The organism is Chroococcidiopsis sp. (genome assembly GCF_051657925.1).
In the GTDB taxonomy this organism is placed as follows: domain Bacteria; phylum Cyanobacteriota; class Cyanobacteriia; order Cyanobacteriales; family Chroococcidiopsidaceae; genus Chroococcidiopsis.
In genome coordinates, this window is sequence record NZ_JBOFLP010000279.1 from 1 (window position 1) to 45,449 (window position 45,449).

Genomic DNA, 45,449 nt, shown 5'->3' on the forward strand with positions numbered 1-45,449 from the left:
TGCAAACTGTTGCCGAGCATACAAAGGATAACTTTGTCAAAAAAACGCGCCAAGTTGAAGCAGTACAAGAGCGATTTCTGCGAGATTTACTACGAGCTTATCAGGCGACAGAGCTAGGGCAAAAGTATGGATTTAAAGACATTAGAACTGCCGAGCAATTTCGCCAGCATATCCCCGCATCATCCTACAGTAGCTATTTACCCTACTGCGATCGCATCGCCCAAGGGGAACAGAATATTCTTACCCCCGATCCCGTTGTTTTTTTTAACCTGTCGAGTGGTTCTACAGGAGCGCACAAGCTCATCCCAGTCACCAAACGCTTTCAAAACTCCTTACGCCGTCCCAATCTAACAAGTATCGGCTTTCTCAGCTCGGCATTAAGACAACGGGGTTCTAAATTTGGCAAAGTCATCGCCACTAACTCAACTCAACTGATGGGACGTACCAGTGGTGGAATTCCCTACGGTCCCGCTAGCGTTGGAGTCCTGCGGATGGGGAAATTTCTGTGCGAGCAAATATTTGCTCATCCCTTTGAGACACTGCAAGCAGCCGATAGCCTGACGCGCCATTATCTTTGTCTGCTATTTGCGCTACAACAGCCAGATACGAGGGGAATAGCCGCCAACTTTCCCATGCTGATCCTCCGCACCTGCGGCTACTTAGAACAATATGCAGAAGACTTTATTCGCGACATTGACAAAGGAATGCTTGCACCTTGGTTGCAACTAGAACCAGAATTGCGGTTCAAACTAGAACGGCAAATAGTCGCTAACCCCAACCGTGCCAAGCAACTACAAGAAATCTTGCAAGCAGAAGGTAGACTCACCCCCGAAGCAGTATGGTCGAATCTTGCCTTCACAGTTGCAGCCAGAGGCGGGACTTCAGATTTTTACTTCGAGCGCTTTCCTACTTACTTTAGCAAGACACCAGGTTTTGGCGCGGTTTGTTGTTCGTCAGAAGGCGCGTTTGGCATTTACCCAGAGCTAAATTCTGATGCCAGTATTTTAGCGATCGACAGTGCATTTTTTGAGTTTATTCCTCAAGATCAGTGGGATGTAGAACAACCAAAAACACTACTACCTAGCGAAGTCAAACCTGGAAACTACTACCGAATTTTGATGAGTAACTACAGCGGCTTCTATCGCTACGACATTGGCGATGTCATGGAAGTCGTCGGATTTTACGAACAAGCACCACTGATTGTATTTCGCCATCGGCGCGGTGGCTTGCTGTCTTCAACCTCAGAAAAAACTACTGAATTTCACGTCACTCAAGTCATGCAGGTATTACAACAAGAATTTGACTTACCTCTAGAAGATTTTTGTATTACCTTATCGGATGATGTCATTCCCGCATATTATTTGGTGAATATCGAGCTTGCGCCTGGAAAAATATTAGAAAATCCGCAGCAATTTCTCGATCGCTTTGACCGTCAGCTGAGTGCAATTCACACTTCCTACGCCGTCAAGCGGATTAACAACGATCAAATTCCCCCGCCAAGACTGCGAATTCTTGCCTCTGGCAGCTTTGCGATCGTGCGGCAAAGGCAATTAGAGAAAGGAGTACCAGATTCTCAACTAAAATTTCCCCACATCAGCGAAGATCGCAATTTCCTAGCTGGCTTGCAAGTGGAACGGGAAGTGGAGTTATCAATTAATAACAGGGAGCAGGGAGCAGGGAGCAGGGAGCAGTGAGTAGTAGTGAGTGGCAAGTAGCTAGCCACTCACAAATGATAAATGACTGCACACCACAAAATTGTCATATTCTAAACACAATTAATCTGCTTGAATCAGTATTTGATGAGTTGAGAAAGCTGAATGGTCAATCTCGTTCTGTCCGCTTTAAATGCTGTTACAGATTTGACAAAGGCAAACTTTATCAAAAAAACTCGCCGGACGGCAGAAGTACAAGAACGGTTTTTGTTGCGCTTGTTACAAGCTCATCGCGATACAGAATTTGGTAGGAAATATCAGCTCGGTGAGATTAAAACAGTCGATTGCTTTCGCAAACGAGTGCCAATTTTACCGTATTCCAGCTACGAACCTTATCTAGAAAGAATTGCTGGGGGCAAAGAAAATGTTTTAACAGCCGACCCGGTGGTGTACTTGACGCTGACAAGTGGTTCGACGGGCAAAAAGAAAATGATTCCGACGACGAGGCGATCGCAAAATATCACTCGTCAAGCTACCCTAACCAGTATGGGCTTTCTAACCGCCGCCTTACGTTCTAGAGGGCAACAGTTTGGCAAAATTCTCCTGACAAATTCTACTCAACAATGGGGACGTACCAGTGCTGGTATTCCCTACGGTCCTGCTAGTGCTGGTGTTCTCAGCATGGATAAATGGCTGTACGAGCAATTTTTTGCCCAGCCATACGAGACTCTCCAAGTCGCAGATAGCTCTGCCCGTCACTACCTCGCCTTATTATTTGCCTTACAAGATCCTTTAATGCGGGGGATGTTAGCTAACTTTCCGATGCTCATCCTCCGTACCTGCAACTATTTAGCAAAATTTGGTGAAGACCTTATCCAAGATATCGAAACAGGAACCATTGCCAATTGGTTAGAAGTAGAACCGGAACTACGACTGACATTAGAGCAGCGCTTATCAGCCAATCCAGTTCGAGCCAATGAATTACGGGAAATTCTCCAGTCGGAAGGTAAGCTCACCCCTCATCTCGCCTGGTCAAATTTGTCTTTTGTCGCCTGCGCCCGTGGAGGTACGTCCGACTTTTATTTCGAGCGATTCCCTACCTATTTCGGCAATACACCAATTTTCGGTGCAGTATTTTCTTCTGCCGAAGGGATGTTTAGCATCTACCATAAACTCGACGACGACAGCAGCATTTTAGCCCTGGAAAGCGGTTTTTTTGAATTTATCTCGCAAGACCAGTGGCAAGAAGAACAACCGAAAACACTACTCGCTACCGAAGTCAGATCGGGAGAACGGTATCGCATTCTGACTACGAGCTATAACGGATTTTATCGCTACGATATTGGCGATGTCATCGAGGTAGTCGGATTTTACGAGCAAGCACCGCTAATTGTATTTCGTCACCGTCAAGGTGGTTTGATTTCTTCTACGACAGAAAAGACGACGGAAGCCCATGCGACTCAGGTGATGCAAGCCGTACAGCAGGAATTCGGCTTATTACTAGAAGATTTTTGTATGACTTTATCTGAAAATGATTTTCCCGCTCGCTACCTGCTCAACATTGAGTTAGCTCATGGCTATAAGCTTGAAGATCCGCAAGCTTTTTTAAATGAGTGCGATCGCAAATTACAAGCAGCAAACACCCACTATGAAATTAGCCGCAAAGATCCGATTCCGCCACCCCGACTGCGAATTTTAGCTCCTGGTAGCTTTGCCATCCTCCGCCAACGACAGATAGAAAAGGGCATTCCCGATTCTCAACTCAAGTTTCCCCACATCAGCGAAGACCGCAATTTCTTATCTGGCTTGCAGGTACAGCAAGAGGTGAGGTTACCAGAAGATAGGGACAGCGAACAGTGAAGAATGGGGTGTAGGGTGTGGGGTGTGGGGTGTGGGGTGTGGGGTGTGGGGTGTCGGGTGTCGGGTGTAGTGGATTGTTAGCTGGTCACTGGTCACTGGTCACTGGTCACTACTCCCTGCTCCCTGCTCCCAAATAAGAGCAACAGCATCCCGACGACAATCGAAGCACTTGCAGCCGTAAAAAAAGCAGCTTCTATACCGTGCTTTTTGACGACAAAGCCTAACACAATTGGACAGAAAGATTGACCGATGAAGCCTGCTCCAGCCCCCGCTGATAGCACGCTCGATCGCAACTGGGAAGGCGCAAGACCCGCCAGAGCATCGTAAAGGTTGGGTAGGATCAGACCAAACCCAGCACCAAAACCGACCGCAGCTAACATAATTAAACCGATCTCTCGTAAAAATGGGATCGTGCTGAGCGTCAGCGCCATCAAGATGAAGCCGATAGCCGTGGCTTTATACAAACCCAACGATTGAGAAAGCCTTCTGGCTCCAAAAGCAGAGATCATTGCTGCACCCAGAGCGCGAGCAGCTAAGACGAGGCTATTAGTCAGCGTATTGGCATTAATTGTATCTTTGAAATACTGCGGGGTATAGAAGACAACCGAGTACATCACGATTGATGTCAAGCTCAGAGTTAGCAATAACCAGATTGTTTGGTAGCGTCCTAAAACTTGCCACAGTTTATGTTTAGGTCGCTCTTGCTCTGTTTTGACTGAAGTACGTTCGGGTGGCTGTGGCAAAATCTTGGCTGTCAATACTGCTAATGGTAGCCCGATCGCGTATAGACAGAAAATGTATCGCCAGTGGAAGAAATAGCCTACTCCACCCCCCAACAATGGAAAGACGATCCCCGCTAGCGTCAGCGTTCCCGTGGCATAACCTAATGCTTTGGCTCGTTCCTCACCCTCATACATACTCGTGAGCAGACCTAAGCTAGCGGACGTAATGCCTGCTGTAGCGATTCCCAAACATCCTCGTAGCGCGATCAAGGGAAGAAAATCGTCTACTGTGACTCCAGCAGCACCAAAGACGGCATAACAAAGCAGGGAAACTATAAGTACCTTTACTCTTCCGACGCGATCGCAGAGAATTCCGAGGGGAAGACTAAAAAGACCCAGCGCCCAAACATGAGCGGCTGCTAAATAACCGCCAATCTCTGGAGCGAGCTGAAGTTGGTGCTTGATCTCCCCCAAGGCAGGGTTGAAAACTGCCCCAGTCATCGTAGTTAGGGAGCCAGCCGCCATCAACACCATTAACTGAGGGTTACGGGCGATCGCGGCAAAAGCTACTGTTGGCGATAGTGATAATTTGCGCATGTTGAGGAAGTCGTTACTGATAACTGGTCACTACTCACTACTCCCTGCTCCCTGCTCCCTGCTCCCTGCTCTCTGCTCCCTAGTAGTATGAGTGGACAGTTGGCGTGCTGTCAGGAATTATGCTGACAATTTTGCCGAATTAAGGGACACTAGAAAGCTAAATATTGTCAGAATCAGGCAAGAGAGGAACGATTCATGGAACTGGCTACGACCTTAACAAGTCAGACAGTTCAGAATGCTATCCGCGAGATCGGGATTAATCCAGATTACTGGTATCCGGTTGGGTGGGCAAATAAACTGCAACCTGGTCATATTATGCCCGTAACGATCTGGAAACAAGCAATTGCTGTTTTCCGCGACACGGACGGACAACTTCATGCTTTAGATGATGCGTGCGCGCATAAGGGTGTAGCTCTACATAAAGGGCAAATTCAGGGGAAACATTTATTATGTCCCTATCACGGTTGGGAATTTAACGGTGCAGGTCAATGCGTCAAAATCCCATATCTCCCTGAGACACACAAACTACCATGCGCTCAAGTTCGCAGTTATCCTGTTTGCGAAAAATACAATCTGATCTGGATTTTTCCTGGCGATGCGAGTTTGGCAACTAGCATTCCCTTACCAGAAATACCGGAATTCGACGATCCAGATTGTCTGATGGTTCCAATTCCGGCTCATTTCCAGGCGCATTTTACCATCTGCAACGAAAACACGATGGATGTGTTTCACGGGTTTTTACACAAAAACCTCCAAGGTTGGTTTGACCCCGTGCTGACTAGCTTGAAGACGACAGAATCATCGGTTCATGCCGATTATCGAGTGTCTTACAAGGGAGTCATGACTAAAATTTTGGGTTTAAGCGATCGCGGTGATGAGGTGACAACCCGTACTGTCTCGCTCCATTACCAATATCCCCACTACCACAGTGCTCTAGAGGGGGTTTCCTCTTTATACCTGATGCGATCGCCTATGGGAGCAACGGAAACCAAATCGTTTACCTTGATGTTTCTGCGGCTGAATTTACCTAAGTGGTTGGTGCAGCCGTTCAAACCCCTGATTTCTGCTTGTATCTGGCGCTTTCTATTTTCCAAGTTTCTCGATCAAGATATCGAAATGATGGAGAGCGAGCAACTCACTTATTCAAACAACCCCCAACGTCGCTATGTGGAAATTAATCCGGCAATTATTGCCCTGCAAAAGGTCATGATGCGGCAATACGAGCAATATCGCCGCAAAACCCTGTCTTCCCAACTTTCAGGGAACCAGCAGGGGGAATCGCTGTCTTAATCGGAAGCGATCTCTTCTAGTCGGGTAGAGTCAAGCTAATCTATTATCAATCGCATGAAGCAATTATCTCGTCAATACAGTCAAAGATCGCCAGCAAGATCGCTATGAATGGTATAGTGCTGGCAAAATGTCTTATTCATAGACTCACATTAAGCTGCCCGAGCCGGCAGGAAATAAGAACCTGGATAGTCTAAAAATTACCTAACCAGGGAAAATATTAATAATGTTTAGCCAGACGCACAAAGCTATCTGGGAATTTCAGGTGAGGGGAGTAAATTCGTGCAAGTAGTCAAAGAGTACGTTCAGCGCTTATATGACAGCGGGCTAGCCCCCGATGAGTTCATTTGTCATCGCCGCCAAGGTAATTTAGTCGAAGTCGAAGAAGGAGCAACGGGTAAGCGACAAACTGTCTTGACATTCTGCACCAATGATGTGTTGGGACTGGTGCAGAACGAAGCCGTGCAGCAAGCGGCAATTGATGCGATTTTGCAATACGGTACTTCTAATAGTGGAACCTCAGTTTTAAACGGTCGCATTGACTTACACCGTCAACTAGAAGCAGAAATTTCTGCTTTTAAGCATCTGCCCCACACCCAGCTATTTTTGAATGCTTGGATGGCAATGCAAGCCTTGATGGATGCTTTCTGCCATCTTGCCATTCCCGTACCAGGATTTCAAAATACGAGAGAGACTCTGATCCTGACTGACGTACTCAACCACGGCTGTATTGTCTCGGCTGTTGTCAATGCCGGGACTCGCTCTGGGAAAGTCTTCAGCCACAGCCCCCGCGTCCGCGTCAAAGCCTATCGTCACTGCGATACCGAAGATTTGGAGCGGAAACTATATCGATATGCCCGTCCCGACGACAGAATTATGGTGGTTTCCGATGCTGTCTTCTCAATGGATGGTGACATCGCCCCTCTACCAGATATGCTTGACGTGTTACAAAACTATGAAGGTAGCGTGCTGGTGATGGATGAGGCACACGCTAGCGGTGCGATTGGAGCCACGGGAAGGGGGATTTACGAGTATTTTGGGATAACCCCTCAAAATGCGATCGCGCGGGGGATCGTGCCGTTGATTATGACCACATTTTCTAAGTTTGCAGCTTCGGCTGGGGCAGCAATTAGCAGTCCCGTGGCTGAATTGATCCCGTTGATGAATTTCTCTCCCACTTCCATCGGAACGGTTTCTTTACCTGCACCTACTGCTGCTGCTGCTTTGGAAAGCATTCGCCAAGTGCGACAAAATCCCGAGCTGGTACAACAACTGCAAGCAAAAACCAAATATCTGCGATCGCGTTTGGCTAAGCATGATTTTGAAGCTTTGGGCGAAACCAACGTCGTCCCCGTCGTGTTACCCACTGAGTGCAATCCGAAATACTTTGCCCGTCAATTAATGCAAGAACACGGCATCTGGGCATCGGCAATTTGGTATATTGCTAAGCCACGTTTGCGGATCACCGTTAATGCCTTGCACACCGAAGAGGATATGGATCGCTTAGTAGAAGGAATGGTAGCAATTCGGGATACGATCTACAAACCCATGATCAGCGCCTAGCGAAACGAGCTAAATTCCAAATTCAATTATTAAAAACTTAGATAATTTTTTAAGACCAGGATGCATTGCTGTATTTTGGTCTTAATCGTTTTTTTAAACATAATTTTCGCTTGCGTCCATAACATTTGTAGGGGCGTACGGCTGTGCGCTCCTACGGAGCGTGTATTTCATCCAATTAGAAACAAGAGCGATCGCCCAATTTTTTTGACACTGCTGTGTAAATCATGCAAACGATTACAAAGTTTCAAATTAAACCTGTCACGACTCCAGTAGAACAAGAACTTTTTCTCGATGTTCCTGCTAGGGTTTATGCGAACGATCCCTACTGGGTTCCCCCCATCCGCAGCAGTGAAGCTAAGCAATTCTTGCCTAGCAATACTTTCTTTGAGTATGGCAAGGCACAGCAATTTATCGCTCTATCTCAGTCAGGAGAACCAATCGGTAGAATTGTTGCTGCTGTGAATCAACGGTTGATAGAGAAAGAAGGTCAGAAAGTCGGAGTCTTCGGCTTTTTTGAATGTATCTCCGATTTTGATGTGGCTCAAGCCCTCCTCCAGGCTGCTTGTGATTGGCTGCGAGAACAAGGCATGACTGTAGTTAGGGGACCAATCGATTTTTCAACTCACAACGGCTGTTTATTTTTAGTTGATGGCTTTGACTCCCCACCAATGATTTTGATGCCTTACAATCCACCTTATTACCCGGAGTTTATCGAACGGGATGGTTGGTACAAAGGTAAAGATGCTTACACGTATAACTTTCCCCTAGACAAACCTTTACCAGCGGAATTTGAAAAGGCTTATCGCATCGCTTGTAAAGCTGGCATAACTTTTCGTCCCATTAGAACTAAGGGTGAGGAATTTGAGGCAGATGCGCTGAAAGTTTACGATCTCCTCGTGCGTATGTTTACTGACAACTACAGTTATTCACCGCAAACCCCAGCAGAGTTTTTAGATAAAGCGCGATCGTTTCAATCTCTGATCGACCCTGATGTTTTTCCCATTGCGGAATACAACGGTGAAATGGTGGGGATGTGGATGGGATTACCTGATTACAATATTGCTCTCAAGCATCTAGGTGGCAAACTCGATTGGCTCGGCACGTTAAAATTCTTGTGGTATCGCCGCCAAATTGACCAAGGGAGAGTAATTTACATTTGCTCCCTCCCTGAATATCGCCGCAAGATGGTTTCTTTGGCTCTCATTTATTTGGGAATGCAAGGCGGCATCAAAAAAGGCAAGCCTTACAAACGGGCAGAACTAGGACACATTTACGAAGATAACTCTGCTTCTCGCAAGCTGGTAGAGGCTGCTGGTGGTAAAATTCACAAAACCTACCGGATCTATGAGAAAGCTTTGTAAATGTTTTAGATCTCTTTTTGAAACAGGGGAAGACAAGGGGGACAAGGAAGATTCAATACTATCTTCTTCCCCTACTCCCTACTCCCTATTCCCTACTCCCTACTCATGAAAGCACTAGTTACTGGCGCTAACGGTTTTACAGGTTCTCATTTAGTCCGTGCTTTAACCCAACGAGGAGATACTGTTGTTGGTTTGGTACGCAAGTCTAGCGATCTTTCTCGTCTGGCTGACTGCCACATAGAGTTAGTTTACGGCGATATTAGCGATCGCCATGCTCTGCGCACCGCTATGGCTGGTGTAGACGTGGTGTTTCACACGGCGGCTTATGTGGAATTAGGCATAGTCGATGCAGCTAAGATGGAACGGGTCAACGTAGAAGGAACCCACGCTGTCTTAGATGTTGCTCAAGAATTGAAAGTGGGGAAAGTCGTTTACTGTAGCACTGTAGGAATTTACGGCGATACTCAGGGAAAAGTTATTGATGAAACTTTTAATCGCACTCAAACTGACTTTTCCTCTGCTTATGACGTGACTAAATACAAAGCACAAAAGTTATCCGACCAATTTGCTGCCCAAGGTTTACCTGTAGTTAGCGTGATGCCTTCGGGAATTTTTGGCTCTGACGATCCCCATTTCGGACCCGTACTGAAACAATTTCTCAAAGGCGGATTAAAAGTATGGGCTGGAGGCGATCGCATTACGGGTATCGTTCATGTCGATGACTTGGTAGAAGCGATGCTTTTAGCTGCCCAAAAAGGCAAAGCTGGCGAACATTTTATTATCTCTGCCGGAGATTTGCCCACGAAGGAAATGTTTCAAATTATCTCCCAAGAGTCAGGAATTCCCGTTCCCAAGGAAGCACCCAAATCTCTTGTCAAGCTTGTCGGTAATATTCTCGATCCAATTGGCAGAGTGTTGAAATGGCAACCTCCCCTCAGCCGCGAACGAGTTCATTACGTCTACGATCGCTGCGTGCGGGTTGACGCTACCAAGGCGAGAAAAGAGTTAGGATGGCAACCGCGATCGGTGGAAGAAGTATTGCGTCAAATTGTTCGAGAATTAACATAGGGTTCGTTATCTAACGCACCCTACTACCATTTCTACTTCTGCTTTAGCATTCCATCCTCTAAATAGCTGACGCGATCGGCAACGTCAATAATTCTGGTGTCGTGCGTCACCATCAAAACGGTGCAACCTTGCTCTTTTGCCAAATTGCGGAGTAACTGAATCACGTTATGACCGCTTTGAGAATCTAAAGCTGCCGTGGGTTCGTCTGCCATAATCAACTTAGGATTACCAGCCAAAGCACGGGCGATCGCGACTCGCTGTTTTTGTCCGCCGGATAGATCGCTAGGTTTTTGATTCACCTGCGTCCCCAGCCCTACTTGTTCTAGCAAAGTTCGTGCTTGTTTTTGGGCGATCGCGCCATTAATCCCCTTATAATTCAACACTAACTCGACATTTTCTGCTGCCGTTAGCGCCGGAAATAAGTTAAAACCTTGGAAGATAAAACCAATATTATGTAATCTAAATTTCGCCAGCTTTTCCCGAGACATTCTGGTAATCTCTTTGCCAAGCAAGTAAACGCATCCTTCTGTTGGCGTAAGCAATCCTGCCAAAATTGAGAGTAAGGTTGTCTTACCCGAACCGGATGGTCCCATAAGTAATTGAATATCACCAGATCGAATTTCGAGATCGATTCCCTTCAACACGGGATACTGCTGTTGTCCTGACTGAAATGCCATTTCTATACCTTTGGCGACAATGGCTGACGATTCCGGGATATTTGTGCCACAGTTCGATCCCGCCGATTTTTTGCGGTGCTTGACTGAAGGCTTAATTGCAGTGGCAAAATTGATTAAAGAAGCTGTCATTATTGCAAATATTTAATCGATATGATTTTAACTTCACGAAAATTTGGAGTAGCCAGGAAAAATATTAATCTTTGTAATGCATGGATGTATTCTACTTACCTTATTTATTTCTCCCCATATAGCTTTCGGAATAAATGAAGCATCTATGAAGTTGTATATATTTATTGTAAATAGTTTTTTTCTCTCCCCAGGAAGAAGGAAATTATGCCTTGAAGACGATTGCCGGATCGACCCGCGTTACCTTTTGAATGGCAAAGATTGCCGAACCGACACAAATTGCGACTGTAATGCCAAACACGGCAATCGCCGTAGCAGGAGTAATCAAAATCGTTATACCTTGCGTCGCAAAAGTCCATGCACCTACACCAAAGCAAAGAACTATACCTGGGATGTAGCCTAAAACCGCCATCCAAAGTGATTGTTCGATAATTACGCCATAGATAGTCCAATCTGATGCCCCCATTGCTTTAAGCGTGCCAAACTCCCGCAAATGGTCGGATACGGAAGAATAGAGAATTTGACCCACAATGATGCCCCCTACGATAATGCCTACAGTTGCACCCAATCCCAAAATAAAACCAACCCCCGTTCGGCGCTGCCAAAACTGCTGCGTTTTCTTAATTAACTCAGCTTGAGTATATGCAGTGGTATTGGGTATAGCTGTTTCTAATCTCTGCTTGAGCTGTTGCAGGTCTTGCCCAGATTGAGCGCGAATTAAAATAAAAGAAATCGTGTCTGAAGCTGCTAGCTGACGCGGTTTAGCTTGAGAACTCTGTTTCTGATTTGTCGGTATACTCGTACACTGAATGTCTTCCGAACCAGTCTGCAACTTACAGGATAATCTAGCGTTCTGACCGCCAGTTGCGTAAGCATTGGCATTCTCTAAAGACGTGAAAACAAAAGGATTAGAAGTAATTGAGCGATTGCCTTGAGTTAAGCCTACTAAACGCACTGGTAGAGAACCGAGTTCTGCCAGATCGCCAACTTTGCTAACGTTTAGCGATCGCAACGTGCTAGTGTCGGCGATCGCGGTATAAGGTTGTTGCAAAGCTTGCTTACTACCCTGAATCAGATTGTTGGGGTTAAATAGTTGTCCCTGTGGATCGAAACCAATCACCCGCACCAAATTGATATCGCTGCTAGAATGTCGCCAAACAGCACTCTTAAAAATCAGTGCTTCAGCGCGTGCTACTCCTGCTACCTCCTGAGCTTGGTTTAGTGTTGTTGCTGGTAGCGGCAAGCTGAGTTCTGGCTGGACTAATGTATCAGAAGTTACCCAAATATCAGCATTGGCATTATATATTAACTGTGCTGCCGATCGCGTAAATCCATTGAATATCCCTGTTTGAATAGTTACCAGGCTCACGGCGAACATAATTCCTGCTTGCGCTACCAAAAAGCGAGGAATATCTTCCAGCAGGTTTTTACGAGCGAGTGAAACCATAAGACAAGAGCGTGTATAGGAATATCTTACCGAGCAACAACTTTTGTTTTTCTGACAGTAGACAGTTTGTTATTTGTCATTTGTCATGCGTCATTTGTCATTTGTTATTGGTTGACGGTTGACAGTTGACAGTGACTAGTGGCTGGTGACTAGTGAAGAAAGGGTGTAGGGTGTAGGGTGTAGGGTGTAGTGGATTATTAACTGGTCACTGCTCCCTACTCCCTACTCCCTGCTCCCTACACTTGAAACCATGCAGTTAAGGCTACTGCTAGAGCATCAGCAGCGTCGTCTGGCTGAGGGATGTAGTCTAGATTTAATTCGCGGGCTACTGCGAGTTGGACATCGCGTTTATCGGCATTGCCCCACCCCGTGAGCGCTTGCTTAATTTGGGCGGGAGTAAACTCGATGTAGGGGATGTTGTGCTGGGCTAGGACAAGCATTAAAACTCCCCGTGCTTGAGCTACGGAAATAGTACTAGCCATGCGGTAAAAGAACAGCTTTTCAATTGCCACTAAGTCCGGTTGCCATTCTTGAAGTATGGTATGTAAATCTTCATAAATCGTACAAAGTCGGCTGCCGATCTCGTTTTTAGCAGCAGTTTGAATTATGCCAAAGTCTAGCAACTTGACCGAAGTGGCGATCGCTTGGGTCGGAATTGGGGCAGACTTTAATGAAGTTGCTGTTGCGATCGGATCTCCTACTGGCGTACAAATAGCACCGAAGCCTAAAATTGCTAGCCCGGGATCTAATCCCAGAATCCGTTTTTCTAGGCGTTTTTCCAGCCGTTGTTCAATTTGTTGTTTCGATCCCACTGAACCCTTTTACCTCGTTCCCATGTCTAGATTGCTATCATTGTTCCGCAAGTTCTCTTTTGCAAGTTCTCTTTTGCAAGTTCTCTAAAGTGAGTTAGCTTCTAGTTGGTCGATCGTCTGATATACATTGTCATATCTGCCTGCATCATATTCACTTGCGTTATGTCCACCTGCCACGTATCCAGTTATGCCTTTTAATACTCCTAAACGAATTCTCAAGTATTTTCGGCAGGACTCCCGCGCTGTCACTCCCTATCGCGTCAACCAATGGTTTAAGTGGTTATCTCCTGGTTTATCAATCAAGCGCTGGTTATTAATTAGTGCTAGTGGAGTGTGTTTAGTTGGTTTAGGTTTGGCAATCTGGATTAAACTAACACCAATTTTTTATGCAATTCAATTAGTTGAAGGGTTCCTAAATAAGGTTACAACTATTTTACCTAGCTATATTAGCGGTCCTTTAGTTTTGTTATTGGGCTTTTTGTTAATTCTCTGGGGACAATCTCGAACCGTAGGTTCAATTACTGAGGTATTCCGTACGGATGGCGATGAAGAACTAATCGATTTGCTGTTGAACTATCGCCGCTTAAATCGAGGACCAAAAATTGTGGTTGTGGGTGGTGGTACGGGGCTATCAACGCTATTAAGGGGATTGAAAACATACAGTGCTAACATTACTGCTGTTGTCACCGTAGCGGACGATGGCGGTTCCTCTGGAAGGTTGCGTCGCGAAATCGGCGTTTTACCCCCGGGGGATATTCGTAGTTGCTTAGCAGCGCTAGCATCAGAAGAAAAATTATTGACAGAACTATTTCAGTATCGTTTCAAAGCTGGAGATGGATTAGTCGGACACAGTTTTGGCAATTTATTTTTGACCGCTATGAGCGATATTACTGGAGATTTGGAACAGGCGATCGCGGCAAGTTCCAACGTTCTTGCTGTCAGAGGTCAAGTGTTGCCAGCAACTCTCAGCGATATGCGTTTGTGGGCAGAATTGGCGGACGGTCGCCGGATAGAAGGGGAGTCTAATATCACTCATGCTAAGGGTAGTATTATCAGACTCGGTTGCACTCCTACCAATCCCCCAGCACTACCCAAAGCCTTGCAAGCGATCGAGGAAGCAGACTTTATTGTTATTGGTCCTGGAAGTCTTTACACTAGTATCATTCCCAATTTGTTAGTACCAGAAATCGCCGCCGCGATCGCCAAACGGTGTCAAAAGGGCAATCCTCCGATTCCCTGTATCTACGTCTGCAATATCATGACTCAACCTGGTGAAACTCAAGGTTATTCTGTTGCAGATCACATTCGCGCGATCGATCGCGCTTGCGGGCGACATTTATTTAGTGCTGTACTCGTACAAAAGCAATCTCCTTCAGAAACTAGCTTGATTCGTTACGCTCAAGAAAATTCTCATCCTGTCTTTCTCGATCGCGAAGATGTGGCACAGTTAAAGCGACGAATTATCCTTGCTAACGTGATGGATGAAGACGAACAAGGTTTAGTACGTCACGATCCGCAGCGCTTGGCAGGAGTCCTATTTCGCTGGTACAGTCGGGCGAGTAAGATGAGAGGATGAATTCAAAAGTCAAAAGTTAAAAGTCAAAAGTCAAAAGTCAGGAGTCAAGAGAAACTAGTAACTGATAACTGATAACTGATAACTGATAACTGATAACTGATAACTGATAACTGATAACCACTCACTCAAATAATGAGAGAGCCAATTGTACTTCCGTTAACAAATGCAGCAGCAACGCGATCCCTTGGTATTAAATTAGGGCGCTGTTTGCCTGCTGGTAGTACGATTTTGTTAGAAGGCGATCTAGGTAGTGGGAAAACGACTTTGGTACAGGGGATTGGTGCGGGTTTGGGGATTAACGAGCCAATCCAGAGTCCTACTTTTACGTTGATTAGCGAGTATTTAGAAGGTCGGATACCTTTATATCATTTCGATTTGTATCGTTTAGAACCAACAGAAATTACAGAATTACAACCAGAAATTTATTGGGAAGGAATAGAGTTTGCCCCTGGAATTGTTGCAATTGAATGGGCAGAAAAATTAGATTACAAGCCTTTAGATTATCTCCAGATTCGACTGATGCATCGAAGCGATCGCGATCGCTTAGCGGAAATTTCTTGTTTTGGAGACTTTCAATTAGATGATGCCTTTATTACCTGAATTAATTGCTGTAGCTATTTTACAATTTCTAGTGATTATTGCGCCTGGAGCAGATTTTGTGGTGATTTGTCGGAACAGTTTAGTTTATTCGCGGCGAACGGGAATTTATTCTGCTCTCGGTTTAACTTTGGGAATTTTGGTTCATGCTAGTTATTCTTTAATTGGGATTGGTTTTATTATCTCGCGCTCGATTGTTTTATTTGCTTTAATTAAGTATTTAGGTGCTGCTTATCTAATTTACCTTGGTTATAAGTCATTAATAGCAAAACCAAAACGGCAACTAGAACAGCAGTCTAGACGCTCGCAGACTAGTCAAGAGCTTAGTAAGCTAGCAGCCGTCAGAATGGGTTTTATTAACAATATTCTCAATCCCAAAGTGACTTTATTCTTTTTAAGTTTATTTACTCAAGTCATTAACCCGCTTACACCTATACCGATTCAAATTTGGTACGGTTTGCAGATGGGAATGATGACTTTTGCTTGGTATACATCAGTGGCAATCGTGATGTCTCATCCCATATTTAAAGAGAAGTTATTGTCAGTGACTCATTATTTAGAGAAAGCAATGGGAGCAGTTTTAATTGCTCTAGGAATCAGGGTTGCATTATCGGGAGTAGAGAAATAAATTATCGCCGCGACGACTGTTCGACCGGATTGCGATCGCAAATTTCATAACGTCCTTTACCAGTAGTTTTTGCCCGGTACATGGTAACGTCGGCGTTGTGCAACAAATCTTCCGATCGTTCGTAACCTTTAATATTAAAGGCGATCCCAATACTAGCACTCGTATCGATCTCGTGACCGCTCAGGTGAAAAGGTAAGTTTAATTCTCGTTGAATGCGATCGGCAACATGTACGGCATCATTCGTATTTTTAATATTTTCTAGTAAGATAGTAAATTCGTCTCCTCCTAACCTGGCTACTAAGTCGTCTGGGCGCAGACAGGCTTGTAGGCGATGTGAAATTGCAATTAACAAGCGATCGCCAATTGCATGTCCGAGAGTATCGTTAACTGATTTAAATCGATCCAAATCGACAAATAAAACAGCTAATAAAGAATGTTCTTGTTGACTGCGATCGAGCGCGCTATCTAAACGTTGCATGAATAAAGTACGGTTAGCCAATCCAGTTAAAGGATCGTGCGAAGCCTGATGCATCAGTTTTTTCTCGGTGATTTGACACGCAAGAATTTCGGCGCGGAGTTGCTGATTGACTTCTGCTAATTCTCCTGTCCGTTCGCGAATTTTATTTTCTACTTCGTCGTAGGCTGACTGTAAGGCAACTTGCGATCGCTGTCGTTCCCAAGCTGATAGCGCCAAAGCAACTAAATTCGCGATCGAAGCTGTAAAATTTTGTTCTTCAATTAACCATTGGCGTGATGTTTTCTTGTGTCCGTGGCAGACAATACCTACAATCCTACCATTGAGGTAAATTGGTGCGTTCACCATTGCGCCAATTCCAAGTTTTACCAAAAATCGCTCTGCCATTTTTTTGGTTTTGGGTTCGGTGCGTACATCTGCTGTTGCTAATGCCCGCTCTTGACGCAAGGCTTTAAAGTAACCAGGATAATCTGACGCTTGCCACTCCATTCCTGTTGTATACGCAGCAGTACTGCATTGATATAAAGCCGCACACTGCAATTTTCTGCCTCCAGGACTGTACACCCACACACTGGCATACTCCACTTCTAGAGTATCGGCTGCTGCTGCCGTAATTTCACGTAAACGAGCGTTGAGGTCGCTATTTTCTGCCGTTTGTCGCTTAGCTAGCTCGGTTAAAATCTTACTGTATTTGTAATAGCGTTCTTCCCTCGCTCGTTGCTGATATTGAGAATCTGCTAAGGCTTGCAGCATATGATTAATTGCATCTGCTAAGCTTGATAACTCATCTTTATTTGCTGCTATATTTTGGGATACTGCGTCTCCCGTGCTGAGACTGCGAACATCGCTGCTGAGGCTAGAAAGCCTTGAAAACACTAATCGATCGAGTAGCATTAGCACGATCGCGCTTACAACTAAACTAACCACTAGTAGGCATAAAAATAAGTAGCGAATGCTAGCTTGTCCTTGATGGTAGATGTTTCTGGGCGTTTTGACGCTCGCCATCAGAGCAGGTTGCCCGTAAATATCCCTAATCAGAGTATATCCAGCAATAGTTTGTTCGTTGAGAGGACGCACCAAAACTTGCTGCTGCAATAAAGCAGTCCTTGCTGCTTGGAGATCGGCAGGTAGGCGCTCGTCATTAACTGCGTATAGAGCAAAATCGAGATGAGTGCGTTCGGATATGCGGGCGATCGCATCGCGGTTGAGATAGCGACCGAGAATTAAGGCTCCTTGACTCGATTTGCTCCGATCTGTTTTGCGAATCGGTCTGACAGCAATTAATATTGGGGTACGTTGGAGCAAAATTAATCCGGCGATCGCATTATCTCCCCGCCGCAACAGTTCTTTGCTAGCCAAATGTTGCTGAAGATCGCTACCAACGGGCAAGCATTTTTGACAAGTTGGATCGGAAAGTTTTCCGTAAACAATTTTCCCCGATGAATTGACAAAAGCTGCTAAGTTTAGCTGGACGTTAGCGAGACTAAGATTATCTATATTATTGTCAATATAGCTTTGATTCGAGTTGTCAAAGAACACGTAAGTTTCGTCCCATTCAGCCCAATCTGTAGCAATCAGATTGACTCGAAAAATTTCTTCATCCAAAGCTTTTTGAACTCGCTCAACCCGAGCGCGAGTCTCCTGTTGCTCTAACTGGATAAAGCTACCAAGTAAAACGGTAGACGAGGTAGTGTAAAGAACTGTAACCAGGCTAACTAGAGTAGTTCCGACAATTGGCAGTATTTTTTGGCGTAGTCTCATGGGTTTGACTTTGCTAACCCTTAAAAGCTTGACTAAAGAAGTTCCCAAATCCCATAATTGCAGCACGGCTAAGTGTAATTTCAACCCAGTTATCGCCTTCAATAATTTCAATTTTAAAAAAGTAAATTTTAAAAGCGATCGTCTGCTACCAATGAGGACTGTTAACCAATCGAGATGAATGACATTCTTAGGAAATCATAAAGCTCTATAGAGCTACCACCGTAAATTTACTGATGTCGTAAACTCCTAACATTCCCTATTTTTAAGTCCTCCGTAGGTTTGCGGTATTATATTATTTGATGTGAACTTTAGAATTTATTAATATTTTGCTATTTAAAGAAATATATCCGTAAATTTGCTGAAGCCGTTGTCAGTTGTCAGGGAGCAGGGAGCAGGGAGTAGGGAGCAGTGACCAGTGACCAGTGACCAGTGACCAGTTAACAATCCACTACACCCCACACTTCCCACACTTCCCACACTTCCCACACCCCACACCCCACACCCCACACCCTTTCTTCACTGATAACTGATAACTGTCACCAATTACTCGCCAAAACTCAAAGCTTGCCCTCTAACTTGAGTATTTAACGTGCCGCGATCGTAGACGATTTGACCGCCGACAATGGTGTAGGCAGCCCAACCAGTTAAATTCCAACCTTCAAAGGGACTCCAGCCACATTTTGTCTGTAATTCTTCTCGTCTGACGGGATGGTAGTTATTCAAATCGACGAGGACGAGATCGGCATCATAACCAGGGGCGATCGCCCCTTTATTAGGTATTTTGTAAGCTTTGGCTACAGATGTAGACATCCAATGAGATACCTGGGCGACGGTACAGCGCCCTTGCATTGCCTGTGTCAGCATTAGAGGCAAAGATGTTTCTACCCCTGGCATACCAGAAGGTGTATTGGGATATTGCTGGGCTTTCTCTTCTAAGGTGTGTGGCGCGTGGTCGGTAGCGATAAAATCGATGACACCATCGAGTAAAGCTTGCCAGAGCACTTCATTGTCGTGAGGCGATCGCAGTGGTGGATTCATCTGCGCCAAAGTTCCAATTGTTTCGTAAGCACTGGTATTGAGTAACAAGTGCTGCGGCGTAACTTCCGCCGTTACCCAACTCGGTTTGTCTTGCCGCAATAACTCAGCTTCTTCAGCTGTAGACATATGGAGAATATGCAAGCGACGTTGGTACTTTTTCGATAGTTTGATTGCTAATTGCGTAGCTAGAAGCGCGGCTTGATTGTCTTGAATTTGCGAGTGAATTGCCGGATCGTGAATGCCGGCAAATTCTTGTCGTCGTTGATTAATGCGGGCTTGATCTTCGGCATGAACGGCAATTAAGCGATTTCCCCGAGCAAAAATTGCTTCTAAATACGCTTCTCCATCTACCAATAATGCCCCGTGCATCGAACCCATAAAAATCTTGATCCCTGGTGTGGGGTGGGCAGTCAGCAAGTCGGGGAGATTTTCAGCAGTTGCTCCGATAAAAAAGCCATAATTGACCAAACACTTTTGGGCAGCTCGTTGTAGCTTGTCATCTAGCGTTTGTTGGGTCGTCGTCAGCGGACGAGTGTTAGGCATTTCCAGAAACGAAGTCACTCCACCCTTAGCACAAGCACAGCTAGCGGTGAATAAATCTTCTTTATGTTCTAGTCCTGGTTCGCGAAAGTGGACTTGCGGATCGATCGCCCCTGGTAGCAAAGTTAAACCCGTTGCGTCAATTTCCGTCACGGCTGCGTCACTGGGAGTGGGAATATTTTGGGCAATTTCAACGATCTGGCGATCGCGAGTCAGAAGATCTCCCAAGAGAAATTCTCCAGAGGGCAACAGGATACGAGCGTGGCGAATGAGTAAGCTAGAAGTAGATGACATATAGCAGTGGTAAGTCAGAAGTCGGGAGATAAGGGAGACAAGGGAGACAAGGGGGCAAAGGGAGACAAGGGAGCTTCAGGTGCAGAGGAGAGATCGGGAGCAATTCTAGCCACTAGCTACTCACTACACCCCACACCCTACACCCCACACCCTACACCCTACACCCCACAACCTTTCTTCACTAATAACTGGTCGCTGATAACTGATAACTGATAATAGAGAGAATACAATTTCTATAGATCCGATTAACAAGCAACATTTTTCACTTCACGTTTTTTTAACCTACTACCCCCTAAACAAAAGATTTAGCATCTATGTCGCGAGTCCAAAATCAAGCGCCAGAGCAGAATTCTCCTCAAGACAACGAAGGATCGTGGATTGGAGAACTAGGCAGAACGATTATCTTGAGTGTAATTTTGGCTTTGGGTATTCGTACCTTTGTGGCTGAAGCCCGCTGGATTCCTTCAGAATCAATGGTTCCGACACTCCAAAAGTATGACAAGCTGATTGTGGACAAAGTCAGCTATCATTTTGTCGAGCCGGAACGGGGCGATATTGTCGTATTTTCACCTACAGAGACAATTAAAAAAGATAATCCTAACCTGAAAGACGCTTTTATTAAACGCATTGTTGGACTGCCAGGGGATAAAGTAGAAGTTAAAGGAGAGCGGGTCTATATCAACGATCGCCCCTTACAGGAAAAGTATATTGAAGCTCCGCCACAGTACCAGTACGGACCTGTCACCGTACCACCTAATTCTTACCTAGTTTTAGGTGATAACCGCAACAACAGTTATGACAGTCATTTTTGGGGATTTGTCCCTAGAGATAATATTATTGGTCGGGCAATTGTCCGGTTTTGGCCTCTCAACCGAATTGGAGAGTTGAATTAATCTGTAGAGACTTTACACGTAACGTCTCTACAGCCAGATTTTGACAACGCGACCGTTGACTTGTTGACCCAGCCAAGGAGTATTGTGAGAGCGAGATTTTAAAGTCTGCTGTGTCACAGTCCAAGTGTGTTGGGGGTCGAAGAGAATCAATTCAGATGGCGAGTTGGGAGCGATCGCATTTACATTCTGTTGCAAGCACCCAGCTGGACGGTGACTTAACGCTTGCCACAATTCTAGGGCGGAGAATTCTCCAGTTGCTACGAAATTTTGCCAGAGCAAGGGTAAAGCGAGTTCTAAGCCAATTGCCCCAGCAGGTGCTTCCGCAAAGGCAACAGTTTTTTCTTCATAGGTATAGGGCGCGTGGTCGATCGCGATCGCGTCTATAACTCCCGTCCGCACGCCTTGGCGTAGGGCTACAACATCTTCAGGATTGCCTAAGGGTGGTTCTAACCGTAAAGCAGGATTGTAACTGCTCAAGGCTTTGGTATCGAGCAATAGATGCATCCAAGTCGTACTAGCGGTAATTGGTAAACCACGTTCTTTTGCCGTTGCGATTAACTCAACGCTACGGGCAGTAGAAACCCGCATCAGATGGACGGGAGTACCAATCGCGGCAATTAACTCTAGCAGAGCAGCCAGAGCAGTTGTTTCGGCGATCGCCGGATTGCCAGGTAAGCCGGAGCGCATAGAGTAAACACCCTCTCGCACCACTCCATTGCCAACCAGACCACGGTGACAAGCGCAGAGCGCTACTGGCTTATCTAAAGGTTTGAGATATTCCAACATCCGCCGCAACAGCCCCCAATTTTCAATTGGCTGACCGTCAGCAAAACCCACAATTCCCGCCGCCCCCAATTCTGCTAACTCCGTCATTTGCTGTCCCTGGACTCCGGTTGTGAGCGCACCCCAGAAAGAGAGCTGAGGGAATGAAGTCGTAAGTCGTAAGTCGTAAGTCGTAAGTGTTAAAGATTCGCTGACGCTCCTTTGCCCCTCTGCTCCTCTGCTCCCTGCTCCCTGCTCCCTGCTCCCTGCTCCCTGCTCCCTGAGTCTCAACGCCACAGCCGAGTTATCCACAGGCGGAACGGTATCGGGTAACAAATTGACGCGCGTGAAGCCGCCAGCAGCAGCCGCAGCTGCAAGAGTTGCCAGCGTCTCCCGTTCTTCAAATCCTGGTTCTCCCGAATGGCTGTAGAGATCTACCAGCCCCGTGCCTAGAACCAAGCCTTGACAGTCTTTAACTTGAGTATCAGCCGGATAATCGGTCAATTGTGGTGCTATTGCCGCGATCGCACTATCTACAATTAACACGTCACATGCTTGGCGATCGCTCCCCGTCACCGGATCGATAACCCGTACTTGTCGTAGTAATTCACTTGCTGTCATTTGTCATTGGTCATTTGTCATTGGTCATCTGTCATTGGACATTTATCATTGGTCAATTGTCATTTGTAATAAATCCTGGTTAGTTGTTCTTGGTTTTGACTTTTGACTTTTGACTTTTGACTTATTCATGACCACGATATTTACAACGCCCCAGCTGCGGTCTTGTCGAGTACGCCCCCGCCTAAGTGGGTGGTAATATTCATTGCTTGCAACACGGGTAAACCATTTAAGCCTTGAGGATAATCAATGACTGTCACGGCTCCGTTACCTTGGCGGAAGTTCCAAAACTGAGCGGTGGATAAACCTAAAACGTGGCACAGCAAAACTTTGTTTGTGGCATCGTGTGCCACCACTATACCTGTCTGAGGGCGATCGGCGACCGAAGCTAGCATTGTCTGCCAATCAACAACGCTGCGTTCCCAGACTTGCTGTAGATTTTCTCCTTCTGGCATTTGTACTTCACCTGGTACTGTCCGCCACCGTTCTAATTCCCCTGGAAATGTTTGCTCGATTTCTGCTTCTAATTTTCCTTCCCAAAGTCCGTGACCGATTTCTCTGAGTCCGTCGTATAACTTCAGTTGAGTTGCGGGGTGATGCTGCAAAATAATTTCGGCTGTTTCCTTGGGACGCAGCATCGGACTGCTGAAGGCAAAATCGAGTTTTACGGTTTTGAGAAATTCTGCTGCTTTACAGGCTTGTTCTCTGCCATTGTCATTGAGGGGAACGTCAATTTGCCCTTGAAATTTGGTCTGGCGGTTCCACTCAGTTTCGCCATGCCGAATTAGTAAGATTCTTTGTCCTTGGTGGTTTGGTCGGAAAGATGGTAAAACATCTCTTCCCAAATGGGCAAGCTGATTCATCGATTCAAGCTGTACGGAACCGCCTTGACCTTGACTTTCAGCAGGTGGGAAGGGGGGTTTAAAATTTAAGACGCTAATCCCGCAATTTGATTGTTGGATGGAATGATAGCGGCTGGGAGAAATGCCAATTGCGGTACTGAGGAGGGCGCGGTTAATACCGTTGTGTCCGACAATCAGGATAGTTTCCCCAGCATAGCGGGAGAGAATATCTTGCCAAAATTGTCGTGCCTGTTGGTAGAGGGCGAGGACGGGAAAATGCTCTTTTGTGCCTTGAGGCGTTTGTAGCTCCATTTTAAATTCGTGAGGAAACTCGTGCCACAAGCGGTAATCTGCGGGAAATTTCTCCTTGACTTCATGGACTGTGAGCTTTTCCCATAGGGGTAAGTCAATTTCTAATAACTGTTCTGTAACTGTTAGAGGTGTTGTCGTGGCGAAACAGTTGCGAACGATTTCTGCTGTTTGTCTGGCACGTTGCAGCGGGCTGGAGTAGATAGCGGCAAAGTTGAGATTGCTAAGGGCTGCGCCGACTTTGAGGGCATCTTCACGCCCTTGTTCTGTTAAGACTGAAACATCGCTACGTCCTTGGATGCGACGTTCGGCGTTATAGCTGCTTTGTCCGTGGCGCACGATTACAACACGAGTGGTCATTTAGATAAGAGCTAAGGTTTAGAATTCAAATTTATTGCCAGGGTCATTTTAACTTGCAGCGATCGCCATCGCTAGGGAAAAATTTTTCCCCCTGGCTGTTTCTTGCCATAATGCTCAAGAAGGGCGATCGCATTCTAGAGTGTGGCATGACAATTAAGCGGGTAGTTTTAAGTGCGTTGACGGTTTTAACAGTTTTACTGGCTGGAGCATCTTTATGGCAAAGTTGGCAGCAGCCCCAATTTCAAAGCCGCTTGGAACTCTACGAAACTAATCTTCTCTTGCGTGCTGCCGAGTGGCAATCCCAAGATAGTAGGGGTAAAGATTTGACTAATGCTCGTAAAGCTTTGTTGGGAGATAAGCCCATAGAAACGGCAATCGAGCAATATCAGGAAGCTAAGACTTCAACCCAGAAAAACATTAAAAAAGCTCTAGCACAACTCAAACAAGCGCGATCGCTACCTGAATCCGCACCAGCTACTCCTCAGCCTGAATCTGCCACTCCACCAGTGACAGAAACGTCTCGTTCTAATCAAAAGAATATCTTACAGCGATCGCTCGATCGACTAGAAAAACTCAACGCCGAAATCACCTTACGCTTGGGACTTCTACAAGCACAGCAAGGGAAGACGGCGGAGGCGGTGAAGACTTGGGAAGGGTTGAACAGAGCAGAGGAGCAGGGGAGCAGAGGAGCAGAGGAAGCAATTACCGACTCCCGACTCCCGACTCCCGACTCCCGCATAGAAGAAACAGCTAACGCTCTAATCGGACTGTGGAGCAATCCGGCGCGGTTGTTGCCTGACGCACAGCAGTTGATTCAAACTAATTTAGATGGATGGTTTCGCGATCGCGCTTTGTTGCGTCTCTACGAACTTCAGCAAAGACAAGATGCATTTGCACAACTACAAGCGGCGCAACAAGAATTAGCTGAACGAGCAATTGTCAAGCTAGCGATTATTGGTAGTTTACCCTGGCTTGCGGGTATGACTGGGTTAGGGTTGCTGATTTTTTTGATAGCTCAGAGATTGAGAAAAGGCAAAGAATCTGTTCTATCTCGAAATGAAGATACAGTTTGGGTTACACCTTGGACTGGGGAAATAGTTTGGCAGGTGTTTATTGTCGGCTTTTTCCTGATGGGACAAGTGTTAATTCCCCTGGCGCTTTCGTTTCTTGGTGTCAAGCCTGTAGGCGGACAAATTAGAATTCAGGCTTTCTACGTTTTAGTGAATTACTTATTACTAGCTACGGGAGGATTGGGAGTTTTATATTTATCGATTAAATCGTTTTTTCCCCTCCCTGAAGGTTGGTTTCGTTTTAACTGGCGAAGTAACTGGATATTATGGGGCTTTGGTGGGTATTGCGTTGCTTTGCCTTTGGTATTGCTCGTGTCAATTATCAATCAACAATTGTGGCAAGGGCAAGGGGGTAGCAATCCACTATTATCGTTAGCGTTGGAAGCACGAGATAGTGTAGCTTTGAGTGTATTCTTTTTTACTGCCGCGATCGCTGCTCCTTTATTTGAAGAGTTTTTGTTTCGCGGTTTTCTCTTACCTTCTCTTACCAGATATATGTCTGTTTGGTGGGCAATTATTTTGAGTGCTTTCTTGTTTGCTTTAGCTCATCTCAGTCTTTCAGAAATTTTACCGCTAATGACGTTGGGGATAATTTTAGGGATAGTTTACACGCGATCGCGCAATCTTTTGGCTCCGATGTTGCTGCATAGTCTTTGGAATAGCGGGACGTTGCTGAGTCTGTATATTTTGGGGAGTGGTGCTACTTGACATTTATCATATGAAGATTTTAGATCGCGCGAAGACGCAAAGACGCAAAGCGGCTTCTCGTAGAGTAGGTGCATAGAAGAAGTCTTGTGCAGAGATCTTGAGAAGATTTAGAGATTACTGTCTGGTAAAAACTCATAAAAACTCAAAATCCAATATTTGCCTGCAAGCTGTAAGAACAGTTGACAGGAAAATTCTGTAAAAATATTATTCAGCTTAACTCGCAAGTCTTGGAAAAAGCTTTAGATCTGCTTCAAAACAAGCGGCTGTAGCTGACAAATCTTCTTTACTGGTGGCAATAACGCTAGAGTGGTTACTGAGCCTTTTTTGCAAGTCACTCTAGTTGTCCTATGCAACTCGTTCCCAAAACTGAACCACAGCAAGCAGATACTAGCGCGATCGCTACGCCAACTGAGAGAATCACTCTGGATGTCCAGGGGATGAAGTGCGCGGGTTGCGTCAAAACTGTAGAGAAACAATTATCTCAACATCCTGGTGTAATTTCTGCTTGCGTGAATTTGGTGACGGAAGTTGCAGTTGTAGAGTGCGAATCTGGTGCAGTCGAACCAGTCGCCTTAGCTGAAAGATTAACAGCGGCGGGATTTGCAACGCAAGCAAGGACGGCGGAAACAGCACAAACAAACGTTGGCGAAGATATTGCAGCGAAACATCGCCAAAAAATGCGATCGGCACAGAGACAACTGACAGTAGCATCTATACTGCTCGTTCTCTCCAGTATCGGGCATTTGAGCGAGTTAGGGGGACCAGTCTTACCGATTTTAAGTAATATCTGGTTTCACTGCGGCTTAGCTACAGTCACCCTACTCCTGCCAGCACGAGAAATTTTAGTAGATGGCTGGCGAGGATTACGTCACAACGCGCCGAATATGAATACTTTAGTGGGCTTAGGCGCACTAACGGCATATACGGCAAGCCTGGTAGCTTTACTCTTCCCTCAACTGGGTTGGGAGTGCTTCTTTGACGAACCAGTGATGTTACTGGGGTTCATCTTACTAGGCAGGACGTTAGAACAACAAGCCAGAGGACGCGCCGCCACCGCATTTAGAAATTTACTTGCACTACAACCCCAAGTCGCACGGTTAATTCCAAACCCAGAAAAAGTCACGTCCCAGGGACAAAATACGAGTATTGAAATTCCTGCCGATCGCGTCCGTGTTGGAGAATGGTTGCAAGTCTTACCATCGGAAAAAATTCCCGTGGATGGGGAAGTGGCGATCGGACAAACAACAGTAGATGAGTCGATGCTGACAGGGGAATCGATTCCCGTGATGAAACAAATCGGGGACACCGTAGCAGCGGGGACGTTAAATCAATCGGGTGCGATCGCCATTCGCGCGACTCGTACGGGTAAAGACACCACCCTATCTCAAATTGTGGCATTAGTAGAAGTAGCCCAAACCCGTAAGGCTCCAGTGCAGAAATTAGCCGATACGGTAGCTGGTTATTTTACCTACAGCGTGCTAACAGTTGCAGCTTTAACATTTACCTTTTGGTACTTTTTCGGGACTCATATTTGGTCTGATGTCTTAACTGTGACAGATTGGCATCACGCGCATCACTCGCTACACACTCAACATTTAGCTCATTACTACGCTACGCACCACGCACCACGCACCACGCACCACGCACCACTTCTACTCAGTTTAAAACTGGCGATCGCGGTGATGGTTGTTGCCTGTCCCTGTGCCTTGGGACTCGCCACTCCTACAGCAATTTTAGTCGGTACGGGTATGGCAGCCGAACGGGGACTGTTAATTAAAGGTGGGGATGTCCTCGAACGGGTACACCAATTAGATACAGTGGTATTTGATAAAACTGGAACCCTGACAACTGGTCATCCTGTGGTGACTGATTGTATTGAAGTCGGAATGAGGGAGCAGGGAGCACTTAGCAGGGAGCAGGGGAGTAGAGGAGCAGGGGAGCAGAGGAGCAGGGGAGCAGAGGGAGAATTTAATTCCGAATTCCGTAGCTTGCTTAAGCGCAGGGGTATTCCGAATTCCGAATTCTCCTCACTTCTACAATTAGCAGCAGCGGCGGAAAGCGGATCGATTCATCCTCTGGCGACAGCAATTCAACAGGAAGCCAAGCAGCAGGCTTTATCAATTCCAGCAGCTAGCGAATTTCATACCGCACCAGGATTGGGAGTATCTGCTGTAGTCGAAGGACAACAGGTATTACTGGGTAATGAAGACTGGTTGACTCAGCAGGGAATAGTTATTGACGAAGCCACACAAACTCAAGCTCAAACACTTGCAACCGCAGGTAAAACAACGATCTACATCGCTGTAGCGGGGCAGCTAGCGGGTTTAATTGCAGTGATGGATACTCCTAGACTAGAGGCAAAGAAAACAGTCGAGAGCCTGCAAAAAATGGGGCTGAGAGTCATTATTTTAACTGGAGATAGACAAGAAGTTGCTCAGGCGATCGCCCAACAACTGGGCATCGCGCAAGTCTTTGCCAATATCCGCCCTGACGGAAAAGCAGGCGTGATTCAAGAGCTTCAGCAAAGCAAGCAAGAAAGCAGAGGAGAAATCCAAAATTTCCCTACTCCTCACTCCTCACTCCTCACTCCTCACTCCTCAGTTGTTGCCATGATTGGAGATGGAATCAACGATGCGCCAGCCTTAGCTCAAGCTGATGTGGGGATTGCCTTACAAGCTGGGACAGATGTAGCGATGGAGACGGCTGGGATCGTGCTGATGGGAACAAAATTAACCGATGTTGTGGAAGCAATTCATCTCAGTAGAGCGACATTTAACAAAATTCGACAAAATCTATTTTGGGCATTTGCTTACAATGTTTGCGGAATTCCAATCGCAGCAGGTGTATTACTACCAATATCGGGGTTCGTCCTCAGTCCTGCGGCGGCGGGAGCGCTCATGGCATTTAGTTCTGTTAGTGTCGTCACTAACTCCTTGTTATTACGTCGTTTAAAAAATAGACTCGATCTCAACTAATCGAGGTTAAACTAGGTCAAGAATGATTACTCAAGAGTGTGGTTGAGTAATGGATAACTCAAAAGGTTACATATTCTAGAGAGTCAAAACCTACAATAAATCACAACCCGCTTTCAATGCCTTCACAACCCAATCAGAACCATCTACTAATTATAGAAGACGATCAGGGGCGCAAAGAGTTTGTTTTAGACGGTCCTGTTTATTCTATTGGTAGAGACTCCCGCTGCGATATTCGGCTGTTTTCACAGTTTGTATCTCGCCGCCATGCTACTTTAGTTCGATTGCCACAGGAGGATGGCAGTTCCTTCTATCGAATTGTAGACGGTGATGCTAAGGGCAAGCCGAGTGCTAATGGATTATTAATTAACGGTCGCAAGCTTCAAGTCCACGATCTTCAAGATGAGGACGAAGTTGTGTTTGGTCCGAGGGTACGGGCAATTTACTATCTCCTCAAACGCGATACTATTCCCTCAGCGCCACTGGATGAATATGACGTGACGCTGATTGGACCCAATATGATGCCAGATTTTGACGATTAGACCAGTTCGCAAAACTGCAAACTGGATGCAAACTCATGCAAGAAGGCAGAAGGTAGAAGGCTTCGATCTGAATCGACTAAACCGCAGTTTCTACTAACTGCCATTGGCAATTATCTACGATCGCCTGCTTAACTAAATTAAACATTTGGTAGCAGTGATTATCTATTTGAAGTGGTAGTTCTTCATTTTTTACGATCAAATTTACCCGTGTTGTTGAGTTGGTAGCGATAGTTTTATCGATGAGTGCTTCCACCTTGACTAGCTTTGAAAACGAGACTTGACCGAGACGTTCTCGCGCCATCATGTAATCGCTTTTATCGTGTTGAATATCTAAATGGCACGAGTGCAAAACTTGACTCAATAATTGGCGCAAAAACTCTACATCATCTGCAACTGTAAACGAACAAGTATAGCGAGCCACAGCAATCACCCCTCACCTGGGTAATGGTCGATACTATAATAGCCAAACCTTTTTTCGTTGTCTCTGAAAAACTAAGCACTCACCCCCAGTCAAGTCGCTTCGCTCCAATTCAAAATTCAAAGTTAATTTTGACTGCGTGAATTTTGAATTTTGAATTGGTCAAATGGTGACAAGATGTTGGAACTGAAGGTATTGAGAAATTATTTCAGCAGATATTGTGAATTGCCGATCGACAGCAAGCATCCTCAACAGCAAACTTTTAAGAGAACGCTATTGCTCGGACTATAATCCAAAATCTCAAAGCTAAAATTTTTAGATTCTACCTCCGTTTAAGAAAGCTGCTAAAGCCTCTTCCCAACTGGGAATGAGTTTGGCAGTTTGCACGGAGTTAGCAGTAGCATGGGTGGATGGTTGTACTTGATTCGTGCCAGAAGTTGTGATGCGAATGATTCGCTTTTGCACGTATTCAGCAATTTTGTCGTTAAAAATGCCAATCTGCCGATCGAGAAAATCAATGTGGTTTAGGTGATTGGCAATTAGGAAGCGATGGTGCGATCGCACGGGTTGAAAATAGGAATCCTGCGGCTGCTGCTGGCGTAGATCGATCGCAATATTGCTGACATCAGAAGTATTAGTTTCTCCTTCGGCGATCGCCACTAGTAAAGCACGGGCAGAGATATGCATGATATCGCTAACCATAGATACGAGTTTAACGTTGGCTGATTCCAAAACTTTGTAAAGGCGATCGACCACATGCAGGCGTTCTTTGACTAAGAAATGACGCAGGCGCATCAAGTCTCGTAAGTCTCTTTGCGGTACGGGGTGAATGAAACTGTTGCGGATCAAACCATGACGTAGCAATTCGGCTAGCCATTCAAAATCCGGCGTATCGGTATTACGTCCTGGCACATCTTTGATCCGCTGGGCATTGACAACTAAAACGCTAAAATTAGCTTCCAGAATGTGATAAACCGTTTTCCAGTCTTCACCAGTAATATCTAATGCGATATGAGTCACGCCATTGCTTCCTAGCCAATCAGATAAAGCTAGTAAGTCCGGCACTTTATTGTTGAAGCTGTGCGTCTGACTTACCCTCTCTCCTTTTGAGTTTGAGGTAATACAGCACGCCAGTACAGCTTTTTTCTGAACATCCAAACCCGCACAGTAAGGGTGTATTACTTCCATATAAATCGGACAGCTAGACTAATTTAGTTAGGCTAGCGGAGCAACAGCCTAGTGTGCAACTAGTTAAACTACATACTTGTCTAAAAGGGGGAGTTGGGAATCGGGAGTCGGGGGAAGAGAGCTGAGGGAGAGTCGCCTAGCTGTAGGGCGTAGACACCCGAAGGGTGGCTTCTCGGAGAATAGCCCTTCTCGAAGAATGGGAGCTGAGGGAGAAAAATCACGCACCACGCACCACGCATTGACGACTGAAACTACTCAACGATTAAGACTGTTCATAATTACAGGAGAATAACGATCGCCTGCAGCAACATTTTTTGGTGCGACTGCATCAATTTGTGCTAGCTTTGCTGGAGTGAGCTGAAGATTGACTGCGGCAATGTTTTCTTCTAAATAAACTCGGCGTTTCGTACCAGGGATGGGAACGATGTCGTTCCCTTGGGCAAGTACCCAAGCTAGTGCTAATTGCCCTGGTGTCACTCCTTGGGCTGTAGCAATTTCTTTGACGCGATCGACTAATTGTAAATTTTTGCGGAAATTTTCGCCTTGAAATCTAGGCAGACGACGGCGGAAATCGTCGGCAGCAAAATCATCTGGACTGGTAATTTGTCCTGAGAGAAATCCTCTACCCAAGGGACTATACGAGACAAATCCAATCCCTAATTCCCGCAGAGTCGGTAGAATTTCGTCTTCTACATCGCGACTCCAGAGCGAGTATTCGCTCTGTAAGGCGCTGATAGGATGCACGGCATGGGCGCGACGAATGGTAGTCGCAGCTGCTTCGGAAAGCCCTAGATAGCGGACTTTGCCCTGTTGTACGAGTTCTGCCATTGCCCCTACTGTGTCTTCAATTGGGACTTTGGGATCGACGCGGTGCTGGTAGTACAAATCGATGTAGTCCACGCCTAGTCTCTGTAAAGAGCGATCGCACGATTGCTTAACTCGTTCTGGACTGCTATCAACTAGTAAAGTTTGGAAAGCTGCATCGTATTGAATGCCAAACTTGGTTGCTATAATAACTTGCTCGCGACGAGAGGCAATTGCTTTTCCTACAAGCTCCTCGTTGGCTCCGTTACCGTACATCTCGGCAGTATCGAGGAAGGTTACACCTAAATCTAGCGCCCGTTGAATGGTGGCAATTGATTCCGTCTCATCAGCTGCACCGTAGGCGATGGACATTCCCATACAGCCAAGTCCGAGTTCTGAAACTACAAGTTCCCGTCCTAATTTGCGTGTCTTCACGATTTCTCTCCTACTTAGTTTTTCAGTCCTTGTGCATCTCGTGCTTGAAATACTTCCTTAGCAGCAGCAATGCCGTTAAAGGCGGCGGGAAAGCCTGCGTATGCTGACATTTGCGTTATCAGTTCAACGATTTCTGTCCGCGTGCAGCCAACGTTCAACGCGCCGTTGATATGAAATTTGAGTTGAGGTTGGGCGTTTCCAAGGGCTGTCAGTGCTGCTACCGTGGCGATTTGCCTAGACTTAAGATCTAAACCAGGACGCGATAAGAGATCGCCGAAGGGGTATTTTATGGCGTAGCGCATCAAATCGGGAGCGATGTCCTGCACGCTTTTACGAGCATTTTCAGCGCCTTCGCGGTTGACTTTGTTAATAACATTTAAGCCTCGTGCGTAGCGATCGCTGTTTGGTTTAGTCTGGGTAGTCTGAGCGAGTGCTGTGGTGTTAATGCGAGCCATAATTGGAACCTCCATCAAAGTTATCCACAAAACGAAGAGCATGGGAACGCACGCCAAAATGAAAATTCTGACAACTTGCCGAGTTAGCATTTTTCTACTTAACCTCAATTACAATCGACGCACGCCAGGAATCGTATAGCCTCCATCAACCAAAATAGTTTCTCCGTTGATGAAAGCAGCTGCCTCCAACCAAAGCCAAACTACAGTTTCAGCAACTTTTGCTCCTCCTTTGGCAAAAGCCAATGCAGCGGCACGCCCAATTCCTGAGTTACCCCCCGTAATCAGGGCAACTTTGCCATTGAGACTATTCACAATATTGCTCCCGAAATATATAGTCGATATCCCTACTAGGTGAGCGTTAAAGCTTCATCTTCAGGGGGTTGCTGTTGAGGTACACCGCTTTCGATACAAGCGCGATCGCTTTGACTGCTTATTTCTAGCTCCTTGTAGTGTTGGATTTTCCAGCGAATGATTTCTAGGTTGCGACTCAGTTCTTGAATGCGTTGCTTTACTTCTCGTTCGTGTGCCTCCAGAATGGCAAGGCGATCGCTTACTGCGGCTGGGTTTTGTCGCAGTAGTATAGCAAACTGCTGCATTTGACGAATGGGCATCCCTGTAGCTCGCAAACGAGTCAAAAACTCGATCTTGGTGATGTCTACTGCACAATAGCGTCGATGCCCATTGGCGGCGCGGTTAACAGGTTCTAGCAACCCGTTGCGTTCGTAGTAACGCAATGTATGCACGCTTAAACCCGTCCGTTCTGCAACTTGTTGAATCGTCAGTTCTACGTCCATGCCACTACCTTAGAACTTAGAGTACGCTCTAAGTCAAGAAAAAAGTCAGGAAGAAGTCAAAAGTCAAAATTTTCCTTTCGCCTCTCACCAACTACCAACTACCAATTACCGACTACCAATTACCAACTACCAATTACCAAATATCATTTCAAATACTGTTGAAAAAAATTCATAGTCATTTCCCATGCTTCTTTGGCTGGGGCAGCGGCGTAGCTATCGCGGCGATCGCTTAAAAAGCCATGTCCGGCGTTGGGAAAGACGGTGAGAATGTAACGTTTTTTGGCTTGGGAAAGGGCTTCGGTAATGCGGGCGTGTTCGTCAGCGGCTATCATCTCATCATCCGCACCGTAAACTAACATGATGGGCGATCGCATGGCATCAACTCGATCGAGTAAAGGTTTGCGTCCTGCCATATCTTGTTTTGTGGCAATACCACCACCATAAAAACTGACTGCTGCTTGGAAGCGATCGGCATGTACGGCGTTCGCAAGAAACGTGTATCTGCCTCCCATACAAAAACCCGTCACGCCAATTTTATCGGCAGCTACCTCTTGGCGTTTGGCTAAGAAGTTTAATCCTTGTCCGACTTCAGCCATGACATTATCGTCGTTTAAAGATTTCAGTTTGGCTACTGCTGCTTGTACATCCTTATATTCATAAACATCGCCATGATAGAAGTCTGGGGCAAGGGCAACATAGCCAGCTTGAGCGAAGCGATCGCAGACATTTTTAATATTCGGGTTTAAGCCAAATGCTTCCATAAAAACCATGATGGCGGGAAAAGTGCCCCTGCCTTGGGGACGAACGTAATATCCCTGTAAATCTTTACCTAAAGTAACCGTTTCGCCTTTGGCTGTAGGTTTGGTTTGAGCGTTTCCCGTTCCTGTTTGTACCAGTAGAGGTGTAGTAGCGACACCAGCAGATAAAATCAATAAATCGCGTCTGTTCATGAGGTTCGGCAAATAAAAAATGATTATTGGGATTTAGCTATTCAGCTTAATCCGAGCGTGCATCACCGTAAACGGTTATTTTCTTACAGAAATATTGCTTGTACTTGGCATTACTCTCCACTCTCGACTCTCGCGCTTCTAGCAAAAATATGTATGATTTATGAAGACAACCATTCATAAATCTTCATATCCCCTCGTGATTACTCCGCAGCTAGCATCGACGGCATCTATCGAGAAACATATTTGGCACTGGCAAGGCTACAAGATTCAATATACCGTCATGGGCGAGGGTAATCCCTTAATCCTCGTACATGGCTTCGGTGCTTCGATTGGACATTGGCGCAAGAATATTCCAGCCTTAGCAGCAGGTGGTTATCGAGTCTTTGCCATAGACTTACTTGGTTTTGGTGGTTCTGATAAGCCGCCACTAAACTACACGATGGAAGTATGGCAAGAACTCCTAAAAGATTTTTGGACGGAACACATTCAAAAGCCTACGGTATTTGTCGGTAACTCTATTGGGGCGCTGCTAAGCTTGATGGCAGTTGCCAACCATCCAGAAATAGCTGCTGGGGGAATTTTAATTAGCTGTGCGGGGGGATTGTCTCACCGTCCCCACGAACTCAATCCACCTTTACGAGTGGTGATGTCGGCGTTTAATCGCTTGGTACGTTCTCAAATTACTGGAAAAATTATTTTCAACCGCGTCCGCCAAAAGCCCCAGATTCGCCGGACTTTACTTCAGGTTTACCGCAACCGAGAAGCTGTAACAGATGAACTAGTAGATATTTTACATGCGCCTTCCTGTGACCCCGGAGCGCAACAAGTATTTGCTTCCATTTTGGCTGCGCCTCCTGGTCCCACCATTGCAGAACTTTTACCGAACGTCCAGCATCCTCTCTTGGTGATTTGGGGTGCGGACGATCCTTGGACACCAATTACTGGTGCTAAGATTTTTCAACAAGCAAAGGAGAAGGGACATAATGTTGAGATTGTTCCCATTCCTAATGCTGGTCATTGTCCTCACGATGAAGTTCCAGAACTGGTCAATGCACAAATCTTAGAATGGCTTAACAGTCATCAGTTATCAGTTATTCGTTGACAGCGACCGGTTGCTAGTGGCTTGTGACTAGACCAAAACAAGAATTTGGTTCTCCAAGCCAATTACCAACTACCTCTGACAAAAAAGGAGGGCTGAACTATTCCATTTGGTCAATTAGGGTTTGAACGATCTTATGCTAGTTGATGTTTTTATTACCATGCCAGCGTTCAAAAGCCTCCATATGTCTTGTGATAACCGGACTGGTTGATATGGTTCTCCGGTGACGGTGGTTAGATAAGTTGTGTCTGTCATATTCGGAAATTTGACAGGGTATAAAATTGCGAAAAGATAGTAGAGATATTTCACAAAATATCTCTACTATCTTTAGATCAAACCGACGATTTTTCTAGCATCAACTTAGAACGCTTCAGGGGTTCGGGTACGGCGACGGGATAATCGCCTGTGAAACAAGCCGAACAGAAACTATTAGGGTCTTCTCCTGTAGCTAACAGCATTCCTTCCCAACTGAGGTAGGCGAGGGAATCGACTTCAATTTGTTTGGCAATTTCTTCCACTGATTTAGTCGCGGCAATCAACTGGTCTTGATTATCCGTGTCAATGCCGTAGAAACAGGGATGAGTTACGGGAGGGGAAGAAATTCGCATATGCACTTCTGTTGCACCCGCCTCGCGTAGTGTCTTAACGAGTTTGCGGCTGGTCGTACCGCGTACGATAGAATCATCAACGATGATGACTCGTTTTCCAGCTAAGACATCTCTGAGGGGATTCAGTTTCATTTTGATGCCTGACTCGCGCATCATTTGAGTTGGTTGGATGAAGGTGCGCCCAACATAGCGATTTTTAATCAACCCCTCGGCATAGGGAATCCCAGAGGCTTGAGAAAAGCCAATCGCGGCGGGGATACCGGAATCAGGTACGCCCATGACCATATCTGCTTCTACAAGAGACTCTTTTGCTAGTTGTCTGCCCAATCGCAAGCGATAGGTGTACAAGCTTTCGTTGTGCATGACGCTATCTGGACGAGCAAAGTAAATCATCTCAAAGATGCATAGTTTGCGCTGGGGTTGTTGCGCCCAGTGATAGGAGGCTATGCCTGCCTCAGTAATCCATACCAGTTCGCCTGGTTCTACGTCTCGCAGGTATTCTGCACCAATAATATCTAAACCGCAGGTTTCAGAAGCTAAAACGTAGCGATGGGGATTACTGCCCAACGTGCCGATGACAAGGGGACGAATGCCGTTCGAGTCGCGCACTCCCATCAACCCTGCTGGAGTCCCGACCACTAAACTAAAAGCGCCGTGGCAGCGTTTGCAAGCGGTAATTGCCCCATCTAACCAATCTTCGCCATCGTTAACTGCTTCGGCGATCGCAAAGGCGATCGCTTCTGAGTCTGTCGTCGTGTTAAAGTTACACTGCCGCTGGAGTAATTCTTCTCGCAGAGTTTTAGTATTGACTAAATTGCCGTTATGTGCTAAGGCGAGACTACCCAAACGAGTTTCAACCACCGCAGGCTGGGCGTTCACTACCCGACTAGAGCCAGTGGTAGAGTAACGGGTGTGACCGACTGCCATCCTACCAGGCATTTGTTGCAAAATCGACTCGTTGAAGACTTGGGAAACCAGCCCCATTTCTTTGTGTAGGTGTATTGTCGTGCCGTCAAACGTAGCAATTCCGGCTGACTCTTGCCCTCGGTGTTGTAGGGCGTACAAACCGAAGTAAGTTAATTTAGCAACGTCCTCTGCGGGTGCGTAAATGCCGAAAACGCCGCAAGCTTCTTCTTGCTTGTCAGAGGGTTCTGAAGGATGAATCGATCGCATGTCCATACTGTTGTGACTTACATCCTGCATACTTCCTGAAGTGGGCTGGTAGAAATCCATGCTACAGCGTTGCTCCTGAGCGGCGAGTTGACTTTGTGGAATTGACTTGGCGAACTAGATAATCCAAACTCATGAGTTTGAAAACATTAACTAATACTTAAAAAAATGTTAATCAAGATACATACAACAGTATCGTCATAAATTTTGTTAAGAGCAAGATTTTGGTCAATTATTTTTTTGTCACTTAGCTACGGCAGGGTAGCTGAGTCAGATAGCCGCCGTTCTATAGCGTTGAAAAAGCGATCGCGCATCATCTCAATCGTAGCGGTTATAATCGTGTGTCGGTCGGTTGTGAAAACCTCTAAATCTTGGGTAGGACTACCGACATGACCGAGTTTTTGCCAGTTATCTCCGAGTTGCTCTGTCAAGTAAGATTCCCATGCTGGTTGATGTTGTGGTGAGACGGAAACCAAAATTCGCGCCCCACCTTCACCAAATAAAATTTCATCCCAGCGTTGCGGTAAATCTTCGGTTAACCCCAAGTTAATTTCAGCACCCAATCCAGTACTGATGCAGGCTTCGGCAAGGGCGACTATCAATCCACCTTCAGCAATGTCGTGCGCTGACTTTACCCAACTTTGTTGAATGCCTGCTCGACAGGTAGCTTGAACGCGCCGTTCGAGGTCAAAGTTTACTTGGGGTGGTTTTCCGGCGACTATGCCGTGAATTGTAGCGAGATATTCGGATGCACCCAGTGTGATTTTAGATTTTAGTGGAAGTCCCAGAAGATAAATAATATCGCCTTCGGTTTGCCAGCCTTGGGTACAGGTTTTAGATAAGTCGGAAATTAAGCCCACCATCCCGACAACGGGAGTAGGGTAGATTGGTTGTGGCTTGCCTTCAGAGTCGAAGGTTTCGTTGTACAAAGAGACATTTCCGCCAGTCACGGGGGTTTGAAATTCTTGGCAGGCTTCTGCTAAACCGCGACAAGCTTCTGCGAGTTGCCAATAACCAATTGGTTTTTCAGGGCTACCAAAATTGAGGTTATCTGTCACCGCAACTGGTTCCGCCCCTACACAGCTCAAATTACGGGCGGCTTCTGCAACAACTGCCTTTGCACCTTCATAAGGATCGAGGTAGACGTAGCGCGGGTTGCAATCTACTGTGGCGGCGACTCCTTTTGGAGGGGTGTGGGGTGTGGGGTGTGGGGTGTGGGAAGTGTGGGAAGTGTGGGAAGTGTGGGAGGACACTCGAAGAATTTTTTTCTCCCCGCTCTCCCCCAGCTCCCCCAGCCTCCCCAGCTCTCTTTCCCCTGCTCCCTGCTCCCTTGCTTCTTCTAATGGGCGTAACCTAATCACTGCGGCATCTGCACCGCCAGGAAAGATGACTGTATTGTTCTGGACTTGATGGTCGTACTGATGATAGACCCAACGTTTAGAGGCGATCGTTGGGGTATCGAGTAAAGTTAGCAATATCTGGTTCCAAGTTTGGTGCTGAGCGTGAATTTCAATTCCAGAAATGGTACAGGTTGGTAGAGATTCAGCCTTCCACTCCCAAGCTTTACGGGCGTATTCTGGTGGTTCGCTCAATATTTCTCGGTGGTAGAGGGGTGTGTTTTCTGCCAATGCGTTAGCAGGAATTTCAGCAGCTACCTTGCCCTTAAATAAAATTCTGACAATTGGCTCCTCAATTACCGTACCAGCCACGACAGCATGAAGTCCCCAACGATGAAAAATGTTGATTAATTCCTGTTCTCTACCCTTGTGGGCGACAAATAACATCCGTTCCTGAGATTCCGAGAGCAGATATTCATAGGGAACCATGCCCGTCTCGCGCACGGGAATTTTATCGAGGTCGAATTCAATTCCTACCCCGCCTTTAGCTGCCATTTCCGATGTCGAACAGGTAATCCCTGCTGCACCCATATCTTGGGCTGCAACGACAATCCCAGTTTTAAATGCTTCTAAACAAGCTTCAATTAAAGATTTTTCTAAAAACGGATCGCCTACTTGCACGGCGGGACGATCTTGTTCTGACTCTTCGCTCAATTCTGCACTGGCGAAACTCGCTCCTTTCATCCCATCGCGTCCGGTGGTGGAACCGACATATAAAACTGGGTTACCAGTACCAGATGCTCCCGATTTGACGATTTCCGGCGTTTCCATCAATCCTAATGCCATCACATTGACTAAGGGATTACCAGAGTATGCCGGATCGAAATAGACTTCTCCCCCGACTGTGGGGACTCCCACACAGTTACCGTAATGAGAAATTCCTGCAACCACACCGTTGAATAGCTGTCTGGTACGAGCATCATCTAAGGAACCGAAACGCAGAGAGTTGAGCAAGGCAATGGGACGCGCCCCCATCGTAAAAATATCTCGCAGAATGCCTCCGACTCCAGTTGCAGCCCCTTGAAATGGTTCCACGGCTGAGGGGTGATTGTGCGATTCAATTTTAAAAGCCAGTTGCAGCCCATCACCCAAATCGACCACACCTGCATTTTCACCTGGTCCTACCAGGATGCGTTTACCAGTGGTAGGAAACTGTTTTAATAGCGGTCGAGAATTTTTGTAACAGCAATGTTCCGACCACATCACACCAAACATGCCTAACTCTGCTTTATTAGGGTGTCGTCCCAGTCTTCTGACAATTTCTTCGTATTCTTCCGGCTTAATGCCTTCAGCAGCGATTTCTTCAATGGAAAAAGGTGCAGCAGGAATGGCAGACATAAGGACGTTGCGCAAAGAGAACAGAAAATTATTCTATCTCTATATTTGTTGTTGGTAGTTGGTAGTTGGTAGTTGGTAGTTGGTAGTTGACGGTTGATGGTTAACTGATAACTGATAACCGTTAACTGATAACTGCTCCCTGCTCCCTCAGCTCCCTGCTCCCTAATAACTGTTAACTGATTAACTGCCCGATCGCTTCTACTAATTCATCGGTAACGACTGGTTTGGCAAGATGAATTTGGAAACCTGCGGCGATCGCGCGATCGCGGTCTTGTTCTCTAGCATATGCTGTGAGGGCGATCGCGGGAATTTGTCCGCCTTGTTCTGGAGGTAATGCCCTGACTTTCTGTATAAATGTATAGCCGTCTGTGGCTGGCATCCCAATATCGCTCACTAGGATATCTGGTAGCGATTTTTCCAGCGCTTCTAGTGCTGCTACTGCCGAATCAACTACGATTAGCTGCGCCCCATATTCCTCTAAAGTTAGCGCTAAAAATTCTCGCGTATCGCGATCGTCTTCTACGACTAATACTCGGATGTTATTGAGTCGGGAATCAGTAGAGGTGCACTGCTGTGCGTCCGTACAGGGGAGTTGGGTGTCATGAATTCCGAATTCCGTAGCTTGCTTAAGCGCAGGGGTATTCCGAATTCCGAATTCTGCTGTCTCTAGCAGGGGCAACATAACTCTAAATGTCGCTCCCTGTTCCACTCCTAGACTTTCGGCGCAGACTGTTCCCCCATGCAGTTCTACCAAGTGACGCACGATTGCTAAACCCAAACCTAAACCGCCATAACTGCGAGTAATCGACGCATCTGCTTGCCGAAAGTAATCGAATATATGGGGCAAAAATTCGGCACTAATACCAATTCCGGTATCTATGACTGTGATTTGGGCGTAGTTGGTAGTTGGTAGTTGGTAGTTGGTAGTTGGTAGTTGGTTGACAGTTGACGATAAGAGAGTGTTTCGTGGTGCGCAATCTAATTTTGAATTTTGAATTTTGAATTTTGAATTTGTAGTTGCTCCCTCAGCTCCCTGCTCCCTGCTCCCTGCTCCCTGCTCCCTCTTTGATAATTGCAATTTTACTTCTACACGCCCACCGGATGGAGTGAATTTGATTGCATTGGAAAGGAGATTCCAAATAATCTGCTGCAACCGACTTGGATCTCCTAAGACGATTGGTAATTGGTAGTTGGTAGTTGGTAGTTGGTAGTTGGTAGTTGCTCCCCTGCCCCTCTGCCCCTCTGCCCCTCTGCTTTCTTCTCCTACTCCCTGCACCGAAGCGCTCCCTGCTCCCTCAAAAACTAGTTCGATGCACTTAGTTTGAGCTGAGAGACCAACAGTTTCTAAAGCATTGGTAATGACTGTTTCTAAATTGACAGGTTGGGGATTGAGGGTGAGTTTGCCGCGAATGATGCGCGAGATATCTAACAAATCTTCAATCAAGCGAGTTTGCAACTGGGCGTTGCGTTCAATCGTTTCCAGGGCGCGGTTGAAAATCTCAGGGCTGAATTTACGAGTCCGTAATAATTTCGCCCACCCCAAGATTGCATTAAGAGGCGATCGCAATTCGTGGGAAAGTACGGCTAAAAACTCGTCTTTAACTTGATTTGCTCGTTTAAGTTCCTCGGCTTGCTGTTGCAGTTGAGCTTCTCGCGCCCGTAATGCTTGTTCTGCAAGTTTGGACTGGGTGATATCGCGGGTGATTGCTAGTAAGGTTTGCACCGAACCGTCTGGATTAAATTCTGGTACGACTCGCGTTTGGTAATAACGAATGCGATGGTCGCTTGGCGTTTGCGTTCGCCCTTGGCGATGCCGCAGGCTAGGATGGTCGAAGAGCGTACCACCTACGGCATCGTTTGGTGCGGGAAAATCGTATTCAAAAAAGTCTTCTTTTTGGGTTGCAAATACTTGGCGCAAACTCGATTGCCAAAGCGTACAAATTTCTGCTGGTACACCCACTTCAGCATGAGTTTTTCCGACATACATTTCGGGTGATTTGCCTGTGGCTTGTTCGACTACCGGATTCACGTACAAATGACGCAAATCTCGGTCGAATCGAGCAATAATATCGGGAGAATTTTCCACTAAAGCGCGAAATTCTTCTTCACGACGGTTGAGTTCTGCTTCGGCAATTACACGGGCGCGGCGTTCTGCTGCTTCGCGTAGCGATCGCTCTACGGCAGGAATCAGACGCTCTAAGCGTTGTTTCAATACGTAGTCAGTTGCACCCCCTTTGAGGGTTTCAATTGCGACTTCTTCGCCCATTGTGGCTGTCACGAAAATGAATGGCACGTCTGGGCAAAGCTGTCGAGCCATAACCAGGGCAGAAATGCCATCAAAACCAGGCAAGGAATAGTCAGACAGAATCAAGTCAAACCCACCCCGTTCGAGTGCCGCTTGAAACTCCGAACGGGTCTTCACTTGAATCAATTCGCACTCAATCTCGCTTTCTGCGAGTAACGCAGTAATCAGTTCTGCATCCAGTATGCTGTCTTCTAGAATCAGAAACTTGAGTGACATCATTCTATTCCTTGATTTGGTCGATCGCTACGAGCGTTAGACAGCGAACCAGGAGGCGGCTCGTTAATAATTGCCCAAAATAGCCCTAAACCTTGAATCGCACCCACAAATTCACGAAAATCAATTGGTTTAACTACATAAGCGTTTGTACCTAATTCATAACAGCGAGTTAAGTCTTGTTCTTCGCGGGAAGAAGTCAAAATCACTACAGGCACGGTTCTCAGAAATCTATCTGCTTTTAGTTGCCCTAGAACTTCTATCCCATCAACCTTTGGTAGTTTTAGATCGAGTAGCACCACAACGGGATTGCCTTCGCGACGCAATCGATACACGCCTCGGCGGTACAAATAATCTAAAGCTTCTTCGCCATCGCGGACAACGACGACTTCGTTACCTAAATGGTTTTCTGCTAGGGCAGTCAGGATTAACTCTACGTCGTTAATGCTGTCCTCCACCAGGAGAATGCGCTTTAATTCCATTGTTCGCTCTCTACTCTCCACCCCTCACTCCCAGTCTTGGTAACGAGAAGAAGAACGTTGCTCCTTTATCTATTTCTCCTTCTGCCCACACTCGTCCACCATGACGGTGTATGATGCGCTGGACATTAGCTAATCCTACTCCCGTACCTTGAAAGTTGGGGTCGCTGTGCAGGCGTTGAAACACTCCAAATAATTTATTTACGTACTGCATATCAAAACCGATACCGTTGTCTCTTACGAAAAATAGCACCTCCTGAGACTCTGATAAAATTTGACTGCCAATAGTAATTTCTGTCTGCGAGTTTAACTTAGTATATTTAAGCGCATTTTCAATGAGATTTCGCCATACTAACCGTAACATTGCCGGGTCGCCCTGAACGCTCAGTAAGGCTTTAATCTGCCAAGAAATTTGGCGCTTTTTAGTTTCTAGCTCTAGTTCTTGCAATACCTCCTGCACCAGTAAATTCATATCAATATTGGTAAAGCGCATTTCCATGCGTCCCATGCGGGAGAAGGATAATAAGTCATCGATCAATTTCCCTGCCAGTTGAGTCGTTTCGACAATGATATTGAGGTAGCGCTGACTCGTTTCATCTAGCGTGGTGTTGGATTTAATTCGCTTTTGTAGCAGATCGACAAATCCGGCAATGTGACGCAATGGGGCGCGGAGATCGTGGGAGACTGAGTAGGAGAAAGATTCTAATTCTTGGTTAGCGGCTTCAAGTTGTACCGTGCGCTGCCTGACTCTTTCTTCCAAAGTTGCGTTCAGTTTATGCAGAACTTCTGCTTGTTTGCGCAGTTTGTGTTCTAAATGTTTGCGTTCGGTGACATCGTGTCCCACTGCATATAACAGTTTTGATTCAACATCGGGTACAGAACTCCAAATCAGCCATTTGTAAGAACCATCTTTACACAAAAAACGATTTTCAAAGTTGACAGTAATAATTCCAGTCGAGAGTTTTTCGACTTCAGCCAGAGATTTTTCTCGATCTTCTGGATGAATCAAATCAAGAAAGGGTGTCTGGAGAATTTCCTTTTGAGTAAAGCCGAGAATGGTTTCAAAAGCAGGATTGATCCGCTTAAAATAGCCATCTAACCCAGCGATACAAAGCATATCTAAGGAAAGTGTAAAAAAGCGATCGCGTTCGATTTCAGCCTGTTTGCGATCGCTAATATCTAAAATAAATGCGACTGACTGTTCCCGATTTTCCCCCAGCAAGGCGTAACCCAGCATCACAAAAACCCGCGTCCCATCTTTGCGAATATACTCTTTTTCATAGGGCGTGCAACTTCCCTTAGTTCGTGCCTCGGCAATTCTCTCGGCATCCAATGGTAAATATTCTGGGGGAGTTAGATCGTTCCAGCGCACTCTACCCGCCTCTAAATCGGCACGAGTGTAGCCAATAATGTGTAAAAAGGCATCATTGGCATAACTTATTCCTCCATGCACGTCTCCGTATAAAATTCCGATGACATCCGATTCAACAAATAGCCTTAACCTCGCTTCACTCTGACGCAATGCGTTTTCAGTCAACTTGCGATCGCTGACATCGGCTGCCATACTGATAGCCAATCGTCTACCATCCGCCAAACAACCCAAGGGAGCAGAACTGAAATCCCAAGTCCTCTTTTCTCCCTGCTTGGTAGTAATTAAGAATTCTCCTTCTTCTAGCCTTCTGTCTAGACTGTATAAGCGATCTATGCCTGCTTTAACTGTATTTTTCGCTTCTCCATAAGCTTTTTCCGTCCAAGCAGTAATTGTGGGAATTTCATCAGCAGTGTAACCGGATAATTCCGTCCAAGCTTGGCTAATTTGCACGACTTCGCCATCTTCAGCATGGATAACGATCGGAAATGGTGCGTTGACAACAGCACGGCGAAAACGTTCTTCACTTTCACGTAAAGCAATTTCAGCTTGTTTGCGCTCTGTCAAGTCGATAACAAAGCAAGCACTGTAGCCGTTTTCTCCACCCTCAATTTGAGTAATACCAAGCAGGATCGGCACGCGAGTCCCGTCTTTACGAATATATTCTTTTTCAAACGGAGAACAAGCACCATATGCTTGAATCTCTGCGACTCTCTGTCGATCTAATGTTTCATACTCTGATGGTGTCATGTGATTCCAATACAACTTTCCTGCTGCTAACTCAGGACGGGTGTATCCCATCATGGAGAGAAAAGCATCGTTGGCTTCAAAAATTCGCCCGCTGAAGTCACCAAAGTAGATCCCAATAATGTTTGATTCTACTAGCCTTCTAAACTTGGCTTCACTCTCCTGTAAAGCTATTGCTGCCTGTCGGCGATCGCGATCTACTCGATTCAAAAATACAGCACTGCCCCAAATCAAACCGATGTAAACCGCAATTAGCGATAACACCAACAGCGCAATTGCAAAAGCTGGATCGTAAAGTTTAAATTGGTATCCCTGTAAAATCAGCCAACCTAAAATTAGCGGAATCGCGATCGCGCTGGGAATGAGACGACGCGCAACTATACTTCCATTCAATTCACTCGTCACAACTTTCATAAATCCGCGATCGCGCTAGCAACTCTTACTAGTAATTGACTGTGACGCAAGTTAGCCATATGCTTCTGTCTCAGGTTGAAAGCGATTGCTTGCTATGCCAAAACAGTGT

The 45,449-nt window shown here is 46.1% G+C and carries 35 protein-coding genes and 1 pseudogene; 15 read left to right on the plus strand and 21 right to left on the minus strand.

Going from position 1 to position 45,449, the window contains the following annotated elements:
- Window positions 1-1,694: GH3 auxin-responsive promoter family protein (locus ACRC32_RS22820; RefSeq protein ID WP_438556129.1), on the plus strand; the 1,694-nt coding region annotated here is incomplete at its 5' end.
- Between the two features lie 123 nt (window positions 1,695-1,817).
- On the plus strand, window positions 1,818-3,512 hold the full coding sequence (locus ACRC32_RS22825; protein ID WP_438556130.1) for a GH3 auxin-responsive promoter family protein: 1,695 nt from the start codon (window positions 1,818-1,820) through the stop codon (window positions 3,510-3,512).
- Here ACRC32_RS22825 and ACRC32_RS22830 read toward each other — a convergent pair.
- Both ACRC32_RS22830 and ACRC32_RS22835 read right to left on the minus strand, forming a co-directional pair.
- Window positions 3,483-3,608, minus strand: a complete 126-nt coding sequence (locus ACRC32_RS22830) for a hypothetical protein (protein ID WP_438556131.1) — start codon at window positions 3,606-3,608, stop codon at window positions 3,483-3,485. The genes ACRC32_RS22825 and ACRC32_RS22830 overlap by 30 nt on opposite strands.
- Window positions 3,605-4,831 (minus strand): MFS transporter, encoded by a 1,227-nt coding sequence (locus ACRC32_RS22835; RefSeq protein WP_438556132.1) that lies wholly within the window; start codon window positions 4,829-4,831, stop codon window positions 3,605-3,607. Before ACRC32_RS22835 ends, ACRC32_RS22830 begins: the two co-directional genes overlap by 4 nt.
- A gap of 195 nt (window positions 4,832-5,026) precedes the next feature.
- Here ACRC32_RS22835 and ACRC32_RS22840 point away from each other — a divergent pair, with 195 nt between their 5' ends.
- The 4 genes from ACRC32_RS22840 (at window position 5,027) to ACRC32_RS22855 (ending at window position 10,110) form a co-directional block, all read left to right on the plus strand.
- Window positions 5,027-6,121: an aromatic ring-hydroxylating dioxygenase subunit alpha gene (locus ACRC32_RS22840; protein WP_438556133.1), complete on the plus strand. Its 1,095-nt coding sequence runs from the start codon at window positions 5,027-5,029 to the stop codon at window positions 6,119-6,121.
- Window positions 6,122-6,400: 279 nt separating this feature from the next.
- A complete protein-coding gene (locus tag ACRC32_RS22845; RefSeq protein WP_438556134.1) occupies window positions 6,401-7,681 on the plus strand; it encodes an aminotransferase class I/II-fold pyridoxal phosphate-dependent enzyme in 1,281 nt (426 codons plus the stop codon).
- Window positions 7,682-7,905: 224 nt separating this feature from the next.
- The gene (locus tag ACRC32_RS22850; protein ID WP_438556135.1) at window positions 7,906-9,042 is read left to right on the plus strand and encodes a hypothetical protein; all 1,137 of its coding nucleotides are present in this window, start codon (window positions 7,906-7,908) and stop codon (window positions 9,040-9,042) included.
- Between the two features lie 105 nt (window positions 9,043-9,147).
- A complete protein-coding gene (locus ACRC32_RS22855) occupies window positions 9,148-10,110 on the plus strand; it encodes an NAD-dependent epimerase/dehydratase family protein (RefSeq protein WP_438556136.1) in 963 nt (320 codons plus the stop codon).
- Window positions 10,111-10,142: 32 nt separating this feature from the next.
- On the opposite strand, the gene ACRC32_RS22860 is transcribed toward ACRC32_RS22855, so the two are convergent.
- The 3 genes from ACRC32_RS22860 to ruvC all read right to left on the minus strand — a co-directional run bounded on the left by ACRC32_RS22860 (window position 10,143) and on the right by ruvC (window position 13,142).
- Complete coding sequence (locus ACRC32_RS22860; protein ID WP_438556137.1) at window positions 10,143-10,916, minus strand: ABC transporter ATP-binding protein; 774 nt, start codon at window positions 10,914-10,916, stop codon at window positions 10,143-10,145.
- 202 nt (window positions 10,917-11,118) lie between these two features.
- Window positions 11,119-12,360: an FtsX-like permease family protein gene (locus ACRC32_RS22865; RefSeq protein WP_438556138.1), complete on the minus strand. Its 1,242-nt coding sequence runs from the start codon at window positions 12,358-12,360 to the stop codon at window positions 11,119-11,121.
- Window positions 12,361-12,596: 236 nt separating this feature from the next.
- Window positions 12,597-13,142, minus strand: a complete 546-nt coding sequence (gene ruvC / locus ACRC32_RS22870; protein ID WP_041463549.1) for a crossover junction endodeoxyribonuclease RuvC — start codon at window positions 13,140-13,142, stop codon at window positions 12,597-12,599.
- A gap of 217 nt (window positions 13,143-13,359) precedes the next feature.
- Between ruvC and ACRC32_RS22875 the strand changes: the two genes are divergently transcribed.
- From ACRC32_RS22875 to ACRC32_RS22885, 3 genes are all read left to right on the plus strand, one after another.
- Window positions 13,360-14,748 (plus strand): gluconeogenesis factor YvcK family protein, encoded by a 1,389-nt coding sequence (locus tag ACRC32_RS22875; RefSeq protein WP_438556139.1) that lies wholly within the window; start codon window positions 13,360-13,362, stop codon window positions 14,746-14,748.
- A gap of 132 nt (window positions 14,749-14,880) precedes the next feature.
- On the plus strand, window positions 14,881-15,348 hold the full coding sequence (gene tsaE / locus ACRC32_RS22880; RefSeq protein ID WP_438556140.1) for a tRNA (adenosine(37)-N6)-threonylcarbamoyltransferase complex ATPase subunit type 1 TsaE: 468 nt from the start codon (window positions 14,881-14,883) through the stop codon (window positions 15,346-15,348).
- Window positions 15,329-15,973: a LysE family transporter gene (locus ACRC32_RS22885; protein WP_438556141.1), complete on the plus strand. Its 645-nt coding sequence runs from the start codon at window positions 15,329-15,331 to the stop codon at window positions 15,971-15,973. The genes tsaE and ACRC32_RS22885 overlap by 20 nt, the downstream gene beginning before the upstream one ends.
- A gap of 1 nt (window position 15,974) precedes the next feature.
- Here ACRC32_RS22885 and ACRC32_RS22890 read toward each other — a convergent pair whose 3' ends face one another.
- The gene (locus tag ACRC32_RS22890; protein WP_438556142.1) at window positions 15,975-18,320 is read right to left on the minus strand and encodes a diguanylate cyclase domain-containing protein; all 2,346 of its coding nucleotides are present in this window, start codon (window positions 18,318-18,320) and stop codon (window positions 15,975-15,977) included.
- Between the two features lie 432 nt (window positions 18,321-18,752).
- The gene (locus ACRC32_RS22895; RefSeq protein WP_438556143.1) at window positions 18,753-20,081 is read right to left on the minus strand and encodes a dihydroorotase; all 1,329 of its coding nucleotides are present in this window, start codon (window positions 20,079-20,081) and stop codon (window positions 18,753-18,755) included.
- 6 nt (window positions 20,082-20,087) lie between these two features.
- Here ACRC32_RS22895 and ACRC32_RS22900 point away from each other — a divergent pair, with 6 nt between their 5' ends.
- A complete protein-coding gene (locus ACRC32_RS22900; RefSeq protein WP_438556144.1) occupies window positions 20,088-20,294 on the plus strand; it encodes a hypothetical protein in 207 nt (68 codons plus the stop codon).
- Window positions 20,295-20,395: 101 nt separating this feature from the next.
- A complete protein-coding gene (lepB, locus tag ACRC32_RS22905) occupies window positions 20,396-20,974 on the plus strand; it encodes a signal peptidase I (RefSeq protein WP_438556145.1) in 579 nt (192 codons plus the stop codon).
- 27 nt (window positions 20,975-21,001) lie between these two features.
- On the opposite strand, the gene ACRC32_RS22910 is transcribed toward lepB, so the two are convergent.
- Together ACRC32_RS22910 and ACRC32_RS22915 are read right to left on the minus strand one after the other, a co-directional pair.
- The gene (locus ACRC32_RS22910) at window positions 21,002-22,357 is read right to left on the minus strand and encodes a dihydroorotase (RefSeq protein WP_438556146.1); all 1,356 of its coding nucleotides are present in this window, start codon (window positions 22,355-22,357) and stop codon (window positions 21,002-21,004) included.
- A 140-nt stretch (window positions 22,358-22,497) separates the two neighbouring features.
- The gene (locus ACRC32_RS22915) at window positions 22,498-23,865 is read right to left on the minus strand and encodes a histidine phosphatase family protein (protein WP_438556147.1); all 1,368 of its coding nucleotides are present in this window, start codon (window positions 23,863-23,865) and stop codon (window positions 22,498-22,500) included.
- A 146-nt stretch (window positions 23,866-24,011) separates the two neighbouring features.
- Here ACRC32_RS22915 and ACRC32_RS22920 point away from each other — a divergent pair, with 146 nt between their 5' ends.
- The 3 genes from ACRC32_RS22920 (at window position 24,012) to ACRC32_RS22930 (ending at window position 29,157) form a co-directional block, all read left to right on the plus strand.
- Window positions 24,012-25,643, plus strand: a complete 1,632-nt coding sequence (locus ACRC32_RS22920) for a CPBP family glutamic-type intramembrane protease (protein ID WP_438556158.1) — start codon at window positions 24,012-24,014, stop codon at window positions 25,641-25,643.
- A 347-nt stretch (window positions 25,644-25,990) separates the two neighbouring features.
- On the plus strand, window positions 25,991-28,618 hold the full coding sequence (locus ACRC32_RS22925) for a heavy metal translocating P-type ATPase (protein WP_438556148.1): 2,628 nt from the start codon (window positions 25,991-25,993) through the stop codon (window positions 28,616-28,618).
- Between the two features lie 116 nt (window positions 28,619-28,734).
- On the plus strand, window positions 28,735-29,157 hold the full coding sequence (locus tag ACRC32_RS22930; RefSeq protein ID WP_015157263.1) for an FHA domain-containing protein: 423 nt from the start codon (window positions 28,735-28,737) through the stop codon (window positions 29,155-29,157).
- A 76-nt stretch (window positions 29,158-29,233) separates the two neighbouring features.
- On the opposite strand, the gene ACRC32_RS22935 is transcribed toward ACRC32_RS22930, so the two are convergent.
- The 7 genes and pseudogenes from ACRC32_RS22935 to ACRC32_RS22965 form a co-directional block, all read right to left on the minus strand.
- Window positions 29,234-29,578: a hypothetical protein gene (locus tag ACRC32_RS22935; RefSeq protein ID WP_438556149.1), complete on the minus strand. Its 345-nt coding sequence runs from the start codon at window positions 29,576-29,578 to the stop codon at window positions 29,234-29,236.
- A 312-nt stretch (window positions 29,579-29,890) separates the two neighbouring features.
- Window positions 29,891-30,763 carry an IS110 family transposase gene (locus ACRC32_RS22940; RefSeq protein WP_438556150.1) on the minus strand — a complete coding sequence of 291 codons (873 nt, stop codon included), beginning with the start codon at window positions 30,761-30,763 and terminating at the stop codon, window positions 29,891-29,893.
- Between the two features lie 255 nt (window positions 30,764-31,018).
- Window positions 31,019-32,002 (minus strand): aldo/keto reductase, encoded by a 984-nt coding sequence (locus ACRC32_RS22945; protein ID WP_438556151.1) that lies wholly within the window; start codon window positions 32,000-32,002, stop codon window positions 31,019-31,021.
- Window positions 32,003-32,016: 14 nt separating this feature from the next.
- A complete protein-coding gene (locus tag ACRC32_RS22950; RefSeq protein WP_438556159.1) occupies window positions 32,017-32,457 on the minus strand; it encodes a carboxymuconolactone decarboxylase family protein in 441 nt (146 codons plus the stop codon).
- 210 nt (window positions 32,458-32,667) lie between these two features.
- Window positions 32,668-32,799, minus strand: a pseudogene (locus ACRC32_RS22955) (short chain dehydrogenase); the annotation flags it as partial.
- Between the two features lie 5 nt (window positions 32,800-32,804).
- Window positions 32,805-33,251 (minus strand): MerR family transcriptional regulator, encoded by a 447-nt coding sequence (locus ACRC32_RS22960; RefSeq protein WP_438556152.1) that lies wholly within the window; start codon window positions 33,249-33,251, stop codon window positions 32,805-32,807.
- 143 nt (window positions 33,252-33,394) lie between these two features.
- Window positions 33,395-34,201, minus strand: coding sequence for a dienelactone hydrolase family protein (locus tag ACRC32_RS22965; protein WP_438556153.1), 807 nt, complete (start codon window positions 34,199-34,201; stop codon window positions 33,395-33,397).
- A 160-nt stretch (window positions 34,202-34,361) separates the two neighbouring features.
- Between ACRC32_RS22965 and ACRC32_RS22970 the strand changes: the two genes are divergently transcribed.
- Window positions 34,362-35,303 (plus strand): alpha/beta fold hydrolase, encoded by a 942-nt coding sequence (locus ACRC32_RS22970; RefSeq protein WP_438556154.1) that lies wholly within the window; start codon window positions 34,362-34,364, stop codon window positions 35,301-35,303.
- Window positions 35,304-35,632: 329 nt separating this feature from the next.
- Here the strand turns inward: ACRC32_RS22970 and purF are convergent, their stop codons facing one another.
- The 5 genes from purF to ACRC32_RS22995 all read right to left on the minus strand — a co-directional run bounded on the left by purF (window position 35,633) and on the right by ACRC32_RS22995 (window position 45,331).
- A complete protein-coding gene (purF, locus tag ACRC32_RS22975; protein ID WP_438556160.1) occupies window positions 35,633-37,111 on the minus strand; it encodes an amidophosphoribosyltransferase in 1,479 nt (492 codons plus the stop codon).
- 218 nt (window positions 37,112-37,329) lie between these two features.
- On the minus strand, window positions 37,330-39,813 hold the full coding sequence (purL, locus tag ACRC32_RS22980) for a phosphoribosylformylglycinamidine synthase subunit PurL (RefSeq protein WP_438556155.1): 2,484 nt from the start codon (window positions 39,811-39,813) through the stop codon (window positions 37,330-37,332).
- A 172-nt stretch (window positions 39,814-39,985) separates the two neighbouring features.
- Window positions 39,986-42,337: a response regulator gene (locus ACRC32_RS22985; protein WP_438556156.1), complete on the minus strand. Its 2,352-nt coding sequence runs from the start codon at window positions 42,335-42,337 to the stop codon at window positions 39,986-39,988.
- Window positions 42,334-42,813: a response regulator gene (locus tag ACRC32_RS22990; protein WP_106166698.1), complete on the minus strand. Its 480-nt coding sequence runs from the start codon at window positions 42,811-42,813 to the stop codon at window positions 42,334-42,336. Before ACRC32_RS22990 ends, ACRC32_RS22985 begins: the two co-directional genes overlap by 4 nt.
- A 10-nt stretch (window positions 42,814-42,823) precedes the next feature.
- Window positions 42,824-45,331, minus strand: coding sequence for a PAS domain-containing sensor histidine kinase (locus ACRC32_RS22995; RefSeq protein ID WP_438556157.1), 2,508 nt, complete (start codon window positions 45,329-45,331; stop codon window positions 42,824-42,826).
- Window positions 45,332-45,449: the final 118 nt, after the last annotated feature.

Coding starts and splice junctions, on each gene's coding strand:
- ACRC32_RS22850 (WP_438556135.1), top strand. CDS start 7,906: ATGCAAACGATTACAAAGTTTCAAATTAAACCTGTCACGACTCCAGTA.
- ACRC32_RS22885 (WP_438556141.1), top strand. CDS start 15,329: ATGATGCCTTTATTACCTGAATTAATTGCTGTAGCTATTTTACAATTT.
- ACRC32_RS22985 (WP_438556156.1), bottom strand. CDS start 42,337: ATGATGTCACTCAAGTTTCTGATTCTAGAAGACAGCATACTGGATGCA.
- ACRC32_RS22940 (WP_438556150.1), bottom strand. CDS start 30,763: ATGGAAGTAATACACCCTTACTGTGCGGGTTTGGATGTTCAGAAAAAA.
- ACRC32_RS22875 (WP_438556139.1), top strand. CDS start 13,360: ATGCCTTTTAATACTCCTAAACGAATTCTCAAGTATTTTCGGCAGGAC.
- tsaE (WP_438556140.1), top strand. CDS start 14,881: ATGAGAGAGCCAATTGTACTTCCGTTAACAAATGCAGCAGCAACGCGA.
- ACRC32_RS22840 (WP_438556133.1), top strand. CDS start 5,027: ATGGAACTGGCTACGACCTTAACAAGTCAGACAGTTCAGAATGCTATC.
- ACRC32_RS22965 (WP_438556153.1), bottom strand. CDS start 34,201: ATGAACAGACGCGATTTATTGATTTTATCTGCTGGTGTCGCTACTACA.
- ACRC32_RS22865 (WP_438556138.1), bottom strand. CDS start 12,360: ATGGTTTCACTCGCTCGTAAAAACCTGCTGGAAGATATTCCTCGCTTT.
- ACRC32_RS22930 (WP_015157263.1), top strand. CDS start 28,735: ATGCCTTCACAACCCAATCAGAACCATCTACTAATTATAGAAGACGAT.
- ACRC32_RS22825 (WP_438556130.1), top strand. CDS start 1,818: ATGGTCAATCTCGTTCTGTCCGCTTTAAATGCTGTTACAGATTTGACA.
- ACRC32_RS22970 (WP_438556154.1), top strand. CDS start 34,362: ATGAAGACAACCATTCATAAATCTTCATATCCCCTCGTGATTACTCCG.
- ACRC32_RS22990 (WP_106166698.1), bottom strand. CDS start 42,813: ATGGAATTAAAGCGCATTCTCCTGGTGGAGGACAGCATTAACGACGTA.
- purL (WP_438556155.1), bottom strand. CDS start 39,813: ATGTCTGCCATTCCTGCTGCACCTTTTTCCATTGAAGAAATCGCTGCT.
- ACRC32_RS22950 (WP_438556159.1), bottom strand. CDS start 32,457: ATGGCTCGCATTAACACCACAGCACTCGCTCAGACTACCCAGACTAAA.
- ACRC32_RS22925 (WP_438556148.1), top strand. CDS start 25,991: ATGCAACTCGTTCCCAAAACTGAACCACAGCAAGCAGATACTAGCGCG.
- ACRC32_RS22835 (WP_438556132.1), bottom strand. CDS start 4,831: ATGCGCAAATTATCACTATCGCCAACAGTAGCTTTTGCCGCGATCGCC.
- ACRC32_RS22920 (WP_438556158.1), top strand. CDS start 24,012: ATGACAATTAAGCGGGTAGTTTTAAGTGCGTTGACGGTTTTAACAGTT.
- purF (WP_438556160.1), bottom strand. CDS start 37,111: ATGCAGGATGTAAGTCACAACAGTATGGACATGCGATCGATTCATCCT.
- ACRC32_RS22895 (WP_438556143.1), bottom strand. CDS start 20,081: ATGTCATCTACTTCTAGCTTACTCATTCGCCACGCTCGTATCCTGTTG.
- ACRC32_RS22915 (WP_438556147.1), bottom strand. CDS start 23,865: ATGACCACTCGTGTTGTAATCGTGCGCCACGGACAAAGCAGCTATAAC.
- ACRC32_RS22855 (WP_438556136.1), top strand. CDS start 9,148: ATGAAAGCACTAGTTACTGGCGCTAACGGTTTTACAGGTTCTCATTTA.
- ACRC32_RS22960 (WP_438556152.1), bottom strand. CDS start 33,251: ATGGACGTAGAACTGACGATTCAACAAGTTGCAGAACGGACGGGTTTA.
- ACRC32_RS22860 (WP_438556137.1), bottom strand. CDS start 10,916: ATGACAGCTTCTTTAATCAATTTTGCCACTGCAATTAAGCCTTCAGTC.
- lepB (WP_438556145.1), top strand. CDS start 20,396: ATGTCGCGAGTCCAAAATCAAGCGCCAGAGCAGAATTCTCCTCAAGAC.
- ACRC32_RS22910 (WP_438556146.1), bottom strand. CDS start 22,357: ATGACAGCAAGTGAATTACTACGACAAGTACGGGTTATCGATCCGGTG.